This window comes from Mycoplana azooxidifex (assembly GCF_014196765.1).
In the GTDB taxonomy this organism is placed as follows: Bacteria; Pseudomonadota; Alphaproteobacteria; order Rhizobiales; family Rhizobiaceae; genus Mycoplana; species Mycoplana azooxidifex.
Genome location: NZ_JACIEE010000008.1, coordinates 57,672 through 113,068, shown reverse-complemented (window position 1 = coordinate 113,068; position 55,397 = coordinate 57,672). Strand labels below are relative to the sequence as shown.

Below are 55,397 nucleotides of genomic sequence, written 5' to 3'. Positions count from 1 at the left end.
CGGTTCCAGTCGCGTTCCTTGGCGGTCTCGCGCTTGTCGTGCAGCTTCTTGCCCTTTGCCAGCGCCAGTTCCAGCTTCGCCCGGCCGCGATCGTTGAAATAGATCTTCAACGGCACCAGCGTCATGCCTTCACGATTGATCGCGGTCTGCAGCCGATGCATCTCGCGCTTGGACAGCAGCAACTTGCGGCGGCGGCGGGTCTCGTGGTTGAAGCGGTTGGCCTGCAGGTATTCCGGCAGGTAGGAATTGATCAGCCAGATCTCGCCGCCCTCGTCGGAGGCGTAGGATTCGGCGATGTTGGCCTTGCCCTCGCGCAGCGACTTGACCTCGGTGCCGGTCAGCACCAGGCCGGCCTCGTAGGTATCCATGATCTCGTAGTTGAAGCGGGCCTTGCGGTTTTCCGCAACGACCTTCTTCACCGTCGTCGGCTTGGCCTTGAGCGCCATCATTTACCTCAGTTCAACAGGCCGGCGTGCCGCAGCGCCGCGTCGATCGCCGCCTCGGTCGAGGGCTCCAGCGTCGACAGCAGCGGCGAGCGCACCTTGCGGCTCATGCCGCGCAGGCGGTGCAGGCCGTACTTGGCACCGCACAGGCCGGGTTCCAGGAAGATCGCTTTGTGCAGCGGCATCAGCCGATCCTGGTATTCCAGCGCCTTGGCATAGTTTCCGGCGAGCGTCGCGGTCTGGAACTCGGCACAGAGCCTCGGAGCGACGTTGGCTGTCACCGAGATACAGCCGACGCCGCCATGGGCGTTGAAGCCGAGCGCGGTGGCATCCTCGCCCGACAGCTGCACGAAACCCTTGCCGCAGGCGATGCGCTGTTCGGAAACGCGCTCGATCCTGCCGGTCGCATCCTTGACGCCCATGATCGAGGGATGGGCCTTGTGCAGCGCGCCCATCGTCTCCGGCGACATGTCGACGACGGAGCGGCCGGGAATGTTGTAGATCACGATCGGCAGCTTCACGGCTTCGGCAATCGCCGCATAGTGGGCAAAGAGCCCCTTCTGCGTCGGCTTGTTGTAGTAGGGCGTGACGACCAGGATCGCATCGGCGCCGGCCTTTTCGGCATGCGCCGCAAGCTCGATCGCCTCGCGCGTGTTGTTGGAGCCGGCGCCGGCGATCACGGGCACGCGGCCTGCTGCGACCTCGATGCAGAGCTCGACCACCCGCTTGTGTTCGGCGTGCGAGAGCGTGGGGGATTCGCCCGTGGTGCCGACCGGGACCAGGCCGTGGCTGCCCTCTTTGATCTGCCACTCGACGTGTGCTGCGAAGGCGGCTTCATCCACCTCGCCGCTTTCGGCAAAGGGGGTAACGAGAGCGGGCATGGACCCCTTGAACATCGAGAACTCCTGAGGCCAGAGGGGCGGCAACCCCATCCTTTGGCCGTATTCCTTGATTAAAGCTGCCGCACCATAGTCATGTGGCGGTCGGGCGGCAAGCGGCGGACGCGGCGTTTTCCCACTCCCTCCGGACAAGCGCGGACTGCCTCGCTTGCGGTGGAAAGCGGGGCGGCTCAGCGACGCTGATTGTCTGGTCCGAAGCCTCCGGTAACCCTTCATTAACAGAACGAGACGCTAATCATAGAGACGGATTCGCAAGCGCCTTTCGCGCAGGGGACAATCAGCGGGCGGGACGCCTCATGACCAGGACCAACAGCTATGCGGCGATCATCCTGCTGGCGGCGGGGGCGCTGGCCTCGTCGGTGCAGGCCGGTACCTTGGCGGACGACAGGCTGCCCCTGCCCCGCACCCGGCCGCTCGGCTTTGCCGCCGGCATGCCCGCGCATGAGGCGATGGGCGCGATCGAAAACGCCACCGGGACCGACGAGGTCTCCGAAAGCCTGAAAGACGGCCTCGACGCCCTTGCAAACAGGGATCCGACCGAGGCGCTGCGCATCCGTGGGACCATGCAGCAGGACAGCCTCGACCGGCATATCCTGACTTGGGCGATCGCCGTATCCGGCCAGACCGGCGTGCCCTCCTACGAGATCGCGACGGCACAGAAGACATTGAAGGGCTGGCCCGGACTGAAGGCGCTGCGTGCCAATTCCGAGCGGGCACTGGCGCGCGAAAACCCCGCCCCCGACGCCGTCATCGCCGCCTTCGGCACGACGCGGGCGGAGACGGTGGAAGGCGCCATGGCGCTGGCGCGCGCGAAGATCACCAAGGGCGACAAGGCGGCCGCACTCGACGCGCTCAGGCCCTATTGGCATGCCGATGCGCTCGACCGCGACACGGAAACGAAGATCCTGTCCGAATTCGGCCCGCTTCTGACGGTCGCCGACCATCGCCGGCGCCTGGAGATGCTGCTTTACCGGGAGCGGACGCAGCAGGCGCAGCGTTTCGGCGATCTCGCCGAGGCCCAGTCCCTCTATCGCGCCTGGGCAGCCGTCATCGGCAAGGCGAAGAATGCCGAGGCGCTGGTCAAGGCCGTCGATCCCTCGTGGCACAAGGATCCGGCCTATGCGTTTCTGCGGGCGGAGCTTGCCAACCGGGCGGAGAACTACGCGCTCGCCGCGGAGCTTCTGTCCAGGGGCGCGCCGCGGAAGGACGACAAGGCCGCCTCCTCGGCCTGGTGGGTGGAACAGCGCATCGCCAGCCGCGGGCTCGTCGAGCAGGACAAGTACGCGGCCGCCTACCGGCTGGTCGCCCATCACGCCGCCCAGAGCGAGACCGACACCGTCGAGGCGGAGTTCCATGCCGGCTGGTATGCGCTGCGGGGAATGCACGATCCGAAGACCGCCTCGACGCATTTCCAGAAAATCCTGCGCGTCTCGAACCGGCCGCTGGCCGTTTCGCGCGCCTGGTACTGGATGGGCCGAGCAGCCGAGGCTGAGGGTTCCGCCCAGGCGAACGAGTACTTTGTGAAGGCTGCGAACTTCGGCGGCACCTACTATGGCCAGCTCGCCGCGGCCCGGATCGGGCAGACCAGCCTGAACGTGGCCTATCCGACCCCCAGCCAGGAGGAACGGGTGCGCTTTCAGTCGCGCGAGGCCGTCCGCGCGATCGACCGGCTGGCCATGGCGGGCCATGGATGGCGGGCCGCGAGCCTCTACCGCGCGCTGGCCGAGGAACTGCAAAGCCCCGGCGAACTGGCGCTGCTGGCCGCGCGGTCGGAGACCGGCGGCGACCACCAGCTTTCGTTGCAGATCGGCAAGATCGCGTTCGGCCGCGGCATCGACGTCGCAGCACTCGCCTTTCCGGTCGGCGTCATCCCGGCCAGCGCAAACATCTCCGGCTCCGGCAAGGCGCTCGCCTACGCCATCGCCCGGCAGGAGAGCGCCTTCAACCCCGCGGCCGTATCGCCGGCCAATGCGCGCGGCCTGCTGCAGCTCCTGCCCGGCACCGCCAAGGGCGTGGCGAAGCGCTACGGGCTTGCCTACTCCGCCGAGAAACTGACGAGCGATGCCGCCTACAACGCGACGCTGGGTGCGCATTTCCTCGGGGAGCAGATCAGCGATTTCAACGGCTCCTACATCCTGACCTTCATCGCCTACAATGCAGGCCCACGCCGCGTCGGCCAGTGGATCGCGCGCTACGGCGATCCACGCGGAAAGCCTATCGACGAGGTGGTGGACTGGGTCGAGAAAATTCCATTCTCCGAGACGCGCAGCTACGTCCAGCGCGTGATGGAAAACTATCAGGTCTACAAGACACGGCTCGGCCAGAAGGCCGATATCGTTCACGACCTGCGCATCGGCCGGTCATAGGTCGGGAGCCGGACCGGCGGGAGGCTGCGCTCCGCTGCTCTAGCCATGCGTCCGACTTTAACGCGGCCGGCAGTATTTGCTTCGCGACTGGCTGTCCCGCAAGCCTGCCTTGCGGCATATTGGGGAAAATGCATGTCCCCAGGCGGAGACCGGATGACGGCCGAGACCTCGCAACCCTACCGGGAACGCTTCTTCTTCGCGCGCGACGGCCTCAGGCTCCATGCCCGCGACTACCCGCCCGCTATCCCCGACGACTCACGGGCGCCGATCGTCTGCCTTGCCGGATTGAGCCGCAATGCGCGCGACTTCCACCCGTTTGCCTGCACGATCGCAGATGAACTCGGCCGGCGTGTCGTCGCGCTCGACTACCGCGGCAGGGGACGCTCGGAGGTGGACGCCAACAAGGCGAACTACACGCTTGCCGTCGAATGCGCCGACGTCGAGACGGCGCTGGAGGCGCTCGGCATCGAGAACGCGGTGTTCGTGGGCACCTCCCGCGGCGGGCTCATCCTCCACCTCCTCGCCGTCGCCGCCCCCCACAGGCTGAAGGGCGTCATCCTGAACGACATTGGACCGGTGATCGAACCGAAGGGCCTGCAGGAAATCGCCGCCTATCTCAACCGGCCGCAGACACCGGGCAACTGGGAGGAGGCCGCTGCGATCCTGCGAAACACGCATGGCGCGGCCTTTCCCGCGCTGTCGCAAGACGACTGGCACGACATGGCGCATGCGATCTATGTCGAGCGCGACGGCGCAATCGTTGCCGACTTCGACCCAGCGATTGCCCGGCAATTGCTGGCAGTGGACCTGACCGGCCCCCTGCCCGATCTCTGGGCCCAGTTCGACGCGTTCCGCCCGTTTCCCATGCTGGCTATCCGTGGCGAGCACTCCTCGCTGCTGTCACCGGGAACGCTGGCCGCGATGGCGAGGCGCCATCCGAGGCTTACGACCTTCACGGCCGCCGGCCAGGGTCACGCGCCGCTTCTCCACAAGCCGGACGTGCTTGCGGCCATCAAGGATTTCCTGCTGACCGTCTGAGGCCAATGGGTCGAAGATCCGCGCAGCACTTCGCCTGGCATTCCGGTGAGGCGGCGGGCAACGCCTTGTCTGCCCGATGCCGGCTGAGGCCTAACGTCGCTCGAGGCTAGTTAGGTCGAGCCTAATGCGGTCTCCGGCACCCCTGAAACGGCAAGAGCCCGGCCTTGCGGCCGGGCTCCCTCCAATATGACCGAGGTCAGATCAGATTAGAAGTCGCGCTGGAAGCGGATCATGCCGCCCCAATCCTGGGCTTCGTCGCCACCGATCTGGTCGTAATCGGCAACGTAGCTAACTTCCGGACGGATCCGGAAGCCCGGAACAACTGCGTAGTTAAGGCCGACCGTAGCTTCGAACTTCGCGGTGTCGGTGAAGTCACCAGCAGCGTCCGTAACGCCCTGATCCATGAAGTTGAAGTCGCTGTAGATGGCCAGCTTGTCGGTGAACTGGTAGGTCGCACCGAGCCAGACAGCCCAATCGCCGTACCACTGAGCGTAGTCGTTGCGGTAGTCGCCGTCGGTGTTCCAGCCAGCCATTACGTAGGCGCTGAAGGCACCGAAGGTAGCGTTGATACGGCCCTTGATGGCGCCTTCTTCGGCGACACCGTCGTAGCCGCCGACGAGGAATGCCTGGAAGCCGCCGGTCGAGTAGCTAAGACCGCCAACTACGTTCGGGACGTAGGTGTCGACGTTGCTGTGCGAACCCAGGAAGTCGTCGTGATCGTCGCTGCTGTCTTCAACAGCGGCCGTGAACGAGAAGCCAGCATCCGTATCGCCGTAGGTGTAACGGATCTGGTTGCGAGCCGTATCACCGTAGTTGACGAAGATGTAGTCGTTGTTCGAGTTGCCGCCACCGATGTAGCCGCCAGCGAAGAGCGAATCGGTGAAGCCGATCAGGAAGCCGGCGAATTCGATGTAGCCGTGCGCCAGGTTGGTGCTGCCGCCGTTGTTGTTGTCCTTCTGGAACTCAACTTCAGCGTAGGTCTTCAGGGCGCCGTATTCGGTGTCCGTAGCCGTCGAGAACTTGACGGTTGCACGGGTACGGGTCTGCCAGGAGTCGCCGCCGCCGCCCGGGAACGTGTCCTGACCAGTGGCTTCGATGTCACCACCACGCCATTCAACGCGGAGGTAGCCGCCGATCTTGAGGCAGGTTTCGGTGCCCGGGATGTAGAAGTAACCGGTGCCGAACGCGTCGCAGACGCGAACGTATTCCATCGGCTCCGGCTCGGCGGCGACGATAGCGTCGGCAGCCTGTGCGCCGGATACTGCTGCGAGAGCCGCAGCGGAGCCGAGAAGAAGGCTCTTGATGTTCATTTCTGACCTCCAGTCAAAAGTTTCATTCGGGTCTGGGTCTTTTTGCTGAAGGACAGCGTTCCCTGCCCCATCCCCAATTTCAAGAAGCGGACGATCACCGCCCCTGCTTCCGGAGTTGAAAATACAAAACGGGGAACTTGGTGCAATCTTGAAACCGCCGGAAGCACGCGTTTGGCACACCCTTCCGGTTACCGTGTTGCGCAAAGGACACAAAACTGTAACCGGGGTACAGAAAAATTTACGATGCGTTAATAAAAGGCCTTACGATCCCAGCACTTAGCAGAGCGCAAAAGACGCCCGAGCCGGAGCGCGAACAGGCTGATTCACGAGGGAAGCCGTTGACTGGTGGGGCGCGAGGGAATGTTTGGGGGCCGATGACCGGCCGCAGAGGCATGAGATCGCTCCTGCCGGCAACACCCGATTCTGTCTCGAATCGAGAATCATCGCAGCCGGGGACGAAAAAAGCCCGGCCGACGGCCGGGCTTTCCAGTCTGATTCGAAGAGGACTTAGAAGTTGCGCTGGAAGCGGATGACGCCGCCCCAGTCTTCGGCGTCGGCGCCGGCCTTCTCGTCCATGTCGCTGCGGTAGTTGAGTTCCGGAATGACCGTGAAGCCCGGAACGACCTGGTAGGCAACGTTCAGCGCCGCTTCGACGTTGTCGCCGTCGTCGAAGTTGACACCAGCGTTGATGGTTGCCTTTTCGGTCAGCGTGTAGGTGCCGCCGAGCCAGACAGCCCAGTCGCCATCCCAACGGGCATACTTGTTCTGGACATCGCCGTCGGTGTTCCAGCCGCCCATCGCGAACAGCGAGACCGGACCGAAGGTCACATCGCCGCGAACCTTGATTGCGCCTTCTTCGGCGTAATCGTCGTAGGCGCCGACTGCACGGAGCTGCCATACGCCGCCGTTATAGCCGAGACCGGCGATGACGTTGGGTACGTAGCTGTCATAGTCGGTGTAGGTGTTGTAGCCGTCGTCGTTGCTGTCGCTGCCGTCTTCGAGCGAGATGACGGCGGTGAAGCCGGCGCCCGTGTCGTACTTGTAGGTCAGCTGCGTGGCCTGGAAGTCACCGTAGTCAACGTCATAGTAGTCGTTGATGTTGTTGTTGCCGAAGCCGGTGAAGCTCGAGTAGGCCGAGTCGGTGTAACCGACCAGGAAGCCACCGAGCTCGATGTAACCTTCCTGCAGGTAGCTGTCGGAATCGCTGTTGTCGTCACGGTCGAAGCGGACTTCGGTGAAGGTCTTCAGCGCACCGTATTCGGTGTCGGTCGCCGAGGACAGACGCAGGGCTACACGGGTGCGGGTCCGCCAGGAGTCGCCACCGCCACCGGGGAAGGTGTCCTGACCGTTGACGTCGCCGCCGGAAACGTCGACGCGGACGTAGCCGCCGATCTTCAGGCAGGTCTCGGTGCCGGGGATGTAGAAGTAGCCGGTGCCGAACGCGTCGCAGACGCGAACGTATTCCATCGGCTCGGGCTCGGCAGCGACGATAGCGTCGGCAGCCTGTGCGCCGGAAACTGCTGCGAGTGCCGCAGCGGAGCCAAGAAGCAGGCTCTTGATGTTCATTTTTGACCTCCAGTCAAACATTCTGATCCGATTGCGTCGGCGGGCGAACTCCTCGTCCATCCGTCCGACTGACGCATGTCCGGGACGGGAAGCCCTGACCTGCTGCAGCCACATTGCAGCCAGACCGCTGCCGTGCAACCAACAAAATTGAATAGCCTCCCCTGTTTTAAAATAGATCGTCATAATTGTTGCAATAATAACACGTCTACTTTGAATGAAATTTCCCTATCTATCGGATTCTTATCGCATTTTCGAAGATTACAGATAACATATTTTATACTTGGTATCACGATTGTTCCTTATCTTTATTATGAATGTGAGCTACAAAATTTAGATCAATGAGATTTCTTTCGTAATCTATGACTACTAATCCTATTTTATACTTATGCATACTGAAACTCTGAAGAATACACCAGGAGACACGCCGATCGACCGGAGCAGGCTGGACAAAAAACGGCATGGCGGCGGCGAGGCACGCAGATTCGCGGCAGTGGATCGGCCTTGCCTATGGCGGGAGGATCGGCGAACATGACTTGGAGACGGCATCTAAAACCTGAAGGTTCAACGCGCATGGGCCGCGGAAACGTCAATCTCTACGTGCTGGCCTGCGCGATGATCACCCTGGCTGCACCCGCCGCCGCCGAAGAGGCGATCGTCCCCGACGGCGCACGCGAATCGACCGAGACAGACAGCTGCCGGTCCTTCGGCCCCGGCTATTTCAAGCTCGCCGGCACGCAGACCTGCATGAAGATCGGCGGCAGCGTCCGGGTCGACATCGGCGGCGGAGACCCGTCGCGTAACGGCGAGCCGTCCAAAGACTGATTCCCACGATCGCGGCGATTGCCGCGACAAGGGCAAACGGGCGATGCGCATGAAGTGTCTTCTCGCTGCAGTCCTCCTGGCCACAGCCGCGGCGACGGGCGCCCATGCTGCGGACGCGATCGTCGCGGCCGAAGCCGGCCCGTTGGAATATGTCCGCGTCTGCGACGCGTTCGGCGCCGGCTACTTCTATATCCCCGGCACGGAGACATGCCTGAAGATCGGCGGCTACCTGCGGGTCGAGGCATCCGGGGGCGACGCCAACGAACAGGACACGTTCCCCGGCGGCGGCGGCGATTCGTGGTCGACGCGCTCGCGGCTGGCGCTGCGTTTCTCGACGGCGGGCGATACCGAATACGGTGCGCTGACGACCTACAGCGAGGCCGAGATCCAGAACGACGACAACGGCCCGACCGAGATCAACGTGGAAAACGCCTACATCGAGCTCGGCGGCCTGCGCGTCGGCTTCTCCGACACTCTCTATACCGAGTTCATGGGGGACGCCGGCAATACCATCAACGACTTCTACGATGTCGACTACGGGGATTTCGGCCGCACACAGGTCCGCTACGCCTACGGCGCCGAGAAGGGTTTCAGCTTTGCCTTCTCCGCCGAGGACAGCAGCAACCAGGACGACGATGAAACCGACAGCTACATGCCGGACCTGGTCGCAGCCCTGGGTTACGGCACCGACAGCTTCAGGATCCGCGCCGCCGGCGGCTATGACGAGCAGATGGAGGCGGGCGCCGCCAAGCTGAGGGTGGACGGCATGCTCGGCCCGGTCGAGCTCTTCGCCATGGGCGGCTGGAACATCGGCGGAAACGAGCCGAACGACTACGCCCGGTGGAGCGGCGACTGGGCGCTCTGGGTCGGCGGCTCGTTCAAGATGACGGACAAGGCGACGATGAACGCGTCCGCGAACTTCGACGAGGGCGGCGATGCGGAAGCGGCGCTGAACCTTAGCTACACCGTCGTGCCCGGCTTCACCGTCACCCCGGAAATCAACTATCGCAACCGCATGGACGAGAAGGCCGGCCCGAAGGCGCAAGACTGGGGTGCGGTGATCCGCTTCCAGCGCGGCTTCTGAATATGCCGGCTGGTTGGCCGGCTGGGCCGGATGGCCGACAGGCCCTTACGCGAAAAAATGCTCGCGCGGCAGACATGATGCGGCTTTGCCAGTGCCGGGGAAAAATTGCGAGGGAAAAACAGAGGGGCTGCGCCTTCGAGCCGGAAGGATCCCGGCGCTGTCGAGGCCCGGCGAAACCGGGCCCGTGATATCTGCCAACGCCGGCTGTCAGCGCTGGAAATTGACCACCATGCCCGGCGCGACGGCGGCGCCGGTGCCCGGCTGGACTTCCTCGACCTCGCCGGCGCCGAGCCCGGTCGCCACGACCGAGACGCGGAAGGTGCCGGCCAGGTCCTTGTCAAAGATCGCGCCGACGACGATGTTGGCGTCGTGGTGAACCTCGTCGCGAATGCGCGAGGCGGCCTCGTCCACTTCGAACAGCGTCATGTCGGTGCCGCCGGAAATGGAGATGAGCACGCCCTGGGCGCCCTTCATCGAGGCCTCGTCCAGAAGCGGGTTGGCAATCGCGGCTTCTGCCGCCTTCATCGCCCTGCCCTCGCCCGATGCCTCGCCGGTGCCCATCATCGCCCGGCCCATGTCCTTCATGACCGCGCGGACGTCGGCGAAGTCGAGATTGATCAGGCCTTCCTTGACGATCAGGTCGGTGATGCAGCTGACGCCGGAGTAGAGTACCCGGTCGGCCATGATGAAGGCATCGGCGAAAGTGGTGTTGGCGGTCGCGACGCGGAACAGGTTCTGGTTGGGAATGACGATGACGGTGTCGGCGCTCTCGCGCAGGCGGGTAATGCCCTCGTCCGCCATCTGCATGCGGCGCCGGCCTTCGAAGCTGAACGGCTTGGTGACCACGCCGACCGTGAGGATGCCGGCCTTTCGCGCCGCCTCGGCGATGACGGCAGCCGCACCCGTGCCGGTTCCGCCGCCCATGCCGGCGGTGACGAAGCACATGTGCGTGCCGGACAGGTGGTCCATGATCTCGTCGATCGATTCTTCCGCCGCTGCCCGGCCGATTTCCGGGTGCGCACCCGCGCCGAGCCCGCCGGTGATGTCGGAGCCGAGCTGGATGATCCGCGTCGACTTCGACATGGCCAACGCCTGGGCATCGGTATTGGCGACAACGAAGTCGGCGCCCTGGAGGTCTTCGGTGATCATGTTGTTCACCGCATTGCCGCCACCGCCGCCGACGCCGATCACCGTGATCTTCGGTCGCATTTCCGCGATCTCATGGGCCCGGGCATTCGTCATGTCTCGTCTCCTCGTAGCATCGGGGGGCGTCACGCTGCCAGCCTGACGACAATCGCGAATCACCGCATCCCTGTTCGTAGATATTGGATAACAGATGTCCGCCGCAAATGAACGCAACCGGCAGTTCCCTCCAGCGAGTCGCGCACGAATCATAGAGAGCTGAAAAATGTGACTTTCTGCCGGCAGGAGGGTTTCCATCGCGGCCTATGAACAGGAAAGCGGGCACGACGGCGAGGCCGCGGACGCGATGCGGCGCGCAGCGGAGACAGGCCCCGGATGCCGGGCCTTGTTGCGAACGGGAAGAGAGACTACCTCAGGCCCAGCCTGTCGCGGTGGTAGGCCTCGTATTTCCTTGCCTCGTCCTCGCTCGCGAATGCCGAATGCATCGTGCTGTCGTCGATACGCACCGTGACGACCCACTTGCCGCTCTGCTGGACGACCGTGACCGCCTTTTCCGGACCGTTGCTTTTCTGCAAGCCTGCCTCCTGCCCCATTTTGAGCCACCCACTCTACGTAGACGCGCGAGCCATGCGGATTTGTTTCGCAACCGGAGATAACGGTTTCGTGAACACCGCCCGCGTCCCGACCCGTCCACGCCATGCGTGGCGCGGGAGGAGCCAGTGCAACGTCGTCGAGCGCCCGGACGGCAAGGCCGGTCCAGCCCGATCATCCGCACGGCTGCGACATCGAAACGGTGGACGGATCGCGCAGCATGGAACATTGTCGCTCTGCGGCGCTCTTGAGGTGTCTTGTGAAACCGTGTCTTGGGAAACTAGGAGACAGCGAATGACGAACGGCAGCGAGAAGCAGGAACTGATCCGCAAGAAGGCCTATGCGATCTGGGAGACGGAAGGACGGCCGCAGGGCCAGGACGAGCGCCACTGGCGGCAGGCCGAGGAAGAAGTCGAAACGCCCGCATCAACCGGGAAACCCGCCGCCCGGAAGGTTGCGGCCGCGAAGCCGGCAACACAGAAGCCCGCCACCAAGCAACCCGCCGGGAAGCAACCGGCAAAACGTCGCGCCAAGCCGGCTGCGGATCCCGCCTGAAGCCAGTTTTGCGTCTATCGGATATGCAGGTGGGGCCGGTTCAGCCCGGCCCGTTCGGCCTGCCGGTTCAGGCCTGCCGGTGCGGCCTCGCGCGGTTCAGCCCGTCGGGCGCCGCAGGCGGTTGCCGGCCATGGAGATGAGCTTCTCCGGTTCGCGAGCTCCGGCCTTGTAGAGCTGGATGACCTGCCTGGCGAGTTCGTCCGCGGCGGCGGACCTCTGCGACAGCAGGCACTCCTTGCAGAGTTCGTCAAAGACCCGCTGCAGCATGGCAAGATCACCCGGCCCGACGAAGTCGTCGGCTCGGATAAAGCGCGTAATCATCGACACCTCCCTAGCTGGTGGAAAACAGTGCGCCCTCCGCCCTGGCGGCACAAGCGATCAACAAGTGTATCACATCGTAAGGTTCCGTCGAACCAGCATGGAGCGGCCCCGCGATCGGTGCCGAAAGCGAAGGCGTGCAGCGCCGCAATCCGGTGCAGCCTGGACGGCATCTCAATGCAGCGTCGGCGGCCCGTCCTCGTCCTCGTCAGCATCAAGGAGCGCGATCAGCCCGATCTCCCGGACGCCCTGCTCAAATTCTTCCCATGCCGCCTGGTCGGTGGGGAAGAGCTCCTCCCAGACGGTCGAGCTGCCATCCGCTTCGGCCAGCTCGAGCACCCAGCCCACCGCGCCCTCCAACTGATAGATCTCGACATCGATCGTCATCCCGTCGGCCGTGAACTTGCAGGACAGTGGAGACATGACGATTTTCGGATCTCGCTTGCTCATCGGCCCGTCGCTCCGCATCAAATGAAACCGCTCGCCCCCAAAAACGCAGACGCGCCGCGGGAGGAGCCGGGAAAGGGAATTCTGATGCATATATTGCCCCGGATCACCCGAAAAATCGATGACCCGATCAGGAGCTGTGGATGGCGGAGAAGATGGGATTCGAACCCACGATACCCTTCCGGGTATACTCCCTTAGCAGGGGAGCGCCTTCGACCACTCGGCCACCTCTCCGTCCACGCTGGGGCTGATAAAGAAAAGACGCGCGCTAATCAACTGCTTTCGGCAGCCGACCGGATTTTTAGCGCGCCGCCTCGCCGGGCCGCGGCGGCGGGACCGTTTCTTCACCCGGACGTGAACGCTCCATTCAACGCACATTCAGAAAAAGATGCATAAGCTCCCCTCCAGCAACGAATCATTGCAAGGAAGAGGACGAGCATCATGGGTTGGAACGGCTACACCTTCTACGGCACCAGCGGACGCGACACTGTCACCCAGAACAGCCGCGATGAAGTGGACATCTTCACCTATGGCGGCAACGACAAGATCTACCTCAACCTCGTCAGCTCCTATGGCGGCTTCAACTATGTCGAGGCGGGCAGCGGCAACGACTATGTGAAGAACTCGTTCGAGGGCGGCAACAAGATCTACCTCGGCTCGGGCAACGACACCTATATCCACGACGGCTACGCCATCGACGACGACTACTACGACAAGGTCTATGGCGGTTCGGGCGACGACTGGTTCGAGGTCCTGACGCTGCAGAGCGACTACTACGGCGGCGACGACGACGACACGTTCCTCTCGGCCGGCTACGACAACTATTTCAGCGGCGGCTCCGGCAACGACACGCTGAGCTACGAACTGCAGGACGACAGCGACCTGGAAGGCCGCGGCGTTCTCGTGGACCTCGACAGCAAGTACGCGAAGGTCGGCTCCAACAAGGAAACCTTCGCCAGCATCGAAAACGCCATCGGCACGGGCTTCGCCGACACCCTGCGCGGCAATTCCGGCGCCAACGACCTGGAAGGCGGCAGCGGCAACGACATCCTGTCGGGGCGCAGCGGCAACGACTACCTCTACGGCGGCTCGGGCAGCGACGAACTCCTGGGCGGCAACGGCAACGACGACCTCGTGGGCGGCCGCGGCCGCGACTTTCTCGATGGCGGTACGGGATCGGACCACTTCATCTTCGATTCGATCAAGGATTCCGTCGTCGGCAGCAGCCGCGACGTGATCGAGGATTTCTACCGCTCGGAGAAGGACAAGATCGACGTCAGCAACATCGACGCCAACATCAATCGCAGCGGCAACCAGTCCTTCACCTTCATCGGCAACCAGTCCTTCCACGACAAGGCGGGCGAGCTGCGCTACTCCGGCCACATCATCTCCGGCGATGTCGACGGCGACGGCCGGGCCGATTTCCAGATCGATGCCAACCTGACGAAGTACTATTCGAGCGACTTCATCCTCTGAACCGAATGCGGCAGGGCGGCGGTGATCACCGGCGCCCTGCCCTCCGCCCTTTTCTGCGTCATCCGCGGGCCTGACCGGTCGAGCCCGCCGATGACGTCGGCCATAGGCCCGGCGACGCCCGCCTCACCCGGCGGCCACGTCCACCCAGCGGCGCTCGGCAAACGACTGCGCCATGGCGTGGACCGAGCGTTCGATCCGCAGCCCCTCGGAAAAATCCACCGCACGGTAAGGCTTGCCTGCGATCGCGGCCAGAAGTTCACGGCATTCGATGACCTTGAGATCGTTGAAGCCCAGGCTGTGGCCGGGGGCCGGCACGAAGCTGCCATAGGGGCTATGCTGCGGGCCGGCGAGAACGGTGGCAAAGCCCTGCTCGCCTGCGCGGTCGGTGGCGCGATAAATCTGGAATTCGTTCATCCGCTCCTGGTCGTAGAGGATCGCGCCCTTCGAGCCGAAGATCTGCAGCGCGATCCGTCCCTTGCGGCCAAAGGCGGCGCGGTTGACCATCAGGACTGCGGAAATGCCGCCGGCAAGGCGCAGCAGGACATTGGCCTGGTCGTGGTTTTCGACGGCGCGCCGCCCGCCGGCCTCGAGCGGACGATCCGCATAGGGCTTGCCGAGATCCGTCATGACGGCTTCGGCATGGCCGAACAGGTTCCACAACAGCGACAGCGTGTGCACGGCGAAATCGTCAAGCGCACCGTAGCCCGAGGCCTTCTCGCTGCGCGGCGAGAACGGGGCCTGCGGATCGGCCATGAAGTCCTCGTCCATTTCCACGCGAACCTGGTTGACGGTGCCGATCGCGCCCTCGTCGAGGAGAGTGCGGATGTGGCGCATCACCGGGTTCTGAATGTAGTTGTAGCCCATGATCGCGACCCGGCCGGATCGCCTTGCCGTCGCCTCCATGCGCTCGGCGTCGGCGAGCGAGGTCGCCATCGGCTTCTCGCACCAGACGTGCTTGCCGGCCTGAAGTGCCGCGATCGCCATCTCGGCGTGGAACTGGTTCGGCGTCGTTATCGAGACGACGTCGACGTCGGGATCGGACAGCAGTTCGCGCCAGTCGGAGGTGGCCCTGGCGAAGCCGAATTCGCGCGCCCTCGCCTGCGCAAGCCCGGCGTCGCGTTCGGCGAGATGGACCAGGCGCGGGCGCTCGACATCGCCGAAAATGGTTGCAACATTGTTCCAGGCGAGCGCGTGACACTTGCCCATATATCCCGTACCGATCAATCCGACGCCGATGCCTGCCATCATATCTCCTCCTTCTGACGAAGCCCTGGATGATGGACCTGAATATTTCGGAATGAAAGTGACACTTTCTGCATTTCATGGAATAAATGTTTCACTTTCGACGTGACGACGCTGCACCGGGGATTTGGATCGCGCATGGACGATCATCAGGACGACCATCAGAACGAGGATTCCAGGCAGGACGGGCCGATCCGCGTGCCGCGCGACTTCGACAGTCTGCGCAGCGTCATCATCGAGCGCAAGGCGGCGATGCCGAAGCGGCTGGCGCAGGTGGCGGCCTATGCGCTCGGGCACCCGGACGAAATCGCCTTCGGAACCGCGGCCAGTATCGCTTCCGCCGCCGAGGTGCAGCCGTCCACGCTCGTCCGTCTCGCCCACCATCTCGGTTTCGACGGATTTTCCGACCTGCAGACCGTCTTCCGCGAGCGCCTGCGCGACCGCACGCTCACCTACGAGGAACGGCTGGCGACGCTGGAGCAGGGCTCAGTCGCGGATGCGGAAGATGAGTTGCTGACCGGCTTCATCGCCGCAGCCAGCCAATCGGTGGCACGGCTCGCGGCGACGATCGACAGGGACGTCTTTTCCCGGGCGGTCGAGCTTCTCGCCGGGGCGGAGACGATCTACCTGGTCGCCAAGCGCCGCTCCTACCCGCTGACCGCGCACATGGCCTATGCCTTCGGCAAGCTCGGCATCCGCCACCAGATGATCGCCTCGCCGAACGGGATCGACGCGGAACTCGCGGGCTTCGCGACACCACGGGATGCGGCGATCGCAGTGAGCTTCGCGCCCTATGCCGCCGAGAGCATCGGCCAGGCGCAGGCGCTCGGCGAACGGGGCGTGCCGATCGTGGCGATCACCGATTCGGCCTTCTCGCCGCTTTCGGGCTGCGCCACGCACTGGTTCGAGGTCACGGAGGCGGACTACGGCGGCTTCCGCTCGCTGTCCGCATCGATGGCGCTCGCCATGGCGCTGCCGGTCGCAATCGCCGAGAAGCGCCGCCAGCGCGGGCGCGGCGGCAAGGCTGTGGCTGCGAACCGCAATGGAACAAATATTCCGAATTGACTGACGTCTGGAATTGATGTTTCATTTCGGCGTGCGGGAACCGGCCAGCCGGGTCGCGCCTACGGGAGGACCTCATGCCGACAGAAGACCCAGACACCTTGGCGGATGCGACGCTCGATGTCATTGCGATCGGCCGCTCCTCCGTGGACCTCTACGGCCAGCAGCTCGGAAGCAGGCTCGAGGACATCGCCTCGTTCGCCAAGTCGGTGGGCGGCTGCCCGGCCAACATCGCCATAGGCACGGCGCGGCTCGGGCTGAAGTCCGGCCTGATCACCCGCGTCGGCGACGAGCAGATGGGCCGCTTCATCCGCGAGCAATGCGGCCGCGAGGGTGTCGCTACCGCCGGCATCGTCACCGACCCGCAGCGCCTGACGGCGCTGGTGCTGCTGGCGATCGAGGCCGAGGGCGTCTCGCCGATGATCTTCGTGCGCACCGACTGTGCCGACATGGCGCTCAGCGAGGACGACATCGACGAGGCCTTCATCCGCTCGTCGCGCGCCGTCCTCGTCTCGGGCACGCATTTCTCGATGGCCAACACGGAGGCCGCGCAACGCAAGGCGATCCGTATCGCCAGGGCGGTCGGCCGCAAGGTCATCTTCGACGTCGACTATCGCCCCAATCTCTGGGGCCTTGCCGGTCACGCGGAAGGCTTCGAGCGCTATGTCAAATCGGATCGGGTCTCGGCCCTGATGAAGTCGGTTCTGCCGGACTGCGACCTGATCGTCGGCACCGAGGAGGAGATCATGATCGCCTCCGGCGCCGACGACGTCCTGTCCTCGCTGAAGGCGATCCGCGCCGTCTCGGCGGCGACGATCGTGCTGAAGCGCGGCGCCATGGGTTGCATCGTCTATGACGGGCCGATCAGCGACGACCTCGAGGACGGCGTCATCGGCCAGGGGTTTCCGATCGAGGTCTACAACGTGCTCGGCGCCGGCGACGCCTTCATGTCAGGCTTCCTGCGCGGCTGGCTTTCGGGCGAGGATCACGCGACGTCGGCCACCTGGGCCAATGCCTGCGGCGCCTTCGCCGTCTCCCGCCTGCTCTGCTCGCCCGAGTATCCGACCTGGGCGGAGCTGTCCCATTTCCTCGAACGCGGCAGCAGCCACAGGGCGCTGCGCAAGGACGAGGCGATCAACAACATCCACTGGGCAACGACGCGGCGCGGCGAGATCCCGCTTCTGATGGCGCTCGCCTGCGACCACCGCATGCAGCTCGTCGACCTCGCCGACCAGGCGGGCGCACCGCACGAGAAGATCTCCGCCTTCAAGAGGCTGACGGTGGAGGCTGCCGCGCGCGTGGCCGGCGGTCGGCCCGGCTACGGCATGCTGATCGACGAGCGCTTCGGCCGAGACGCCTTCTTCGACGCCGCCGGGAAGGGCTTCTCCTGGATCGGCCGGCCGGTGGAACTGCCAGGCTCCCGGCCCTTGCGATTCGAATTCAGCCAGGACATCGGCTCGCAGTTGGTCGAGTGGCCGGTAAACCATTGCATCAAGTGCCTGTGCTTCTATCATCCCGACGACCCGGCCGCGCTGAAGGCGGAGCAGCAGGAGAAACTGCGCGCGCTGTTCGAGGCAGCCCGGCGGGTGGGGCGCGAACTGCTGATCGAGATCATCGCCGGCAAGAGCGGGCCGCTTACGGCCGAGACCGTTTCGACTGCACTGCAGGAGCTCTACGACCTCGGCATCAAGCCGGACTGGTGGAAGCTGGAACCGCAGGCTTCGCAGCAGGCGTGGAAGAACATCGACGCGGTGATCGAACGAAACGACCCCTATTGCCGCGGCATCGTCCTTCTGGGGCTCGAGGCGCCGAAGGAAGAACTGGTGAAGGCCTTCGAGGCGACGAAGGCGGCCCCAGCCGTGAAGGGCTTCGCGGTGGGCCGCACGATCTTCGTCGATGCCGCACGCGAATGGCTCGCCGGTCGGATCGAAGACGAGGCGGCGATCACCGAGATGGCCGGGCGGTTCGGCGAACTGACGGATGCGTGGTTGGAGACTCGCGGGTTGAAATAGATAGAAAGTCCCCTCCCCAACCCCTCCCCACAAGGGGGAGGGGCTTGGCCTGCCGTACCGTCCTTGTCCCTTCCGCAACCTCTGGACATGAAGCAAGGATGCGTTTGGCAGGGCGGTGGCCCCAGGTTAGCCCCTCCCCCTTGTGGGGAGGGGTTGGGGAGGGGAATATCCAAAGGCGGGAGGGGAAAAATGCAGGCGCAGATGCCCCCTCACCCCGCCTCCGCTTCGCTTGGCGGACCTCTCCCCGAGGGGAGAGGAGAGACGAGAGGGCGCGGCAGTTCCTCTTCTCCCCTCGGGGAGAAGGTGGCCCGGAGGGCCGGATGAGGGGGGACGGCCAACGCTATTGCCCATCCCTGACAGGGAGGGGAAAATGAACGACGACAGAACACTGGGTGGAGGACCCGATGGCGAGGACGATCCGGCTGACGATGGCGCAGGCCGTCGCGCATTTTCTTAAAAGCCAGATGACGATCGTGGACGGCAGGAAAGTGCCGATCTTCGGCGGCGTCTGGGCGATCTTCGGCCACGGCAACGTCGCCGGCATGGGCGAGGCGCTCTACCAGGTGCGCGACGAACTGCCGACGTTTCGCGCCCACAACGAGCAGGGCATGGCGCATGCGGCAGTCGCCTATGCCAAGTCGAGTTTCCGCCAGCGCTTCATGGCCTGCACCACCTCGATTGGCCCCGGCGCGCTGAACATGGTGACGGCGGCGGGCGTGGCACATGTGAACCGCCTGCCCGTGCTGTTTCTGCCCGGCGACGTCTTCGCCAACCGCATTCCCGATCCCGTCCTGCAGCAGATCGAGGATTTCGGCGACGGCACGGTGACGGTCAACGACGCGTTTCGCTGCGTGTCGCGCTATTTCGACCGCATCACCCGGCCCGAGCAGATCATCCCGGCACTGAAGCGCGCCATGCAGGTGCTGACGGATCCGGTCGATTGCGGCCCGGTGACGCTGTCGCTCTGCCAGGACGTGCAGGCCGAGGCCTACGACTATCCCGAAAGCCTGTTTGCCGAACGCGTCTGGAAGGAGCGGCGGCCGCGACCGGATGCGGACGAATTCGCCACGGCGCTGGAGGCGATACGGCACGCCGAGAAGCCGCTGATCATCGCCGGCGGCGGCGTTCTCTATTCGCGCGCCACCGCAGAGCTCAAGGCATTCGCCGGCATGCACGGCGTTCCCGTCGCCGTCACCCAGGCCGGCAAGTCGGCGATCCCCGACGATCATCCGCTGTGCATGGGATCGATCGGCGTGACCGGCACCTCTGCCGCCAATGCCTTTGCGGAGGAGGCCGACCTGATCCTCGCCGTCGGCACACGCCTGCAGGATTTCACCACCGGCTCCTGGGCGCTGTTCAAGAACGAGAAAGCCCGGATCGTCGGGCTGAACACCACCGCCTTCGACGCCGCCAAGCATGACGCGCTGCCGCTCGTCTGCGATGCGCGCGAGGGGCTGACGCTGCTCTCCGAAGCGCTCGGCGGCTGGAACGCCCCGTCCGCCGTCGAGGCGGCCGCAGCCAGGCGCAAGGCCGAGTGGACCCAGGCGTCGCGGCAGGCGACGGCTGCGACCAATGCCGCCCTTCCCTCCGACGGCCAGGTGATCGGCGCCGTGCAGCGCGCCATCGGCGGCGAGAACTCCATCCTCGTCTGCGCGGCCGGCGGCCTGCCGGGTGAGTTGCACAAGCTCTGGCACGCCGGTCATCCGGGCAGCTACCACATGGAATACGGCTTCTCCTGCATGGGCTATGAGATCGCCGGCGGGCTCGGCGTGAAGATGGCGCGCCCGGAGGCCGACGTCGTCGTCATGGTGGGAGACGGCTCCTACATGATGGCCAATTCCGAGCTTTCGACCTCGATCATGCTCGGGCAGAAGCTGACGATCGTGGTGCTCGACAATCGCGGCTACGGCTGCATCAACCGGCTGCAGATGGCGACCGGCGGCGCCAACTTCAACAATCTTTTGAAGGACGCACGGATCGAGGCGCTGCCCGACATCGACTTCCGCGCGCATGCGGAAAGCATGGGAGCGGTTGCGGTCAAGGTCGCGTCCATCGCCGACCTGGAGACGGCGATCGCCCAGAGCAAGGGCAACGACCGCACCTCCGTGATCGTCATCGACACCGATCCGCTGGTCACCACCGAAGCCGGCGGCCACTGGTGGGACGTGGCCGTCCCCGAGGTGAGCGCCAGGCCGCAGGTGAACGCCGCACGGGAGGCATACGAGGCGGCGCGGAAGGCGCAGCGGTGAGGCTGATGGATGGCATGGGAGCGTGTATCAAGACCCCTCCCGCCCTGCCGGGCACCCTCCCCACAAGGGGGAGGGAAACGGGCGGCGCCACCTTCGCCAGACCTCACCATTTGGCGACGCATCGCGGCGACTTCCTCTTCTCCCCTCGGGGAGAAGTGCCGAGCAAAGCGAGGCGATGAGGGGGAGCCGCAAGCTCTGCGTTTGCCGCGCCCCCCTCATCCGGCCCTTCGGGCCACCTTCTCCCCGATGGGCAGAAGAGGGAGCCCGTGTGGCGGCTTGGTCCCCCTCCCCCTTGTGGGGAGGGTGCCCGGCAGGGCGGGAGGGGTTTGTGAGTACGGGATTTATATCGAGAAAGAGAGAACCACATGATCCGCTATGGCACCAACCCGATCGCCTGGAGCAATGACGACGACCGGACGATCGGGGCGCATCTGACGCTTGAGGACTGCCTGTCCGACTGCGAGACGATCGGCTTCGACGGCATCGAAAAGGGTCACAAGATGCCGAACGACGGCGTGGAGTTGAAAAAGGTGCTGGCCGCGCACAAGCTCGTCTTCGTTTCCGGCTGGCATTCGCTGAACCTTCTCGATCACGACGTCGAAGCGGAGAAACGAGCGATCCAGCCGCACCTCGACATGCTGAAGGCGAACGGCTGCAAGGTCTGCATCGTCTGCGAGACTTCCAACGCCATCCATGGCGACGACGGCACCGCACTGGCCGACAAGCCGGTGCTGCCCGAGGCTGCCTGGGCGAAATTCGGCGCCGACATCGAGGCGATCGCGCAATACTGCGCCGGCCAGGGCATCGACCTCGTCTATCACCATCACATGGGCACCGTGGTTCAGACCGGCGAGGAGATCGACAGGCTGATGGCGCATACCGGGCCGGCCACGAAGCTCCTGCTCGACACAGGCCACGCCTGGTTCGGCGGCTCCGATCCGGCAGCGCTGGCGGGGAAATACATGGACCGGGTGCGCCACATCCATGCCAAGAACGTGCGGCCGGCGATCCGCAGGCAAGTCGAGGGCGAGCGACTGTCGTTCCTCGAAGGCGTGCGCCGCGGCGTCTTCACCGTCCCCGGCGACCCGGAGGGCGGCGTCGACTTCCTGCCGGTGCTGAAGATCGCCGCCGAGCATGGCTATGACGGCTGGCTGGTGATCGAGGCCGAACAGGATCCGCTGGTGCGCAACCCGTTCGAATACCAGTCGATGGGGCTGAAGGCGCTGAAGGCGTTCGCGAGGGAGGCGGGGCTGGACCGGGGATGAGGGGCTGACGCGCGCAGTCCTTGCGCCGAGGTTCGGGCGGTCACCCCACCCCGGCGCTGCGCGCCGACCCTCCCCCTCAAGGGGAGGGTGTAAGGGCTGCACGCACTGCGGGCGCGGCTGCCCCCTCATCCGGCCCTTCGGGCCACCTTCTCCCCGCTGGGGAGAAGAGGGAGGTCGGGTCAGCCGTCTGCCGGAAGAAACATGGGCAGCGATCGCGGCGGGTGGGGGTGACGCGCCGCAGGCGCCTCTTCTCCCCTCGGGGAGAAGTGCCGAGCGAAGCGAGGCGATGAGGGGGCCACGGGCGCTGGGGGCGCGGCTGCCCCCTCATCCGGCCCTAGTGGCCACCTTCTCCCCGCTGGGGAGAAGAGGGAGATTGGGCTCGGCCACCTGCCGAAAGAAGCATAGGCGAGCGGGCGCTGCCGCCCCTCATCCGCCTGCCGGCACTTTCTCCCCGTGAACGGGGAGAAGGACGAGCGTCGCGCCGGCAGCGCCGGCCACGACCAAAATCCCCTCTCCCCGCTTGCGGGGAGAGGGCTAGGGTGAGGGGCGCACGCCTTGGAACGACACATACCTCAAGGAGAGACACCGATGCCGAAACTGCTCGTCAAGCCGAACGGAACCCATGGGCGGGTGACGCATGTCACGCCGGACAATGCGGGCTGGACCTATGTGGGCTTCGACCTGCACCGCATGAAGCCCGGCGAGATCGTGGCGGCGGAGACGGGGAGCCGGGAGGTCTGCCTGGTCTTCGTCACCGGCAAGGGGACCGCGACGGCGGAGGGCGAGAACTTCGGCGTGCTCGGCGAGCGGATGAGCGTGTTCGACGGGCAGCCGCATGCGCTCTACGTGCCGGCCGGCTCGAACTGGTCGGTGACGGCGGAGACGGAACTGGAGCTTGCGGTCTGTTCGGCGCCCGGCGGCGGAGGCCACGCAGCACGGGCGATCCCGCCCGGCACCCATCCGCAGATCGTCCGCGGCAAGGGCAGCAATGTCCGCCACGTCACCAACATCATGCCGGAGGACGACGGGGCTGCGCATTCGCTGCTGGTGGTCGAGGTGATCACGCCGGAGGGGCACACCTCGTCCTACCCGCCGCACAAGCACGACCGCGACGACCTGCCGAACGAGAGCTTCCTGGAGGAGACCTACTACCACCGCCTCAACCCGCCGCAGGGCTTCGCCTTCCAGCGCGTCTACACCGACGACCGCTCGCTCGACGAGGCGATGGCGGTGGAGGATGGAGATGTGACGCTGGTGCCGAAGGGCTACCACCCCTGCGCCACCTGCCACGGCTACGACCTCTACTACCTGAACGTCATGGCCGGGCCGAAGCGGGTGTGGAAGTTCCACAACGCCGAGGAGCATGAATGGCTGCTGAACCAATAGCGTCGACGGGTTTCAGACTTCAATCCAACGGCACGGCGCATGCCACGGCATCATGGATGGGCGCGCGGGCTCATGCGGTAGAGCCACGCGGTGAGCCTCGACCTCTCCCGGACCAGACCGTCCTGGTTGAAGTGGTGAACACAAAAATGGGCCCACGAATCTTCGTAGGCCATGTCCATCTCCCCGATGACCGAGGTGGTGCCTAGGCCGATCTCCGCGTAGGTAAATTCGAAACTGCCGCTCGGACGTGCCAGCGCGATGTGGAACGGCGCGCCGGTGAATTCGTTGATCATCGGCCTGCCGCTGCTGCGCATGACGCCGGGTATCTCCACCCTGGCGGTTCGCAGTTCCAGATCGGCTTCGAGATGAATCGGCAGGAACAACGTCTCGCAAAATTGCGAACAGGTGGTGGCGAATACGGAGAAAAGGTTGATTACCGGTTCGCCTGCCGCGCCTGAGATGATCGCTTCGAGCGCGAATCGCTGGGCCTCGTCCGCACGCTCGTCGATCACGATCAGGCGCCGGCCGTTGCCGTCCTTGATTTCGCCGGACCACTTGTACATCGCCGCCCAGTTCAAGCCTGCGATCGGCGTATCGCCGAAGTGGCCTTCGACAAGGCTGCCGACGAAGGCCGACTGGCAATAGCCATGCGTGCTCGGCAGGTTGAACTGGCACCCGTAATTCATCGCGCAATTGCAGTTGTCATATGTCTCGCTCTTGAACAGCCATCGTTCAGCCATTTTCCGATCCTCCCTGACCCGCTGCGTCTTGCAGGAGAAGGCAGATCTTCACGCCACGCGTTTTGATGTCGCGGTCGTGGGCTTTATCCTGTGGCGGAACGGCGCCGTTGCATCGCCCGCGCGCTTCGCCTTAGGTGCCCGCTCCAACTTCCGGGTGCGGTAGAGGCGAAATTTTACCAGCGTCCCAAGGTCGCTTCAATCCTTAGCGCCCGTTGCAAAGGACGCGGTTCCTATGGGCGGCCTGCTGCCCGACGCAGTGAAATCTTACTGCCGCTTCGGCCGCAACACCCCCCACTCCCGCGCGAGTTCCAGCGTCGAGGAAAAGCCGGCGTCCAGCATGAACGGCTCGGAGCGGAGGGCGTAGCCGCCGCCCTTGCCGCGGGTGACGGGGGTGCCGTGGCCGAGGCCGGCGATGCGGTGGAAGCTGACCAGGCTTCGGCCGTCGGCGTCGCGCCAGCGGCGGCTGCGGCGGCCCTTGGCGCGGGTCTCGGAAAAGGCGGCCGGATCGAGGCCGTGGACGTCCAGCCATTGGGCGACGAGCGCCTCGGCATTGGAGATCGACACCGTCCGGTCGGCCGTGCCGTGCCAGACCGAGACCGACGGCAGTCGTCCCTGCGCAGGTGCTGCCGCGCGTACCAGTTCGCCCCATTCGCGGGCGTTGCGATCCGGCACCTGCTCCATGGCCGCAAGCGCCCGGCGAGCGTCGCGTGCCGCACCGAACGGGAGGCCGGCAATGATCGCGCCGGCGGCGAAGAGCTCCGGATAGCTGGCCAGCATTGCGGCCGTCATCGCGCCGCCGGCAGACAGCCCGGTGATGTAGATGCGGGTGGGATCGGCGCGCGTGCGGGTGCGCAGGTGCTCGATCATATGACGGATGGAGGCCAGTTCGCCGCGATCACGCGTCACCTCGCTCGGGCGAAACCAGTTGAAACAGCGGCGCGGGTTGTTCGCCTCCCGCTGCTCGGGATAGAGCACCGCAAAGCCGTGCTCGCGCGCCAGCGCCGCCCAGCCGGCCGCCCGGTCGTAGCTGTCGGCCGTCTGGCGACAGCCGTGCAGGACGACCACGAGTGGCGCATCGGCCGGCAGGTCGTCCGGCACGTATTCCAGCATCCGCAGGTTGCCCGGATTGGAGCCGAAGCCCTTCACCTCGACCAGATCCGGCCCTGCGTTTCGCCGCCGCCGGACAGTGGCGGCCTTCTGCTCGAAATCGGGAATGAAGGGCCGAAACAGTTCGCCGAAGCGTTCCGGATCGAAGAAGAAACTCTCCATCGATCGCTTGAAGCGGTCACGCACGTTCGCGTCTCCTTGACAATTGGCAAGTGCCTCGTGCCACCGGCAGCGGACATATTGATGACGAAGGCGTGAGAAAACCCGGATCGGGTCGGCCTGTCGTTTCATTCGTGGCGCGCATGAAGCCATGCGGAAAGAGGTAAAGCGTCGGGACCGGCGATTTGTTCCCGCCCTTCCGGCCGGCGCCATCCTGATGTAGCACTCTTGTCCGAGAAGCGTCCGAAGAATGCGACGGCGAGAGGAAACCCAGCGATGAGTGCACACAAAGCGACCCCGGAACAGGCTCGCGCCAAGATGGCCGCCTTCGACTGGGAGGATCCCTTCCTGCTCGAGGACCAACTGACCGACGAGGAACGGATGATCCGCGACGCGGCGCGCGCCTACTGCCGCGACAAGCTCGCCCCGCGGGTGACCGAAGCCAACCGCCACGAGATCTTCCACCGCGAGATCATGACCGAGATGGGCGCACTCGGCCTGCTCGGCCCGACCATCCCGGAGGAATACGGCGGCGTCGGCGCCAACTACGTCTCCTACGGGCTCGTCGCCCGCGAGGTGGAGCGGGTCGATTCCGGCTATCGCTCGGCCATGTCGGTGCAGTCCTCGCTCGTCATGCATCCGATCTTCGCCTACGGCACCGAGGAGCAGCGCAAGACCTACCTGCCGAAGCTCGCGTCGGGCGACTGGGTCGGCTGCTTCGGCCTGACCGAGCCCGACCACGGCTCGGACCCCTCCTCCATGATCACAAGGGCGAAGAAGGTCGACGGCGGCTATCTCGTCTCAGGCGCCAAGAACTGGATCACCAATTCGCCAATCGCCGACATCGCCATCGTCTGGGCCAAGTCGGACGCGCATGACGGCAAGATCAAGGGCTTCATCCTCGAGCGCGGCATGAAGGGCTTCGAGACGCCGAAGATCGAGGGCAAGTTCTCGCTGCGCGCCTCGATCACCGGCATGATCATGATGCAGGACGTGTTCGTTCCGGAGGAAAACCTGCTTCCCGAGGTGGCGGGGCTGGCCGGTCCGTTCGGCTGCCTCAACCGCGCCCGCTACGGCATCGCCTGGGGCGCCATGGGGGCTGCCGAATTCTGCTGGCATGCCGCCCGCCAGTACACGATGGACCGCAAGCAGTTCGGCAAGCCGCTGGCGCAGATGCAGCTCGTCCAGAAGAAGCTCGCCGACATGCAGACGGAGATCGCGCTCGGCCTGCAGGGCGCGCTGCGTCTCGGGCGGCTGTTCGACGAGCACCGCGCCTCGGCCGAGCTCATCTCGCTGATGAAGCGCAACAACTGCGGCAAGGCGCTCGACATCGCCCGCGTCTCCCGCGACATGCACGGCGGCAACGGTGTCTCCGACGAGTACGGCGTGATCCGCCACGTCATGAACCTCGAGGCGGTCAACACCTACGAGGGTACGCACGACGTGCATGCGCTGATCCTCGGCCGGGCGCAGACGGGCCTGCAGGCCTTCCAGTAAGCCCGCCCCTCCCCGATATCGCCCTGGCGGCGGCTTGCGAAAAAGCAGGGCGCCGTCTTTGCATTTCGTCAACCGCGTCCGGCTAGGATCGGACAAGGTCATCGGTCGGGAGGACGCCATGTCCCTTCAGGGCGCACACGAGCACATCTGGCACCAGAGCCAGAAGCGCAGCTTCGTCCAGCATCGCATCGACAGGGCGAGCCATGTCATCCCTGTCGGCCATCACCTGAGCGCCACAATCGAATACGACTGCATCGTCCGCACGATCTCGTCTGCCGGCGCCATCATCGATCTGAGCGGCCGGGTCGAACTTCCGGAAAGCTTCTTCCTGCGCATCGGCGGCATGCAGGACGAAATCGGCTGCACCCAGATCCGCAAGGTGGGCTGCGAAAGGGTGGTCCGGTTCAACATGTTCCTCGACGCCGACTATCTCAGGCTGGTGATGTCGCGCTGATTCGACCTTGCCCGAAGCTGCCCTTCCGCCGCGCCCGGACCCCAATGATATGGTGTGTAAATTTTGAGGAATTGCTTTCAACCAATTCCAATACATAGTTGCAAAACTATCGTGACGGGAATGACGTCCCGCTTCTTTCTGGAGAGTTGCAATGGTGGAGCTGGTTGACAAGCGGCAGAGCGGCGGCTTGTACGAACGCAAGTGGGAACGCTTCAGGATCAACCGCCAGGGCATGCTGCTCTCGGTGGGCTTCGATCTGGCACTTCCCAAGGTCAGGACCTGTCAGATCATCGATATCTCGCAGGGCGGCGCCAGCTTCTCGGTCACCACCACGATCGGGCTCGGCCCGCACTACTACCTCACCGTGGTCGGCCTGATGGCCCGCGTCGGGTGTGCGGAGATGTACCGCAACGAACACCGTGTCGGCGTGCAGTTCATCAAGGAGATCGATGAGGAGCTGCTGCACCAGATCGTCCGCGCCGACTACTTCACCGGTGAGACCACCAGGAAGAAGGACGCGCCGGCCAACTATATGCGCGGCGTCGAGCGCCCGCGCCTCGCGTCCCAGCGCAACTGACCGGAAGCGGGGATCGCGTGCGGCGTTCCCCGGCCTGCCCGCCGGCGTACACCTGCAAAATGTAACGCCTTGAATTCCGCGCACTATCCCGCTGAAAACCAATTCCCGTTTTCCTGATTCTGCAGTAGGGTGCCGGCCGCATGTGCCGGGCGGCCGAGCGTCGCCCGCGCACCTCCCGCGCCGCTCGATTGAAGGTTCGCAGACATGTCCGGCTTCTCCCGCTTCACGCCCCTCGCCAACGCGCTGCCGTCCACCGTTCCCTTCGTGGGGCCGGAAGCGATCGAGCGCCAGCGCGGACGGAAGTTGCGCGCGCGGATCGGTGCCAACGAGAGCGGCTTCGGTCCCGCGCCCTCGGTCCTCAAGGCGATCCGCGAGCAGGCCGGCGAGACCTGGATGTACAGCGATCCGGAGAGTTTCGAGCTGCGCGAGGCGATTGCGCTTCACCATGGCGTCTCGCGCGAGAACATTGCCATCGGCTGCGGCATCGACGGGCTGCTCGGCGAGATCGTGCGCCTCGTGGTCGAGCCGGGCACGCCGGTCGTCACCTCGCTCGGCGGCTATCCGACCTTCAACTATCATGTGAACGGCTATGGCGGGCGGCTGGTGACCACGCCCTATGCCAACGACCGGGAGGACCTGGACGGGCTGCTTTCTGCGGCGAAGCGCGAGGACGCCCCGCTCGTCTACCTTGCCAATCCCGACAACCCGATGGGAAGCTGGTGGGATGCCGACAGCGTTACGGCGTTCGCGCGCGCCCTGCCCGACGGCAGCCTCCTCATTCTCGACGAAGCCTATTGCGAGACGGCGCCCGCCGGTTCCACGCCACCGGTCGACGCGCTGATCGGCCAGCCCAACGTGCTGCGGATGCGCACGTTCTCCAAGGCCTACGGCCTGGCCGGCGCCCGCGTCGGCTATGCGATCGGCACGCTCGGCAATGCGCAGGCCTTCGACAAGATCCGCAACCATTTCGGCATGGCGCGCATCTCCACGGTTGCAGCCCTGGCTGCGCTGGAGGATCAGGCGTATCTGCGCGACGTGGTGGGGCGCATTGCAGCGGCACGCGAACGGATCGCGGCGATCGCCAGGCAGAACGGGCTCTCGCCCCTGCCCTCGGCCACTAACTTCGTCGCGATCGACTGCGGAGGCGACGGCGTGCGCGCGCGCGGGATCGTCGACGGATTGATGGACCACGGCGTCTTCATCCGCATGCCGGGTGTCGCGCCGCTGAACCGCTGTATCCGCGTCAGCGCCGGGCCCGATGCGGACCTCGACCTGTTCGAGGCCGTGTTGCCGAAGGTCCTGAAGGCGGTGAAATAGGCAGTCGGCAGTAGGGTTGCGGACAGCATCGTCTTCCGCAAGGCTTTGTTGTTATTGGAACCCTACTGCCGACTGCCCATTGGCGTTGCCTCGCCGGTCAATGCACCGTCATCCATTCGCGAGCGGCCCGCAGCGCCTGGGCAAGATCGGTCTTGCTCATGGTGGCGGCGAGGTCGGCGCGCAGTTCGGCGGCCCGATCACAACCCTTGATGGCAGCGATGTTGAGCCACTTGTGGGCTGCGACGAGGTCGACGGCACAGCCGCGACCGGTCGCATACATCAGCCCCATCTCGCGCAGCGCATCGGCGCGGGTCTCGCCGCCCGTCATGGCGGCATTTTCCGAGTTCTGGATTTCGAAGCGTGCCATTGTCTTGTCCCTGTCCTGGTTTCTTCTTTTCGTATCGCCCTGTTTTGTCTGCCTTTCGAAGCCCTTCCGTCTTTGCGGTCGTTGATCTTCGAAGGTTTGTCCGGCCGGTTGTTTTCCGTGCTCGTTTTATGGCTTCACTATGCCATCGGGCCTTCAAGGGACGCTTAAAATGCATGCTTAATTTGCGACAAACAAAGTTCAAACGCTTGGTAAACTTGGGTTTTCGTTAAGCATCGGACCGGCTGGAATGCCGCGGATTTGCTTCAAAGTTTACGAAAAATTCAACCGGCGATTTAAACCGATCGCTAACCACGCAAACCGGTCGGAATGTTCAGCGCCCGAAAGATGCCGACATCGCCACGCCGCACACCGCCTCCAAAAACCGGCGGATTCCGGCTTTTCGATTCTTTACCTTTACGTATACGTCAGATAAATTCCGCGGCATCGGGCTCAAGGCGCGCGACAACTGCGCCATTCAAACGAGGGCAGCCCGGCATCGGGAGGAAGACAAATGATACGCAGGTTCGTTGCGGCCATGGCGCTGTGCCTTGGCGCTTGCGGCGGCGCATTCGCGGCCGAGCCGATCGAAGGAAACTGGAAGACCGCAAGCGGCGAGACTGCGGCCATCGAAAAGTGCGGCGGTGGCTTCTGCATCACGCTCAAGACGGGCAAGTTCGCCGGCAAGCGGATCGGCCAACTCGAAGGGAACGGCGGCGAATACAGCGGATCGATCACCGACCCCGCCGAAGACAAGACCTATGGCGGTTCCGGCTCGGTCGACGGCAATTCGCTGAAGATGAAGGGCTGCATGCTGAAGGTCTTCTGCAAGTCGCAGACCTGGTCGCGGCTTTAGGAAGCGTCTGCCTCTGACGCAAGCGATACCAGTCCCCGTCTCCCCGGACTAGATCCGGGATCCAGCGGCACCGCGTCTGCGGTGCGGAGAATGCTCTTTCCGCGCAAGGACTTGCGCGCGCTGGATGCCGGCTCGGAGGCCGGCATGACGGAAGGGGAGGCAACGCCCGGTTACTCTTCGACGCAAGCCGAAAGATTACGCCGACGCGGACAAAGTCTACCGTGCCCGCTGGTTGAACAGGATCTTCTGGGCTTCCTTGTCGTCGGCAAGGCTTGCCTGGCGCTCGCGTTCTTCCCTGCCGACCTCGATGCCGCGCTGGACGGCGGGGCGGGCGAGGATGGCGTCGAACCAGCGCTTGAGGTTGGGGAAATCCTCGAGCGTCTGGCCCTGGTTCTCATAGGGGCGCACCCAGCCGATGCTGGCCATGTCGGCGATCGAGTAGTCGCCGGCGAGATATTCGTGATCCGCCAGCCGCCGGTCCATGACGCCGTAGAGGCGATTGACCTCATTGGTATAGCGGTCGATGCCGTATTCGATCTTCTCCGGCGCGTACTGGCGGAAATGGTGCGCCTGGCCGGCCATCGGTCCGAGCCCGCCCATCTGCCAGAACAGCCATTCCTCGACCTGCACGCGGACGCGCTCGTCTTTCGGGTAGAAGCGGCCGTACTTGCGGCCGAGATACTGCAGGATGGCGCCGGACTCGAAGACCGAGATCGGGGCGCCGCCGGGGCCGTCCGGATCGATGATCGCCGGCATGCGGTTGTTCGGTGCGATCTTGAGGAAATCCGGCGCGAACTGCTCGCCCTTGCCGATGTTGATGTACTTCACCTCGTAGGGAACGCCGAGTTCCTCCAGCATGATGGTGATCTTGTAGCCATTGGGCGTCGGCCAGAAAAACAGTTCGATCGGCTTGGTCATCCGGTTCTCCCTTGAGGCACGCCCCACCGGAAGGCTCCTGCGGCGGCATGCACGCGTTCAGCTTGCTCCTGCACCCGCGCTCCGCACGGCATGCGGCGCAGCAAGGGCCAGACTGACTTAGAAGCCGCGACCGGCCTCTTCAAGGTGTCGCCGCACCTTTCCTGAACGCCAGATGAACCGGCCTCTCAGGAGGCATTCAGTCGCAGCATGCGAAAAGGCCATCATCATACGACGCCCAAGGGGAACAACGATGGAAATTCTGGCTCGCCGACTGACGATCATCTCGCTGCTCATGACCGTTTTCGCGGTCTCCGTGGCTGCCGCCGTGGAAACCGACGCGCGTCGCCAAGAGCAGAAGCAGCGCTACGGCACGGCCAGCGCCTGCGCCATTCCCGCCCTCTGCCCCGCAGCTCTCTGAGCCGACCCCCAACCGCCCGAAAGGGATGCGTCCCATGCCGCTCGTGCTCGTCTCCGGTCTCGCCGTCAGCCTTCGCATCCTTCTCCTGGCCGGCCTGATGGTCGCACCGCTCGCCGCGGTATCGCTTGCCAACGGCACCAGCCTCGGCATCGGCAAGCAGGGCGTGGGGCTCGTGCTCTTCGTCACTCTCCAGCGCCAGGCGATGATCTGACGGCCGCGCGCTCCACAGAGTTGCGTGAAATGCCTAAAGCGCGTCGCGATCCTTCGGATTCGCCTTACGCGCTTTAAGTTCTTGTTTTTTCGCATGTCGTAGTCGCAAAACCGCCGCACACTTTTGCGCGACATGCTCTAGCTGCACGCCAAAGCGATTTCCGCTTTCCGGCAGCTTCCGCTAAGGATCAGGCTCCAGCCCACGGAGCCGCCATGCAGTCCTTCCTCGTCTATGCCGCCGCCGCCCTTGCAGAAATCGCCGGCTGTTTCGCCTTCTGGGCCTGGCTGCGGCTGGAGAAGTCGGCACTGTGGCTGATCCCGGGCATGGCGGCGCTGGCCGCCTTCGCCTGGCTGCTGACGCTGATCGACACAAGTGCGGCAGGCCGCGCCTACGCAGCCTATGGCGGCGTCTACATCGCAGCCTCGCTGCTGTGGCTGTGGCTTGCGGAAGGTGTTTCTCCCGACCGTTTCGACCTTGCCGGCGCCGGCATCGCGCTCGCCGGCACGCTGGTGATCCTCGCCGCACCGCGCTGACGGGAAACTATCCCGCCGAAAACCTGCCTATTCCCTTGCGCGGGCGTTACTTTCGTCGCGTTTGCGTGCAGAATTGGCAGGACCTCAACGATTCACGAGCAAGAATAATTTGTCGCCCACCGCCCTTCCCTTCTCCACGCCCGAGCCCTTCGAGCCCCGCACCTTCGACGACGCGGTCGCGGCGGTCGATTGCCTGGAAGCGCTCTACGAGCGCAACACGCAGTTTCTCACCGACGCCTTTACGGGACTGGCGAAGATCGGCGCGCCGGACTGCCGCTACCGGGCCTGCTATCCCCAGGTGAGCGTGCAGACGACGAGCTTCGGCCATGTCGATTCGCGCCTGTCCTACGGCTATGTCGCCTCGCCCGGGATCTACTCGACCACCATCACCCGGCCGAAGCTGTTCCGTCATTATCTGAAGGAGCAACTCGGTCACCTGATGCGCAACCACGGCATCGTCGTCACCGTCTCCGAATCGGCAACGCCGATCCCGCTGCATTTCGCCTTCGGCGAGGGCGCTTACGTGGAGGCGGAGGTTGCGGAGAACATCACCGTGCCGCTGCGCGACCTGTTCGACGCGCCCGACCTGACCAACACCGACGACGAGATCGCCAACGGCTCCTACGAGCCGGGTCCCGGCGAAGCCTCGCCGCTTGCGGCCTTCACCGCCCAGCGCGTCGACTATTCGCTGGCTCGCCTCAGCCACTACACGGCCACCAGCGCCAACCACTTCCAGAACTTCGTGCTCTTCACCAACTACCAGTTCTATGTCGACGAGTTCTGCGCCTGGGCGCGGCTGCAGATGGCCGAGGGCGGCAACGGCTACACCGCCTTCGTCGAGCCCGGCAACGTCGTCACCCAGGCCGGCAACGACAAGCCGGACACCGACCTGATGCTCGCCCGGCTGCCGCAGATGCCGGCCTATCACATCAAACGCAAGGGCCATGGCGGCATCACGCTGGTCAATATCGGCGTCGGCCCCTCCAACGCCAAGACGATTACCGACCATATCGCGGTGCTGCGCCCGCATGCCTGGCTGATGCTCGGCCACTGCGCCGGGCTTCGCAACAGCCAGACGCTCGGCGACTACGTGCTGGCCCACGCCTATGTGCGCGAGGACCACGTGCTCGACGACGACCTGCCGGTCTGGGTGCCGATCCCGGCCCTGGCCGAAGTGCAGGTGGCGCTGGAAAGTGCGGTCGCCGAGGTCACCGGGCTCGAGGGTTATGACCTGAAGCGGATCATGCGCACCGGCACCGTTGCCACCATCGACAACCGCAACTGGGAACTGCGCGACCAGCGCGGGCCGGTGAAGCGGCTGTCGCAGTCGCGCGCGATCGCGCTCGACATGGAATCGGCGACGATCGCCGCCAACGGCTTCCGCTTCCGCGTGCCCTACGGCACGCTGCTCTGCGTCTCCGACAAGCCGCTGCACGGCGAACTGAAGCTGCCCGGCATGGCGACGGCCTTCTACCGCACCCAGGTCAACCAGCACCTGCGCATCGGGATCCGGGCGCTGGAGAAGCTCGCCGGCATGCCGACGGAGAAGCTGCATTCGCGCAAGCTCAGGAGCTTCTTCGAGACGGCGTTCCAGTAGGAGATATCATCCCGAAATCGGGAAGTTCCACGGTACACGACGAATTCGGAATACCCCCCTCTGCCCTGCCGGGCATCTCCCCCTCAGGGGGGGAGATCAGCAAGGCGCGCCGGTGCCATTCCGATAGCAAGACCTGTCTTGGGCGAGACGGTGCCGCGGTTCGATCTCCCCCCTTGAGGGGGAGATGCCCGGCAGGGCAGAGGGGGGTAGAGGCAACCGCCGAGTGCTGTGATTGCCAAGGTCCGAAAAGCTGTGCCGTCAGTGGGCCTTTGCCGGGATCCATGACAACACCACCGACAGCGCCGTGCCGAGGCAGGCGCTGGCGACGATCATCAGGTGCGCGTTGATTGCGGCCTCCGCCATCGATGACAGTGCCGCCCGGCCGCCGTCGGCACCGAAGGCCAGGGCACCGGCGGTGATGCCGGCGGGATAGGTGCCGACGCCGCCCGGCGCATGGAAGGGAAGCACGGAAGACAGCTCGCCGCCGAGCGCGCCGCCGAAGGTGGCAGCGAAGGGCGAGACGCCAAGCAAGCCCAGCACCCAGGCGAGCACCAGCACCTTGACGCCCCAGTTCAGCACGGTGAAGCCCCAGGCGCGGACGAAGCCGCGCGTATCGGCTGGAACGCCGGCCTCGACCTCGTCCAGCAACCGCTCCAGCTTGCCGGACAGGTGGCCTTTCAGCAGCCGGAAGATCGGCCCCTTGGCGGCGAAGAAGGCGAGCGGGCAGACGAGGAAGAGCGCCCAGAGCAGCCAGGCGAGCGCATGGTTGCCGGCGTTGAGCACCAGCCCGATGCCGGCGGCGACACAAAGGGCGTGCAGGTCGAGCAGCCGCATGACCAGTAACGCCGCCGTCGCCCGCGGCAGGGGGACTGCGAACTGCGATCGCATCAGGATCGGGAAGCTGGTCTCCCCGGCCCGGAACGGCAGCATGATGTTGAGCAGGTTGTGAACCTGGGTCAGCCGGAACAGCTTGAGAAATTGCCCCGCCGTCTCGGCCGGGAAGTAGTCGTAGATGCGCTGGGTGCGCACGAGATAGGTGGCCGTCAGCAGCGAGAGGGCGGCGAGCGTCGTCCAGGCGCCGACCTTCTCCCATTGCACCAGCAGCCGGCTCCAGCCCCACTGCCACTCGACGAAGGCGAGATAGGCGACAAGGCAGGCGAGCGTCAGCAGCGTCATGGCATGGCGGCGTGCGAGACGGGATAGCCCGGACGGTCGGCTGGAATTCGGCGCGGAACTCATATAAGTGCTGGGTTTCCCTCGTCAGGTTGCGGGCGCGTGTTATCACGATCCGCATGATGAAAGAACTCCGCCGGAGTGGAGAAAGAAGCGTTGCAGGAAAATCCACACACCATCGCCGCGGTCGAGCTTCAGCCGGCCGGCATCGAGATTTCGCTCGTCGTTCCCGTGTTCAACGAAGAAGAGAGCGTCGGGCCTCTGATCGCGCGCATCCGCGAGGCGATGGCCGGCTACGAACATTCGTGGGAACTGATCCTCGTTGACGACGGCAGTACCGACGCCACGCTCCTGAAGGCGCGCGAAGCGCTCGTCCTTCCCGACCTGAACATGGCGATCGTCGAACTCCAGCGCAATTTCGGCCAGACGGCGGCCATGCAGGCCGGCATCGACGCCGCCCGCGGACGCCTGATCGCCACACTCGACGGCGACCTGCAGAACGACCCGGCCGACATCCGCGCCATGGCCAAGGCGCTCGAAGACCGCCAGCTCGACCTGCTCGTCGGCTGGCGCAAGAATCGCAAGGACGGGCTGTTTCTGCGCAAGATCCCTTCGTGGTGCGCCAATGCGCTGATCGGGCGGATCACCGGCGTGCGCCTGCACGACTACGGCTGCAGCCTGAAGATCTACCGCGCCTCGATCATCAAGCAGGTCAAGCTGATGGGCGAGATGCACCGCTTCATCCCCGCCTGGGTCGCCGGCGTCGTGCCGAGCTCGCGCATCGGCGAGATGGTCGTCACCCATCACCCGCGCACGCTCGGCACCTCGAAATACGGCATCTCGAGGACCTTCCGGGTGATCCTCGACCTTCTCTCCGTGCTGTTCTTCATGCGCTACAAGGCGCGGCCGGGGCACTTCTTCGGCTCGATCGGGCTTGCCACCGGGGCGCTGAGTTCGTTGATCCTCGCCTATCTGTTCGTCGACAAGTTCCTCTTCGGCCACGACATTGGCACCCGTCCGCTGCTCATCGTCGGGGTCATGCTGTTCCTGTCGTCGGTCCAGTTGATCACCACCGGCATCCTGTCGGAAATGATCGCGCGGACCTATTTCCGCGACGACGACACGCCGAACTACATCGTGCGGCAGACATTCCGCGGTCCGTGAGATGACCCGCTTCCTGCGCGCGACGCCGAACGCCGTCTTCGTCCTGCTGGCGGCGTACTTTGCCGTCAATTTCCTGGTGCGGATGGCATTGCCGGATTCGCTTGAGCGCGACGAGGCGCAGCAGATCCTGCTGTCGCAATGGCTCGCCGCCGGCTACGACACCCAGCCGCCCTTCTACAACTGGCTGCAATACGCGCTGATCCAGGTGACGGGGCCGGGCGTCTTCGCGATCAGCCTCCTGAAGAACCTGATGCTGTTTGCCGCCTATCTCGCCTACGGGCTCGCGGCCCGCACGGTCCTGAAGGAGCGCGACCTCGCGATCATCGCGACCCTGTCGCTCTTGACGATCCCGCAGATCGCCTTTGAGGCGCAGCGCGACCTCACCCACACCGTCGCCGTCGTCTTTGCCTCAGCACTGTTCCTCTACGGGTTCCTGCGCACGCTCGCCGCGCCGACCGCCCTCTCCTACCTCGTGACCGGCATTGCCATCGGCATCGGCATGATCGCGAAGTACAATTTCGCCCTGCTTCCGGCCGCCGGCCTTCTGGCCATCGTGTTCGACCGCGAGTGGCGGCAGCGGCTGTTCGACTGGCGGCTGCTTCTGACGGCCATTGCCAGCCTCGCCATCGTGGCACCACATGCGCTGTGGCTGCTCGATCACCTCACGCTCGCCTCGGGGGGCACGATGGACAAGCTGTCAGACGGCAGCACGGGGATTTCCTCGCAAATCATCGAGGGCCTGCTGTCGCTCGTCACGGCGGTCCTCGGCTTCTCGGCAGTGACCGTGGCGGTGTTCGCGATCGTCTTTCGAAGCGACCTGTGGAAGGCGCTGTCTGCCGGCAACCGCTGGACGGGGCTGATCGAATTGATGATGGCCTTTTTCCTTCTGGCGCTGCTGCTGCTGATCCTCTTTGCCGGGGCGGCGCACATCAAGGACCGCTGGCTGACGCCGCTGTTGCTGGTGCTGCCGCTCTATCTCTGCCTGAAGGTGGAAGCCGCCGGCCGTGCCGATCCGCTGCAGCTGAAGCGCTTTGCGCCGTTCGCGGCGGCGGTGATGATCGCCGTTCCGGCGATCCTGTTCGGCCGTGTCGCGGCGGCAGGCTTGACCGGCGACTACCAGAAACTGAATGTCCCCTACGATGCCTTCGCCCGGCATATCGCCGAAGAGGGCATCACGCCGGCGGTCATCCTCGCCGACGACACCCACCTGGCCGGCAACCTGCGCCTGCAGTTTCCCGGCGTGCCGGTCGTCTCGGAGGACTATGCCGGCTTCGCGCCCGACGCAGCCTGGAGCGCACAGTCGCCGGTCTTGGTCGTCTGGCGCAACGAAGACGGCACGGCGGCCGAGGTGGCGCAGGAAATTCTCGACGATGCCGCCCGCTTCGGCAAGGGCAAGCCGGCGGCCGCCCCGGACCTGCACCGGATGGAGCTGCCCTACCATTTCGGCCACGACGGCGACCGCTACAGCATCAGCTATGCGTGGGTATACCCGGCGGGGGAATAGGCGCCGGAACGGCCCGCGTGGCGGCTGTGACCGGAGCCGCCAATGTTTTCCCAGCCGGCCGCAGCGTGAGGCGCAGCAACTCACTCCGCCGTCATCCCGGGCTTGACCCGGGATCCAGCCCGCGCAAGTCCTTGCGCGTGAAGAGCGTTTCCCGCGCCGCAGACGCGGCGCGACTGGATGCCGGATCAAGTCCGGCATGACGGAAACGTTGGCGACTTGTTCGCGCGACGCCCGCTCCCCTCACCCCTGCATCACCTTCCACGCGTGATCCAGCCCGTTGCGGGTGATCGTGATCATGTCGTCGATCTCGGAGCGGGAAATCACCAGCGGCGGGGAATAGAGCATGCGGTCGCCGGTGGCGCGGAGCACGAGGCCATTTGCGAGGCAGTGGTTGCGCACCTCGATGCCGGCCTTCTCCTTGTCTTCGAAGCGCTTGCGGTCCGCCTTGTCCTCGACAAGCTGCACGGCCGCCATCAGGCCGACGCACTGGGTCTGCCCGACCATCGGGTGATCCTCCAGCGACTTCAGACCGGCTGCGAGATAGGGGCCGACGTCGTCGCGGACGCGCTCAACCAGCTTCTCGTCCTCGATGATGCGCAGGTTTTCCAGCGCTGCGGCGGCACAGACCGGGTGGCCGGAATAGGTGAAGCCGTGGTTGAAGTCGCCGACCTCGTTGACCAGCACCTCGCCGACGCGATCGGAGACCATGACGCCGCCGATCGGCAGGTAGCCGGACGACAGGCCCTTGGCGATCGGCGCCAGATCCGGCTCGACGCCGAAATGCTGGTGGCCGAACCACTGGCCAGTGCGGCCGAAGCCGCAGATGACCTCGTCGACGACGAGCAGGATGTTCCTCGCCTTGCAGATGCGGGCGATCTCCGGCCAGTAGGTTTCCGGCGGCACGATGACCCCGCCGGCACCCTGGATCGGCTCGGCGACGAAGGCTGCGACATTGTCCTCGCCGAGTTCGTCGATCTTGGCCTCCAGCTCGCGTGCGACTTTCAGGCCGAATTCCGCCGGCGAAAGATCGGCGCCCTCGCCGTACCAGTAGGGTTGGCCGATATGGACGATGCCCTCGATCGGCAGCGCGCCCTGCTCGTGCATGTATTTCATGCCGCCCAGCGAGGCGCCGACCACGGTGGAGCCGTGATAGCCGTTGCGCCGGGCGATCACCATCTTCTTTTCCGGCTTGCCGAGGGTCGCCCAGTAGACGCGGGCCATACGGAACCAGGTGTCGTTGGCCTCCGAGCCGGAGCCGGTGAAGAAGACGCGGTTGATGTTCGGACCGGCATGGGACGTGATCTTCTGCGCCAGCAGCACCGTCGGCGGCGTCGTGGTGCCGAAGAAGGTGTTGTAGTAGGGTAGTTCGTTCATCTGCCGCATCACCGCCTCGGTGATCTCCTTGCGGCCGTAGCCGACGTTGACGCACCAGAGCCCCGCGAAGCCGTCCAGATACTTCTTGCCGTGGTTGTCGAAGATGTAGCAGCCCTCGCCGCGCTCGATGATGCGGGTGCCGGCGGCGTTCAGCTTCTGCATGTCCGAGAAGGGATGGATGTGGTGGGCGGCATCGAGCGCACCGAGATTGGAGGCGGCGGCAGACAGGTTCGACATGGAAGATTTCCTCGGTCTTCAGGCGGATGCCCACGGGGACGTTGCGGGGAACTGCGGGGTTTCGCCGGCTTCTCCCCAAAGCCTGCGAAAGCGACCGCACTCATTGAACGGCGGGTCAGAATAGGCTAGGAAAATGCCCATGTAACAGGCATTTGGCAAGAGAGCGACGCGAGAATCGCCTAAACCTTGATGTCCTGCAGGAACCTGCCCGAGGCGAATACTGATCATGACCAACGACATCCCGGCGCGCACCAACGTGCCCGCCAATGCCCCGCCCCGTATCGAAATCCTGCTGGTCGGCATGAACGGCGACCTGCGCGGCAAGCAGATCCCGCTGGAGGCGGAGAAGAAGGTCTGGGACGGCACCGTGCGCCTGCCCTCCTCCACCCAGTCGCTCGACATCTGGGGCGACGACAACGACGACATCACCGGGCTGTCGCTTTCGGTGGGCGACCCGGACGGCGAATGCGTGCCCGACCGCCGCTCGCTCGCCGCCATGCCCTGGGCGCCGACCGGCTCGAAGCAGGTGCTGGCGACCATGCACGAACTCGACGGCACGCCGAGCTTCATGTGCCCGCGCGCGATCCTGTCGAACCTGCTGAAACGCTTCGAGGAGCGCGGGCTGACGCCGGTGGTGGCGACCGAGCTGGAATTCTACGTGGTGCAGGACGACTGGCGCACCACCGGCAAGCCGCGACCGCCGGAACGGCTGATGTATCGTGACCAGCCTAACGGCTTCCAGCTCTACGACATGAGCGCGGTCGACGCGCTGGACGACTACCTGCAGACGGTGCGGGCCTATGCGCGCGAGATGGAGCTGCCGGCGGATGCGACGACAGCAGAATTCGGCCACGGCCAGTTCGAGATCAACCTGCTGCACCGGCCGGACGCGCTGGCGGCTGCCGACGACTGCATCTACCTGAAGCGCGTGGTCGAGCAGGCCGCCCGCCGGCACGGGCTGAAATCCACCTGCATGGCCAAGCCCTATGCCGACCAGGCGGGCTCCGGCCTGCACGTGCATGCGAGCATTCTCGACAGGGACGGCCGCAACATCCTCGACGCCAAGGGCGGGGATCCGGCGAAGCTGAAATCGGTCACGGCCGGCATGCTGAAGACGATGCGCGAGGCGCAGTTGATCTTCGCCCCGTTCGCCAATTCCTATCGCCGCTTCCAGCCGGGTTCGTTCGCGCCGGTGGATATCGACTGGGGCTTCGGCCACCGCGGGACTGCGATCCGCATTCCCGACAAGGACGGCCCGGCCGCCCGCGTCGAGCACCGCGTCGCCGGCGCCGACGTCAATCCCTACCTGCTTCTGACCGCCATCCTCGGCGGCATCCTGCTCGGCCTCGACGACGACCTCGATCCGGGCCCGGCGACGGAACCCGGCAAGGACCCGATCGGCGTGCCGCGGCTGACGCACGACTTTCTCACCGCCGTGGATGAATTCTCCGCCTCTCCCTTCATCGCCGACGTGTTCGGCGAGCCCTACCGCAAGCTCTACGGCGACACCAAGCGCAAGGAAGCGATCACCTACCTGCGCACGGTTTCGGACTTCGACTACCAGACGTATCTGCCGCGGATCTGAGGCTTCAGCAGATCACGCCGCCGCCTCGGTGGTCGGCGAGGACTGCTGCGCCTCGACGCGCGGGACGATCACCTTCAGTTCGCCGGCATGCAGGCGCAGGGAGACGTCCTTGCCCATCGGCAGGAGCTCGCCGTCGATGACGCAATTGACGGCGCGGTCGATCTTGGGGAAGTGCAGGTCGACGGCGCTGCCGGTCATCTCGGTCACGTCCGCGTTCTCGCGCAGCTTGCCGCGCATGATGTCGGCGGCGAGCCTGGCCACGCCGCGGGACGTCAGCGGATTGGCGACGTAGAAGCCGAGATGGCCGCCGGTCACGTCTTCGGCATAGAGCAGCCCGTCGTTGCCGAAGCGGTTGTTGGAGACGTTGATCGCCGAGACGCTGCGATGCTCGCGCACGCCGTCGACGTCGAACTCGACCTCGAATTCCGGCGGATCCAGCATGACACCGATGGCGGCGCGCACATTGGCCGCCATCTTGCCGACCCGCGAGCGGTAGGTCATCGCATTGCGCAGCCGCACCATGCGCGCGTGCATGCCGGCGGAGAACTGGTGGACGAAGGCGCGGCCGTTGGCGCTGCCGATGTCGGCTTCGGCCACGGTGCCTTCGGCGAGCGCGTCGAGCGCGTGCCAGATGTTGAGCGGTATGCGCAGCGAGCGGGCGAAGAGGTTCATGGTGCCGGCCGGGACGACACCCAGCGAGATGCCGCTTTCCCAGGCGAAACCGGCTGCCGCCGAGATCGTGCCGTCGCCGCCGCCGGCGAGCATGGCGTCGAGGTCGGTGCGGTCGGCGCAGCGGCGCAGCGCCATCTCGATATCGGCCCCCTCGACGACGTCGCAATCCAGATGGTGGCCCGCATCGCCGAACACCTTTTCGGCATGGCGGACATAGGCTTCCATGTCGGTGGTGCGGAAGGTGCCGCCATCCTTGTTGAATATCGCCTGAATCCGCATCGGGTTCTCCGGTCCTTCTCGCGCCCTCCCCAAACGTGCTCCGCATTAGATAGTTGCAAAGCGGCGAAATAACAGCGGCAGCCCACTTCGATCACCTGCGCATGGGGCGCGGTGCTGCCATGCAAAAATGCGAATACTGAATCCGCCAGACGATGTTAACGTTCGTCAAGCTCCGCGCTTGTTCGCAGAGTCCAACCCTGTCGTTCATTCAACGCATGGCCGTCGGCCGGAACGCCTGCACCGCACCTGGGAGGGTGGTCGCGCGCACTTCTGCCCTTGCACTGCGCTGCCCACCGAGAAGCCTCCGTGTCCGAAATGCATCCCGCCGCAAACGCCGCCTCCCTTGCCGACCAGCCCCGCGTCTCGCCGCTCACGGTGTCGCTCATCATCCTCGCGCTCGCCGTCGGCAGCTTCGGCATCGGCACGGGCGAATTCGCCATCATGGGCCTCCTGCCGGACGTCGCCACCACCTTCGGCGTCTCCAATGCGCAGGCTGGCTATGTCATCAGCGCCTATGCGCTCGGGGTCGTCGTCGGCGCGCCGCTGCTGGCGGTCATCGGGGCGCGCTTCCGCCGGCGCGACCTGCTTCTGGCGCTGATGAGCGTGTTTGCGATCGGTAATATCGCCAGCGCCCTGGCGCCGACCTTCGAGAGCTTCATCGTGATGCGCTTCCTGACCGGCTTGCCGCACGGCGCCTATTTCGGCGTGGCAGCCCTCGTCGCCGCCTCGATGGTACCGGTCAACAGGCGCACGCAGGCCGTCGGCAAGGTGATGCTCGGCCTGACGCTCGCGACGCTCATCGGCACCCCGCTTGCCGCCTTCTTCGGCCAGATCCTCGACTGGCAGTTCCTGTTTTCGGCCGTCGGCGTCACCGGCGTGCTGACGGTGGGCCTCATCGCCGTCTTCCTGCCGCGCGACAGGGCGCCGGTCGGCATCAACGCCTTTACCGAACTGGAGGCCTTGAAGCGCAAGCAGGTGTGGCTGACGCTCGGCATCGCCGCCACCGGCTTCTGCGGCATGTTCGCCGTCTTCACCTATATCTCGCCGATCGTCACCGAGGTCGCCCGGCTCGACCTGTCGATGGTTCCGGTCATCATGGCCGTCTTCGGCTCGGGCATGATCGTCGGCAACATCTTCGGCGCCAAGCTCGCCGACCTGTCGCTGATGCGCACGATCGGCTGGTCGCTGACGGTCTATTTCTTCGTGCTCGTCACGCTCTCCCTGACCGCGCACATCCCGGCCATGCTGTTTGTCTGCTGTTTCCTGATCGGCTGCAGCTTCGTCGTCGGGCCAGCGTTGCAGACGCGACTGATGGATGTCGCCGGCAATGCCCAGACGCTTGCCGCGGCCCTGAACCACTCGGCCTTCAACGTCGCCAATGCACTAGGCGCCCTTTTCGGCGGCATCGCCATCGACCTTGGCTACGGCTACGGCTCGATGGGCTTCGTCGGCGCCATCATGGCAATCTGCGGCATGCTGGTGTTTGCGACGTCGGTGGCGCTCGACCGGCGCGACCGGCAGGTTCCGGCTGCGATCGTCCCGGCGGAATGACCGGCTGACCTCCGGTCGAGGTTGAGCGCGCGGCCGCAGGAATGCGGCGCGCCACTGCGCATAGAATCCGTCGAATTCCCCTTCCCTATCCCGCCTCCAGGCACCCGCATCGCAGGCCCGCCGGCCGTGCGCGACCTTGCACGGTTGCGCCCGGCGACCGGCAGTCGCGCATGCGCACAAGGGTGTTACCGAGGTGACACCTTCCGACACGCGCTCTGGTAGAGATGTCTCCAGCGGCCCGCCGAACGAACCGAAAGGATCGGGGCGGGTCGGACCGGAAGCCGGGACGGCGCCGGAAGATCCAACATGTGTTTCGGAGACTGAAATGCCTCGCTTTATCGATTCCCTGACCGGTTCCGACTGGTTCGGCTACCTCGCCCGCACGGTGCTGACCTCCATGTTCTGGATGAGCGGCCTGGCCAAACTGATCGACTTCGATGCCGGCGTTGCCGAGATGGCGCATTTCGGACTGGAACCCGCCCCGTTCTTCACCGCCGCCGTCGCGCTGACGCAGTTGTTTGGATCGGCCTTCATCATCGCCAACCGCTTCACCTGGCTCGGCGCCGGCATGCTCGCGGTCTTCACCGCACTCACGATCCCGATCGCGCACGGCTTCTGGGCGATGGAAGAACCGTTCCGTACCCTCGAGTTCTATGTCGTCATGGAGCACGTGACCGTCATCGGAGCGCTGATGGTCGTTGCCTGGAAGTCCACTCATCCCGACCGGTTTGCCGCTGCGGCGTAGCGGCAAAGGGACGCCGCCCCGCCCCCCAACTCCCGGGGCGGCGTCCTGATCGCGCCCATTTTTCACAAATGACGGAACCTTCGGCGCTCCATGGCGTGCCTGGACGTCCGCCCATCCCGACCGGTTTGCCGCTACGGCGTAGCGGCAAAGGGACGCCGCCCCGCCCCCCAACTCCCGGGGCGGCGTCCCCGATCGGTCCGGCTCGCAGAGCCCAAGAGAACAGAAAACAAGAGAACAAGAGAGAGGCCCCGGCGCGACACGCCGGGGCCTCTTCGTTTCCTTCGGGTGATATTCCGCTCAGCCGTGCACGATCTCGCGGTGGCGCTGCAGGCGCTTGCCATAGGCCTGGCTGACGCGGTCGAAGATGATGGCGATGCCGACGATGGCGAGCCCGTTGAAGATGCCGAGGGTGAAATACTGGTTGGAGATCGCCTTCAGCACCGGCTGGCCGAGGCCCTGGACGCCGATCATCGATGCGATCACCACCATCGCCAGCGCCATCATGATTGTCTGGTTGATGCCGGCCATGATGGTGGGGAGCGCCAGAGGCATCTGTACGTTCTTCAATTTCTGCCAGCCCGACGAACCGAAAGCGTCGGCGGCTTCCAGCACGTCCTTGTCGACGAGGCGGATGCCGAGATTGGTCAGGCGGATCATCGGCGGGATGGCGTAGATGACGACGGCGATCAAGCCCGGCACCTTGCCGATGCCGAGCAGCATGACGACGGGGATGAGATAGACGAAGCTCGGCATCGTCTGCATCACGTCGAGCACGGGATTGATCAGGTTCTGGAGCCGGTCGGAGCGCGACATGGCGATGCCGATCGGAATGCCGACCGCGATTGACAGCACGGTGCAGACGAAGATCATCGAGATCGTCTTCATCGTGTCGTCCCACATGTCGAAGTAACCGATGAGGAGCAGCGTGGCGACGCAGCCGGCGACGATCTTCCAGTTGCGGCTGGCGAGCCAGGCGATCAGTGCGATCGCGAGGATGACGATCGGCCAGGGCGTGCGCGTCAGAAGCCGCTCGGACTGGATCAGGAAGAACTGCAGCGGATCGAAGAAGCTCTCGATCGTGTCACCATAGGCACGCGTGAACGCGCGAAAGCCCTCGTCGATCGCCTTTTTCAGATCGCGCAGCGAATTGTCGTTCATGTGCGGAAATTTGGTGAGCCATTCCATGCCCGTTCCCCTTCTTCTTGCCTCTCTGCGCCACCGGCCGTGCTGCCGGAGGCCGCCGGAAAACCGACAGGCGGCGCGCCCTGTCCGGACGCGCCGCCGAGTTTAACAGTTGCAGGATCAGAGCGAAGCCTTGACCTTCTCGGCAGCTTCCGGCGAAACCCAGGGGGTCCACAGGGCTTCGTTTTCCTGCAGGAAGTGCTTGGCGCCGTCCTCGCCGCTCGCCTGGTTGTCGGTCATCCAGGCCATCAGCTTGTTGACCGTCTCGTTGGTCCAGGCGCGCTTGTTGAGGTAGTCCATGACATCGGAACCGGCGCGGTCGGCGAAGCTCTTCGTCACCAGCGTCTGCACCTTGTCCTTCGGCCAGTCGTTCTTCTTCGGGTCGGGGCAATCGGCTACGGTGTTGCAACGCTTCCACTCGGCCGCATCGGCCGGGACGCCGTGCTCGAGCTTGACCATCTCGTATTTGCCGAGCAATGCCGTCGGGGCCCAGTAGTAGCCGACCCAGCCTTCCTTGCGCTCGTAGGCCTTGGCGATCGAGCCGTCGAGGCCGGCGGCCGAGCCGGTGTCGAGCAGGCTGAAGCCGGCTGCCTCACCGCCATAGGCCTTGAACAGCTGCGCGGTGACGACGGTGCCGCCCCAGCCCTGCGGGCCGTTGTGAACGGCGCCCTTGGAGGAATCTTCCGGATCGGGGAACAATTCGGGATGCTTCAGGGCATCGTCGATCGTCTTGATCTCGGGATTGGCGTCGGCGAGGTATTTGGGGATCCACCAGCCCTGGACCGCACCGTCCGACAGCGCCACGGCGGCGCCGACGAGCTTGCCCTCTTCGAGGCCGCGGTTGACGACGTCCGGCAGCAGGTCGACCCAGCCTTCCGGCGCCAGATCCGGCTCGCCCTTCTCGATCATCGAGGTGATGGTGGGAACGGTGTCACCGACGATGACATCGGCGTTGCAGCCATAGCCCTCGCCCAGGATGATCTTGTCCAGGCTTGCCAGGACCTCGGCGCTCTGCCAGTTCATGCTGGCGATCGTCACGTCGCCGCATTCGGCGTTTGCCGCACCCGCAAGGCCGAACAGGCCGAAGGCGAGACACGTGGTTGCAAGAAGCTTCTTCATTGTCGGTTCCCTCTATCCGGCGGCGATTTCGCCCCAATGTCCGACTGCACCGCCGCAACCGGCATCGCGATTGGAAGCATCGGACCGGCCCGACGGCAGCGGTCGGAACGGCTCGGATGCACAGTCCCGAGTTTTGCAGGAGTGCGGGGGAATGTCGCTCAGAATGCGCCCGAGACTGGCCCCATTGCGCCATCGCCATCAAATCGCCGCGAGAGACCGGCTGCACCGCGACCAGCGCCGCCCGTTATGCGGGTGCTGCGCTAATCGGATGATAGCATTCAGCTTTTTTTCAGTGCACAGCCGAATCAGGCCTGCACCACCACGACCCGGTCGCCAACCTTGACGCGTTCGTAAAGGTCAATGACATCGTGGTTCAGCATGCGCACGCAGCCGCTCGACATGGCAAGGCCGATCGATTCCGGCTGGTTGGTTCCGTGGATGCGGAAATGCGTGTCGTTGCCGCCGCGATAGAGATACATGGCGCGTGCGCCGAGCGGGTTCCACGGGCCACCCTCCATGCCGCCGGCGAGCTTGCGGTAGCGCTCCTCGCGACGCATCATGTTCTGGGTGGGCGTCCAGCGCGGCCAGTCCGCCTTGCGGCCGACATAGGCGTTGCCGGCAAAGGCCAGCCCCTCGCGGCCCACGCCGACGCCGTAGCGCATCGCCCTGCCCTCGCCGAGCACGTAGTAGAGCCGGCGCGCGGGGGTATCGACGACGACGGTTCCAGCCTTGTGCGGCCCCTCATAGGCAACCTCCTGGCGGCGCAACTCGGGCTTGATCTTGTCCAGCGGCATGGCCTTGAGCGGGAATTTCTCGTCCGGAATGGCGGCATAGTTGGCAACGTGGCTCGGTGCATTGGTGGAGCAGCCGGCAAGCAGAGCGGACATGCCCAGCAGAAGGCCTCGGCGGGAAATCGGCATGAATGTGTCCTTGGCAAGTCAATATGACGACCCAAGGTTTATTGAGATTATGGTTAATGAATTGATAAAGTTGCGTTCGGGAAAGTGATCACGAATGCGTCAACTGACGCGGAGGCACCGCCGTGGAACAGATGGAATCCTGATGGCAGTTGGGGTCCGTCCGATTGATCCGACGGACGCCCTCCCTCACATGTTCAGATAGACCGGCCCCTCGCCCGCTCTTCTGTGCGGGGGTCCATGCGGTCCGGCTCCCCGAACACTACATGTTCGGATAGACCGGCCCTTCGCCGCCTTGTGGCGGCACCCAGTTGATGTTCTGGTTGGGGTCCTTGATGTCGCAGGTCTTGCAGTGGACGCAGTTCTGGGCGTTGATGACGAAGACGTCCTTGCCGTCCTTCTGAACCCACTCGTAGACGCCCGCCGGACAGTAGCGGGTCGACGGGCCGGCATAGACGTCGAGTTCCGAGGTCTTCTGCAACTCCGGATCCTTGACCTGCAAATGGATCGGCTGGTCTTCCTCGTGGTTGGTGTTGGACAGGAACACCGAAGAAAGGCGGTCGAAGGTGAGCACACCGTCGGGCTTCGGATAGTCGATCTTCTGGTGCTTCTCGGCCGGCTCGAGGCTCTGCGCGTCGGTCTTGCCGTGCTTCAGCGTGCCGAAGAAGGAGAGGCCGAACAGCGTGTTGGTCCACATGTCGAGCCCGCCGAGGGCGACGCCGACCGCCGTGCCGAACTTCGACCAGAGCGGCTTGACGTTCCTGACCTTCTTCAGGTCGGCGCCGATCGCGCTGTCGCGCCAGCCGCGCTCGATCTCGATCGGCTCGTCATGGGCGCGACCGCTAGCGATGGCATCGGCCAGCTTCTCGGCGGCGAGGATGCCGGAGAGGACCGCATTGTGGCTGCCCTTGATGCGGGGCACGTTGACGAAGCCGGCCGAGCAGCCAATCAGCGCGCCGCCGGGGAAGGACAGCTTCGGCACCGACTGGTAGCCGCCCTCGGTGATGGCGCGGGCGCCGTAGGAGAGACGCTTGCCGCCCTCGAAGGTGCCCCGGATGGCGGGATGCGTCTTGAACCGCTGGAACTCCTCGAACGGATAGAGCCAGGGGTTCTTGTAGTTCAGGTGGACGACGAAGCCGACGGCCACCAGATTGTCCTCCAGGTGATAGAGGAACGAGCCGCCGCCGGTCTTCATGCCGAGCGGCCAGCCGAAGGAATGCTGGACGAGGCCGGGCCTGTGGTGCTCCGGCTTGACCTCCCAGAGTTCCTTCAGGCCGATGCCGAACTTCTGGGGCTCGCGGCCCTTCGATAGGTCGAACTTCGAAATCAACTGCTTGGCAAGCGAACCGCGCACGCCCTCGCCGATCAGGGTGTACTTGCCGAGCAGCGCCATGCCGCGGGTATAGTTCGGGCCCGGCTCGCCGTTGCGCTCGATGCCCATGTCGCCGGTGGCGACGCCGATCACCGCGCCCTCGTCGTTGTAGAGCACCTCGGTCGCGGCAAAGCCCGGATAGATCTCGACACCAAGTTCCTCCGCCTTGGTGGCGAGCCATCGACAGACATTGCCCAGCGAGACGATGTAGTTGCCGTGGTTGTTCATCAGGGGCGGCATGGCGAAATTCGGCAGGCGAATGGAGCCGGCCGGGCCGAGCAGGAGGAAATGATCGTCCTTCACCTCGGTCTTGAAGGGGTGGCTGTCGTCCTCGCGCCAGTCGGGCAGCAGACGGTCGATGCCGATCGGATCGACGACGGCACCGGAGAGGATGTGCGCTCCGACTTCCGCGCCCTTCTCGAGCACGACGACGGTGAGATCGGGATCGACCTGCTTCAGCCGGATGGCCGCGGCGAGGCCCGCCGGCCCCGCGCCGACGATCACAACGTCGAACTCCATGCTCTCGCGTTCGGGAAGTTCCATCGCCTCGCTCATCCGTTCCTGCCTCCGCTGCCGTCCCTTGACGGCTGAATGGTTATTGCGGCCCTCATGACAAATGCGCAAGTCCCTGTCGAGCCAAGGGGCGACAGGGAGTGTCCGCATTTGCGCATGACGTCATGCCCGAGGGCAGACATTTATTTGCATTGACGTGCACGTCAACAACGAATGTCGTCGGAAGGCCGTTTCTCCCGCACCCGGCGGCCGCCGCCGGCCGATGGGCACGTCGCAGCCTATGATCGATATCGCGAACGCTCTTGACGATCCCGGAACTATTCTTGACAGAATCAGTGCCAGCCGACCCGAGAAATGTCGGATACGTGTTTGGCAAGCTGTGGCGAGCGTACTATAGCCATCTGCACGCCGGCACCCGCCGGCATGACGGATCATATACGAGGCGCCCCGCTCGGCACCGCCTCGGGACGAACAGCGCTGGCAGGAGAGAACAGATGGATCTCGGCATCAAGGGAAAGAGAGCACTGGTGCTCGCCTCGTCGCGCGGGCTCGGCCGCGGGATCGCCGCAGCACTTGCGCGCGAAGGCGCGGACGTGCTGCTGTGCGGACGCAATGCCGACAGCCTTGCGGAAAACTGCGCCGCGATCAACGCCGAAGGCCAGGGGCGCGCGTCGTTCGCCATCGCCGACCTGTTCGACGCCGACGTGGTTGAAAAGCTCGAGGCGGCGGTCGCCGAAAAGCTCGGCGGGATCGACATTCTGGTGAACAACTCCGGCGGCCCGACGCCAGGATCGACCGAGGATATGACGCCGGAGACGCTTGCGACCTATTTCAACGCGATGGTCCTGCGCCTGATCACACTCACCAACCGTCTGCTGCCGCAGATGAAGGCGCAGCGCTGGGGCCGCATCCTGACGGTCGCCTCCTCCGGCGTGATCGAGCCGATCCCCGGCCTGGCGCTTTCCAACACCTTGCGCCCGGCGCTTGCCGGCTGGTCGAAGACGCTGGCAAGCGAGGTGGCGCAATACGGCATCACCGCCAACATGCTGCTGCCAGGAAGCATCCGCACCGATCGGCTGGAGAGCCTCGATGCGATGGCGGCCAAGCGCAGCGGCAGGTCGATCGAGGCGGTTCAGACCGAGTCCGAAGCGGAGATCCCCGCCCGCCGCTACGGCCGCGTCGAAGAGTTTGCCGCCACGGCCGCCTTCCTCTGCAGCGAGCCCGCAAGCTACGTGACCGGCACGCTCGTGCGCTGCGACGGCGGCGCTGCGCGGTCGACCTGAGCGGAATGCGCGAACGGCGCGCGCCCATTCCGGCCGCGGCCTTGCGGCAGGTGCGGCCGTTCCTGTATGGCTAGGGCATGATCTCCGCCGCTGACCTTCAAGCCGCCGAACTGGCCGCCCTGCTCGCGTTCCACGCCGATGCGGGGGTCGAATGGCTGCTCGAGGACCAACCGGTCGACCGCATTGCCGAGTTCGAGGCGATGCGGGCAGCCCATGCCGCCCGACAGGGCAGCGGCGATGCGCCCGCCCGGAGCACGGACGACCGACAGCCGCCCTCCGGAAATGCGGGCGCGCGCAACGCCGCGCGGGCCGCACCCCGCGAGATCGCAGCGCCCGCGGTCGCCATGCCCGACGGACAGGCGGTGGCCGAGGCGTCCGCCGCAGCGGCAGGTGCCACGACGCTGGACGAGCTCAGGGCGGCGATGGAGGGTTTCGGCGGCTGCAACCTGAAGAACAGCGCCCGCGGACTGGTCTTCGCGCAAGGCAACATGCAACCCTCGATCATGGTGATCGGGCCGATGCCCAATGCGGACGACGATCGCGAAGGGCTCCCCTTCTCCGGCCGGCAGGGCGCGATGCTGGACCGCATGCTCGCCGGCATCGGCCTTGCCCGCACCGATGTGCTGCTTTCGAACGTCATTCCCTGGCGTCCGCCCGGCAACCGCGTGCCGTCTGTGCCGGAGAGCGACATCTGCCGCCCCTTCATCGAGCGCCAGATCGCGCTGGCGGCGCCGAATCACCTGCTGATTCTCGGCAATTTCGCCGCCCGGTTCTTCTTCGGCGGCACCCAGACCATCCATCAGATGCGCGGAGAATGGCGGCAAATGGAGATCGGCGGGCGAAAAATCGCAGCCCTCGCAACACTGCACCCGCAGGATCTTGCCGCCGCACCGATCAGCAAGCGCCTTGCCTGGCAGGACTTGCTTGCGTTTCGCGCAGGACTGACGGGGTCGACTGAGCGAATCGACTGATAGATTACCTGTTTATTTTCAATGCTTTATTCGAATACAGCCGCAACAGCCGAACGTGGACTTCGCGTTCCTGCCCGAATCGTTGCCTTCTTCATGAACAGAATATTACGAGAGCCATGCGATCTGCGCATATCAGCGGGGCGTAATGTCGCATTGCAAGTCGGATGCTGCGCTGCAATATAAGCGACGGGAGGACAGATTAAGGATATACGATCATGACCGCCCGCCTTCGCCCCATCCATTCGAGCTTCGAGACGCTGCGCCATGCCGCCTACCGTCCGGCCGATGGCTTCGGTGGCCTGCGCACTCCGGCCAACGAGCAGATGACCGCTTCCGGCTATGCTCGCATCAACCGCCCTGCAAACATCTACGCCGAGTTCGTGCAGCGCTGATAGCGCCTTCGCGTTCATCCGGACCATGCAGACGCGCTTTGCCGTTCCAAGACCGGGAAGAAACCGAATGCAACGTTTCCGCAAGCTGATTTCCGACCTGCACGACATCCGCGCGGCGGTCAACGCCGCGCGCGAGTACAACGTGCTCGCCTCGCTTCCGCGTGATGCCGCCCAGCGGAGCGACCAGTTGAAGGCGTTCCTGCCGAACTGAACGCCGGGCGCGCGGTCCGGAGCCGCGCCACCCCGTTCTTTGCGCCAATCGCTGTCGCAGTGGACACCGCAGACGGACTTCTTTAGAGGCACATCCCTACTGTCCCGCGCGCCATATCGGCCGTGTGCGCCGTCTCCGGAATTCTGTCATGCTGGCGAGTCTCGTCCCCTTTGTGAGCCTCCTGTTGTCCACGCTCCTGATGATGGTGGCATTCGGCCTTCAGAGCTATGTCATCCCGGTGCGGGCGGTGGCGGAGGGATGGTCGACGCAGACGATCACCTGGATCGCGACGGGCTACACGCTCGGCTTCACCTCTTCGTGCATCGTCACCCCGAAGTTCATCCTCGCCGTCGGCCACGTGCGCGTGTTCGTGGCGCTGGTGACGCTGCTTTCGATCGCGATCCTGCTCTGCTCGGTCATGGTCGACTGGCGCGCCTGGATCCTGTTCCGCACCATTTCCGGCTTCGCGATCGCCGGCAGCTACCTGATCATCGAGAGCTGGCTGAACGAGCGGGTGACGAACGACAACCGCGCCGGCGTGTTCTCGCTCTATGTCATGACGACCATGGTCGGCAGCGTCGCGGGGCAGTATCTGGTGCCGCTCGGCGATCCGATGAGCACCACGCTGTTCATCCTCTGCGCCATCATCTTCTCGGTGTCGCTGCTGCCGACGGCGCTGACCTCCTCGCCGCTGCCCGCCGCGCCGACCCAGGCCCGGTTCAACGTGCCCAAGCTCTATCGCCGCTCGCCCGTCGCCGTCGTCGGCGCGTTCCTCGCCGGCGCGCTCTCCGGCGCCTGGCTCAATCTCGGCGGCGTCTTCACCCAGCGGATCGGCCTGACGACGACGCAGGGCGCCACGCTACTCGCGGCACTCCTCATCGGCAGCACGCTGGCGCAGATCCCGATCGGGCGTGCTTCGGACCGGATGGACCGGCGCCTCGTCATGGTGGTCTGCGGCGGCGTCGGCGTGGCCGCGAGCCTTGCCATGATCGCCGTGCAGGGCGGCTCGCCGATCCTGCTCTATCTTGTCGCCGGCCTCGTCGGCTCCGTCCTCTTCCCGATCTACGCGCTGAACGTGGCGCATGCGAACGACCTCGCCCAGCCGGACGAATATGTCGAGATCTCCTCGGGGATGATGATCGTCTACGGGATCGGTACGATCTCCGGCCCGCTGGTGGCCGGCCCCGTGATGGACCGCTTCGGCCCCACGTCGCTGTTCGCCGTCTTCACGCTCTATTTTGCCCTCTACGGCGGCTATGCCGCCTGGCGCATCATGCGGCGCGACGCCGAGACAGGCATGGTGGGGAAGACCGACTACCAGGCCATGCCGGTGCAGCCGCTCGCGGCCGAAGCCTCGGCCGCCTTGCAGGCCGATGCTGTCACCGACGAGGGAACGGACGACCTCATTGCCGACACCACCACGCCGCAGTGGACGAAGCCCTGAACGAAAGCGGATCATCGCCACCTGCGGCGGCCCGTCCGCTCAGCCCTGCGGGGTCACGTGGCGGCGCGCCGCCTTGCGCCGCAGGCCGAGCCTGTGTTCGCGGATGATGATGAAAATGCCGGCGCTGACGACGATCACGGTGCCGGCCAGCATGGCCAGCGTCGGCACGTCGTCGAACAGCAGGTAGCCGAAGCCCAGGCCGAGCAGGATCGAGGTATATTCGAACGGGGCGATGGTGGAGACGTCGGCATAACGATAGCTCGCCGTCAGCAGAAGCTGGGCCACGCCGCCGCAGAAGCCTGCCAGCGCCAGGAGGAGAAGCGCCCGGCCGGAGAGGTCGACCCAGCCGAGCGGCAGGGTTGCGAGCGAGAAGATCGAGGCCGACAGCGAGAAATAGAGGACGATCGTCGGCGTCTTCTCCGTCTGTACCAGCCGGCGCACCAGCACCATCGCCACGGCACCGAGCGTGGCCGAGGTGAGCACGGCCATGGCGCCGAGCGCTTCGGCGGTACCGACACCGCCCTGCTCCAGCAGCGTCAGCCGCGGCCAGGTGATGACGCCGACGCCGACGAGCCCGACCAGCACCGCCGACCAGCGATAGAGGCCCACCGTCTCCTTCAGGAACAATGCTGCGATCATGACCGCGATCAGCGGCATCGCATAGCCGATCGCGATCGCCTCGGGCAGCGGCAGGTGGAGAAGCCCGTAGAAGCCGAAGCTCATCGCCAGGATGCCGATGAAGCCGCGGCCGAGATGGCCTAGGACGTTGTTCGTGCGGAAGGAATCGACGAGTTCGCCGCGCACCGCAAGCCAGGCCATGATCGGCACCATGGCGAAGGCCGAGCGGTAGAAGGTGATCTGGCCGGTGGCGATACCCTCCCCCGCCGCCTTGATCAGCGTGGACATGCAAACGAAGATTACGACGGAGGAGACCTTGAGAAAGATCGCCTTCATCGGCTGCTGCTCGGCAAATTCCATGCGTCTGACAGTCTCTTGTTCACGACCTTGCAGGGCCGCAGCGCATCAGCGTCCATAGGCGGGGGAAGGGGTTGCACCGAACCTATACGACGGCGCGGGGATTCGGGATCAATTTTGGTGATGCACCCGAAAAGGTTTTGATGGGCGCGGGAATTCCTGCACGCAGTGGTTTAGTCATGCAATTTATAAACCATTTCTCAAATATTGAGCATTAATCATAATTGAGAAAAATTTGATCAATTTCACCTCTCCGGCGGCCCTCCCCGTCGGCCATTCCATGAGATTGTCATGTCCGCCAAGCCCGCGACTGCACAGGCATCATCACAGCTTTCCGCCACGCCCCGGACGATGCGCGCGATCGCCGAGGGGATCGGCACCGACCTCGAACACTTCAGCGAGGAAAACAGCTCGATCGCCCGCCAGATCAAGATGCTGGCGATCAACGCCAGCATCGAAGCGGCGCGCGCCGGCGAGGCCGGAAAGGGGTTTGCCGTCGTCGCCTCCGAGGTCCAGCGGCTGGCGGACATCTCCAGCACGATCGCCCAGCAGTTCGAGCGCAACGTGCTCGGCCGCATTGCGCTCGGCCGCTCGGTCTCGGAGTCGCTCGTCGACCAGATGGAGGGCGTCCGGCTGGTCGACCTGGCGCAGACGCTGGTGCAGCTGATCGTGCGCAACCTGTTCGAACGCACGGCCGACGTACGGTGGTGGA

General features: G+C 65.0%; 52 protein-coding genes and 1 tRNA gene (2 of these 53 cut by a window edge). 31 read left to right on the top strand and 22 right to left on the bottom strand.

Features of this window, described 5'->3' with window-relative positions:
• Nucleotides 1-446, bottom strand: the 5' portion of a protein-coding gene (gene smpB / locus GGQ64_RS19295; RefSeq protein WP_183806953.1) for an SsrA-binding protein SmpB. It extends 34 nt beyond the left edge of the window; 446 of the gene's 480 nt are visible here — the first part of the coding sequence; the start codon lies at nt 444-446; the stop codon falls past the left edge of the window.
• Between the two features lie 8 nt (nt 447-454).
• Nucleotides 455-1,339 carry a 4-hydroxy-tetrahydrodipicolinate synthase gene (dapA, locus tag GGQ64_RS19290; protein WP_183806952.1) on the bottom strand — a complete coding sequence of 295 codons (885 nt, stop codon included), beginning with the start codon at nt 1,337-1,339 and terminating at the stop codon, nt 455-457.
• A gap of 299 nt (nt 1,340-1,638) precedes the next feature.
• Here dapA and GGQ64_RS19285 point away from each other — a divergent pair, with 299 nt between their 5' ends.
• A complete protein-coding gene (locus GGQ64_RS19285; protein ID WP_183806951.1) occupies nt 1,639-3,708 on the top strand; it encodes a lytic transglycosylase domain-containing protein in 2,070 nt (689 codons plus the stop codon).
• Between the two features lie 153 nt (nt 3,709-3,861).
• Nucleotides 3,862-4,746 (top strand): alpha/beta fold hydrolase, encoded by an 885-nt coding sequence (locus GGQ64_RS19280; protein WP_183807153.1) that lies wholly within the window; start codon nt 3,862-3,864, stop codon nt 4,744-4,746.
• A gap of 206 nt (nt 4,747-4,952) precedes the next feature.
• Here the strand turns inward: GGQ64_RS19280 and GGQ64_RS19275 are convergent, their stop codons facing one another.
• The gene (locus tag GGQ64_RS19275) at nt 4,953-6,056 is read right to left on the bottom strand and encodes a porin (RefSeq protein WP_183806950.1); all 1,104 of its coding nucleotides are present in this window, start codon (nt 6,054-6,056) and stop codon (nt 4,953-4,955) included.
• 507 nt (nt 6,057-6,563) lie between these two features.
• A complete protein-coding gene (locus GGQ64_RS19270; RefSeq protein ID WP_183806949.1) occupies nt 6,564-7,622 on the bottom strand; it encodes a porin in 1,059 nt (352 codons plus the stop codon).
• A gap of 570 nt (nt 7,623-8,192) precedes the next feature.
• On the opposite strand from GGQ64_RS19270, the gene GGQ64_RS19265 reads away from it, so the two are divergent.
• Both GGQ64_RS19265 and GGQ64_RS19260 read left to right on the top strand, forming a co-directional pair.
• Nucleotides 8,193-8,444 (top strand): porin, encoded by a 252-nt coding sequence (locus GGQ64_RS19265; protein ID WP_246422786.1) that lies wholly within the window; start codon nt 8,193-8,195, stop codon nt 8,442-8,444.
• Between the two features lie 49 nt (nt 8,445-8,493).
• Nucleotides 8,494-9,528: a porin gene (locus tag GGQ64_RS19260; protein WP_183806948.1), complete on the top strand. Its 1,035-nt coding sequence runs from the start codon at nt 8,494-8,496 to the stop codon at nt 9,526-9,528.
• A gap of 207 nt (nt 9,529-9,735) precedes the next feature.
• Here GGQ64_RS19260 and ftsZ read toward each other — a convergent pair whose 3' ends face one another.
• Complete coding sequence (ftsZ, locus tag GGQ64_RS19255; RefSeq protein ID WP_183806947.1) at nt 9,736-10,770, bottom strand: cell division protein FtsZ; 1,035 nt, start codon at nt 10,768-10,770, stop codon at nt 9,736-9,738.
• Between the two features lie 308 nt (nt 10,771-11,078).
• On the bottom strand, nt 11,079-11,246 hold the full coding sequence (locus GGQ64_RS19250; protein ID WP_183806946.1) for a hypothetical protein: 168 nt from the start codon (nt 11,244-11,246) through the stop codon (nt 11,079-11,081).
• A 310-nt stretch (nt 11,247-11,556) separates the two neighbouring features.
• On the opposite strand from GGQ64_RS19250, the gene GGQ64_RS19245 reads away from it, so the two are divergent.
• Nucleotides 11,557-11,817 (top strand): DUF2934 domain-containing protein, encoded by a 261-nt coding sequence (locus tag GGQ64_RS19245; protein ID WP_183806945.1) that lies wholly within the window; start codon nt 11,557-11,559, stop codon nt 11,815-11,817.
• Between the two features lie 96 nt (nt 11,818-11,913).
• Here GGQ64_RS19245 and GGQ64_RS19240 read toward each other — a convergent pair whose 3' ends face one another.
• The 3 genes from GGQ64_RS19240 to GGQ64_RS19230 form a co-directional block, all read right to left on the bottom strand.
• On the bottom strand, nt 11,914-12,138 hold the full coding sequence (locus tag GGQ64_RS19240; RefSeq protein WP_183806944.1) for a hypothetical protein: 225 nt from the start codon (nt 12,136-12,138) through the stop codon (nt 11,914-11,916).
• A 171-nt stretch (nt 12,139-12,309) separates the two neighbouring features.
• Nucleotides 12,310-12,585 carry a hypothetical protein gene (locus tag GGQ64_RS19235; RefSeq protein ID WP_210300322.1) on the bottom strand — a complete coding sequence of 92 codons (276 nt, stop codon included), beginning with the start codon at nt 12,583-12,585 and terminating at the stop codon, nt 12,310-12,312.
• 141 nt (nt 12,586-12,726) lie between these two features.
• Nucleotides 12,727-12,816: transfer RNA gene (locus tag GGQ64_RS19230), tRNA-Ser, on the bottom strand.
• A gap of 207 nt (nt 12,817-13,023) precedes the next feature.
• Between GGQ64_RS19230 and GGQ64_RS19225 the strand changes: the two genes are divergently transcribed.
• Complete coding sequence (locus GGQ64_RS19225) at nt 13,024-14,058, top strand: calcium-binding protein (RefSeq protein WP_183806942.1); 1,035 nt, start codon at nt 13,024-13,026, stop codon at nt 14,056-14,058.
• A 123-nt stretch (nt 14,059-14,181) separates the two neighbouring features.
• Here GGQ64_RS19225 and GGQ64_RS19220 read toward each other — a convergent pair whose 3' ends face one another.
• The gene (locus GGQ64_RS19220; protein WP_183806941.1) at nt 14,182-15,303 is read right to left on the bottom strand and encodes a Gfo/Idh/MocA family protein; all 1,122 of its coding nucleotides are present in this window, start codon (nt 15,301-15,303) and stop codon (nt 14,182-14,184) included.
• Between the two features lie 135 nt (nt 15,304-15,438).
• Between GGQ64_RS19220 and GGQ64_RS19215 the strand changes: the two genes are divergently transcribed.
• The 5 genes from GGQ64_RS19215 to iolB all read left to right on the top strand — a co-directional run bounded on the left by GGQ64_RS19215 (nt 15,439) and on the right by iolB (nt 23,274).
• Complete coding sequence (locus GGQ64_RS19215) at nt 15,439-16,365, top strand: MurR/RpiR family transcriptional regulator (protein ID WP_183806940.1); 927 nt, start codon at nt 15,439-15,441, stop codon at nt 16,363-16,365.
• Nucleotides 16,366-16,439: 74 nt separating this feature from the next.
• Nucleotides 16,440-18,374 carry a bifunctional 5-dehydro-2-deoxygluconokinase/5-dehydro-2-deoxyphosphogluconate aldolase gene (locus tag GGQ64_RS19210; RefSeq protein ID WP_183806939.1) on the top strand — a complete coding sequence of 645 codons (1,935 nt, stop codon included), beginning with the start codon at nt 16,440-16,442 and terminating at the stop codon, nt 18,372-18,374.
• 404 nt (nt 18,375-18,778) lie between these two features.
• The gene (iolD, locus tag GGQ64_RS19205; RefSeq protein ID WP_183806938.1) at nt 18,779-20,623 is read left to right on the top strand and encodes a 3D-(3,5/4)-trihydroxycyclohexane-1,2-dione acylhydrolase (decyclizing); all 1,845 of its coding nucleotides are present in this window, start codon (nt 18,779-18,781) and stop codon (nt 20,621-20,623) included.
• Nucleotides 20,624-20,988: 365 nt separating this feature from the next.
• A complete protein-coding gene (gene iolE, locus GGQ64_RS19200) occupies nt 20,989-21,888 on the top strand; it encodes a myo-inosose-2 dehydratase (protein WP_183806937.1) in 900 nt (299 codons plus the stop codon).
• A gap of 588 nt (nt 21,889-22,476) precedes the next feature.
• The gene (iolB, locus tag GGQ64_RS19195; RefSeq protein ID WP_183806936.1) at nt 22,477-23,274 is read left to right on the top strand and encodes a 5-deoxy-glucuronate isomerase; all 798 of its coding nucleotides are present in this window, start codon (nt 22,477-22,479) and stop codon (nt 23,272-23,274) included.
• 50 nt (nt 23,275-23,324) lie between these two features.
• Here iolB and GGQ64_RS19190 read toward each other — a convergent pair whose 3' ends face one another.
• On the bottom strand, nt 23,325-24,014 hold the full coding sequence (locus GGQ64_RS19190) for a DUF1326 domain-containing protein (protein ID WP_183806935.1): 690 nt from the start codon (nt 24,012-24,014) through the stop codon (nt 23,325-23,327).
• A 264-nt stretch (nt 24,015-24,278) separates the two neighbouring features.
• Complete coding sequence (locus GGQ64_RS19185; protein WP_343059519.1) at nt 24,279-25,307, bottom strand: extracellular catalytic domain type 1 short-chain-length polyhydroxyalkanoate depolymerase; 1,029 nt, start codon at nt 25,305-25,307, stop codon at nt 24,279-24,281.
• 249 nt (nt 25,308-25,556) lie between these two features.
• Between GGQ64_RS19185 and GGQ64_RS19180 the strand changes: the two genes are divergently transcribed.
• From GGQ64_RS19180 to GGQ64_RS19165, 4 genes are all read left to right on the top strand, one after another.
• Nucleotides 25,557-26,777: an acyl-CoA dehydrogenase gene (locus GGQ64_RS19180; protein WP_183806934.1), complete on the top strand. Its 1,221-nt coding sequence runs from the start codon at nt 25,557-25,559 to the stop codon at nt 26,775-26,777.
• A gap of 118 nt (nt 26,778-26,895) precedes the next feature.
• A complete protein-coding gene (locus GGQ64_RS19175) occupies nt 26,896-27,231 on the top strand; it encodes a hypothetical protein (RefSeq protein ID WP_183806933.1) in 336 nt (111 codons plus the stop codon).
• A 151-nt stretch (nt 27,232-27,382) separates the two neighbouring features.
• Complete coding sequence (locus tag GGQ64_RS19170; protein ID WP_183806932.1) at nt 27,383-27,808, top strand: PilZ domain-containing protein; 426 nt, start codon at nt 27,383-27,385, stop codon at nt 27,806-27,808.
• Nucleotides 27,809-28,012: 204 nt separating this feature from the next.
• Nucleotides 28,013-29,125 (top strand): pyridoxal phosphate-dependent aminotransferase, encoded by a 1,113-nt coding sequence (locus tag GGQ64_RS19165; protein ID WP_183806931.1) that lies wholly within the window; start codon nt 28,013-28,015, stop codon nt 29,123-29,125.
• Between the two features lie 97 nt (nt 29,126-29,222).
• On the opposite strand, the gene GGQ64_RS19160 is transcribed toward GGQ64_RS19165, so the two are convergent.
• Complete coding sequence (locus tag GGQ64_RS19160; RefSeq protein WP_183806930.1) at nt 29,223-29,492, bottom strand: SEL1-like repeat protein; 270 nt, start codon at nt 29,490-29,492, stop codon at nt 29,223-29,225.
• A gap of 511 nt (nt 29,493-30,003) precedes the next feature.
• Here GGQ64_RS19160 and GGQ64_RS19155 point away from each other — a divergent pair.
• Entirely contained in the window at nt 30,004-30,345 is a 342-nt protein-coding gene (locus GGQ64_RS19155; RefSeq protein WP_183806929.1) for a DUF2147 domain-containing protein, read from the top strand.
• Nucleotides 30,346-30,561: 216 nt separating this feature from the next.
• Here GGQ64_RS19155 and GGQ64_RS19150 read toward each other — a convergent pair whose 3' ends face one another.
• Nucleotides 30,562-31,263 carry a glutathione S-transferase N-terminal domain-containing protein gene (locus GGQ64_RS19150; RefSeq protein WP_183806928.1) on the bottom strand — a complete coding sequence of 234 codons (702 nt, stop codon included), beginning with the start codon at nt 31,261-31,263 and terminating at the stop codon, nt 30,562-30,564.
• 250 nt (nt 31,264-31,513) lie between these two features.
• Here GGQ64_RS19150 and GGQ64_RS19145 point away from each other — a divergent pair, with 250 nt between their 5' ends.
• From GGQ64_RS19145 to GGQ64_RS19130, 4 genes are all read left to right on the top strand, one after another.
• Nucleotides 31,514-31,681: a hypothetical protein gene (locus GGQ64_RS19145; RefSeq protein ID WP_183807163.1), complete on the top strand. Its 168-nt coding sequence runs from the start codon at nt 31,514-31,516 to the stop codon at nt 31,679-31,681.
• Nucleotides 31,682-31,715: 34 nt separating this feature from the next.
• Nucleotides 31,716-31,892, top strand: a complete 177-nt coding sequence (locus GGQ64_RS19140; protein ID WP_183806927.1) for a hypothetical protein — start codon at nt 31,716-31,718, stop codon at nt 31,890-31,892.
• A gap of 212 nt (nt 31,893-32,104) precedes the next feature.
• Nucleotides 32,105-32,425 carry a YnfA family protein gene (locus tag GGQ64_RS19135; RefSeq protein WP_183806926.1) on the top strand — a complete coding sequence of 107 codons (321 nt, stop codon included), beginning with the start codon at nt 32,105-32,107 and terminating at the stop codon, nt 32,423-32,425.
• A gap of 109 nt (nt 32,426-32,534) precedes the next feature.
• Nucleotides 32,535-34,022, top strand: coding sequence for an AMP nucleosidase (locus GGQ64_RS19130; protein WP_183806925.1), 1,488 nt, complete (start codon nt 32,535-32,537; stop codon nt 34,020-34,022).
• A gap of 258 nt (nt 34,023-34,280) precedes the next feature.
• Here the strand turns inward: GGQ64_RS19130 and GGQ64_RS19125 are convergent, their stop codons facing one another.
• Entirely contained in the window at nt 34,281-35,198 is a 918-nt protein-coding gene (locus GGQ64_RS19125) for a lysylphosphatidylglycerol synthase transmembrane domain-containing protein (RefSeq protein WP_183806924.1), read from the bottom strand.
• A gap of 153 nt (nt 35,199-35,351) precedes the next feature.
• On the opposite strand from GGQ64_RS19125, the gene GGQ64_RS19120 reads away from it, so the two are divergent.
• On the top strand, nt 35,352-36,359 hold the full coding sequence (locus GGQ64_RS19120) for a glycosyltransferase family 2 protein (protein WP_183806923.1): 1,008 nt from the start codon (nt 35,352-35,354) through the stop codon (nt 36,357-36,359).
• A 1-nt stretch (nt 36,360) separates the two neighbouring features.
• Nucleotides 36,361-37,863 carry an ArnT family glycosyltransferase gene (locus tag GGQ64_RS19115; RefSeq protein WP_183806922.1) on the top strand — a complete coding sequence of 501 codons (1,503 nt, stop codon included), beginning with the start codon at nt 36,361-36,363 and terminating at the stop codon, nt 37,861-37,863.
• A gap of 240 nt (nt 37,864-38,103) precedes the next feature.
• Here GGQ64_RS19115 and GGQ64_RS19110 read toward each other — a convergent pair whose 3' ends face one another.
• Complete coding sequence (locus tag GGQ64_RS19110; RefSeq protein ID WP_183806921.1) at nt 38,104-39,474, bottom strand: aspartate aminotransferase family protein; 1,371 nt, start codon at nt 39,472-39,474, stop codon at nt 38,104-38,106.
• 226 nt (nt 39,475-39,700) lie between these two features.
• Between GGQ64_RS19110 and GGQ64_RS19105 the strand changes: the two genes are divergently transcribed.
• Nucleotides 39,701-41,059, top strand: coding sequence for a glutamine synthetase family protein (locus GGQ64_RS19105; RefSeq protein WP_183806920.1), 1,359 nt, complete (start codon nt 39,701-39,703; stop codon nt 41,057-41,059).
• Nucleotides 41,060-41,071: 12 nt separating this feature from the next.
• On the opposite strand, the gene GGQ64_RS19100 is transcribed toward GGQ64_RS19105, so the two are convergent.
• The gene (locus GGQ64_RS19100) at nt 41,072-42,010 is read right to left on the bottom strand and encodes a diacylglycerol/lipid kinase family protein (RefSeq protein WP_183806919.1); all 939 of its coding nucleotides are present in this window, start codon (nt 42,008-42,010) and stop codon (nt 41,072-41,074) included.
• A gap of 315 nt (nt 42,011-42,325) precedes the next feature.
• Between GGQ64_RS19100 and GGQ64_RS19095 the strand changes: the two genes are divergently transcribed.
• Entirely contained in the window at nt 42,326-43,561 is a 1,236-nt protein-coding gene (locus GGQ64_RS19095) for an MFS transporter (RefSeq protein WP_183807150.1), read from the top strand.
• 325 nt (nt 43,562-43,886) lie between these two features.
• A complete protein-coding gene (locus tag GGQ64_RS19090) occupies nt 43,887-44,306 on the top strand; it encodes a DoxX family protein (RefSeq protein ID WP_183806918.1) in 420 nt (139 codons plus the stop codon).
• Nucleotides 44,307-44,603: 297 nt separating this feature from the next.
• Here the strand turns inward: GGQ64_RS19090 and GGQ64_RS19085 are convergent, their stop codons facing one another.
• The 4 genes from GGQ64_RS19085 to GGQ64_RS19070 form a co-directional block, all read right to left on the bottom strand.
• Complete coding sequence (locus tag GGQ64_RS19085; protein ID WP_183806917.1) at nt 44,604-45,491, bottom strand: ABC transporter permease; 888 nt, start codon at nt 45,489-45,491, stop codon at nt 44,604-44,606.
• A gap of 117 nt (nt 45,492-45,608) precedes the next feature.
• A complete protein-coding gene (locus GGQ64_RS19080) occupies nt 45,609-46,607 on the bottom strand; it encodes an ABC transporter substrate-binding protein (RefSeq protein ID WP_183806916.1) in 999 nt (332 codons plus the stop codon).
• Nucleotides 46,608-46,912: 305 nt separating this feature from the next.
• A complete protein-coding gene (locus tag GGQ64_RS19075; protein ID WP_183806915.1) occupies nt 46,913-47,527 on the bottom strand; it encodes a L,D-transpeptidase in 615 nt (204 codons plus the stop codon).
• Between the two features lie 259 nt (nt 47,528-47,786).
• On the bottom strand, nt 47,787-49,451 hold the full coding sequence (locus GGQ64_RS19070; protein ID WP_183806914.1) for an electron transfer flavoprotein-ubiquinone oxidoreductase: 1,665 nt from the start codon (nt 49,449-49,451) through the stop codon (nt 47,787-47,789).
• A gap of 452 nt (nt 49,452-49,903) precedes the next feature.
• Between GGQ64_RS19070 and GGQ64_RS19065 the strand changes: the two genes are divergently transcribed.
• The 5 genes from GGQ64_RS19065 to GGQ64_RS19045 all read left to right on the top strand — a co-directional run bounded on the left by GGQ64_RS19065 (nt 49,904) and on the right by GGQ64_RS19045 (nt 53,710).
• Entirely contained in the window at nt 49,904-50,692 is a 789-nt protein-coding gene (locus tag GGQ64_RS19065) for an SDR family oxidoreductase (protein ID WP_183806913.1), read from the top strand.
• A 77-nt stretch (nt 50,693-50,769) separates the two neighbouring features.
• The gene (locus tag GGQ64_RS19060; RefSeq protein WP_183806912.1) at nt 50,770-51,663 is read left to right on the top strand and encodes a uracil-DNA glycosylase; all 894 of its coding nucleotides are present in this window, start codon (nt 50,770-50,772) and stop codon (nt 51,661-51,663) included.
• Between the two features lie 215 nt (nt 51,664-51,878).
• Entirely contained in the window at nt 51,879-52,055 is a 177-nt protein-coding gene (locus GGQ64_RS19055; protein ID WP_183806911.1) for a hypothetical protein, read from the top strand.
• 67 nt (nt 52,056-52,122) lie between these two features.
• On the top strand, nt 52,123-52,266 hold the full coding sequence (locus GGQ64_RS19050) for a hypothetical protein (protein ID WP_183806910.1): 144 nt from the start codon (nt 52,123-52,125) through the stop codon (nt 52,264-52,266).
• Nucleotides 52,267-52,414: 148 nt separating this feature from the next.
• On the top strand, nt 52,415-53,710 hold the full coding sequence (locus tag GGQ64_RS19045; RefSeq protein WP_183806909.1) for an MFS transporter: 1,296 nt from the start codon (nt 52,415-52,417) through the stop codon (nt 53,708-53,710).
• Between the two features lie 39 nt (nt 53,711-53,749).
• Here the strand turns inward: GGQ64_RS19045 and GGQ64_RS19040 are convergent, their stop codons facing one another.
• A complete protein-coding gene (locus tag GGQ64_RS19040; RefSeq protein WP_246422784.1) occupies nt 53,750-54,688 on the bottom strand; it encodes a DMT family transporter in 939 nt (312 codons plus the stop codon).
• 288 nt (nt 54,689-54,976) lie between these two features.
• On the opposite strand from GGQ64_RS19040, the gene GGQ64_RS19035 reads away from it, so the two are divergent.
• Nucleotides 54,977-55,397, top strand: the beginning of a protein-coding gene (locus GGQ64_RS19035) for a methyl-accepting chemotaxis protein (protein ID WP_183806908.1). 692 nt of this gene lie beyond the right edge of the window; only the first 421 of its 1,113 coding nucleotides appear in the window; it begins with the start codon at nt 54,977-54,979; its stop codon lies beyond the right edge, outside the window.

Coding starts and splice junctions, on each gene's coding strand:
- GGQ64_RS19040 (WP_246422784.1), bottom strand. CDS start 54,688: ATGGAATTTGCCGAGCAGCAGCCGATGAAGGCGATCTTTCTCAAGGTC.
- GGQ64_RS19280 (WP_183807153.1), top strand. CDS start 3,862: ATGACGGCCGAGACCTCGCAACCCTACCGGGAACGCTTCTTCTTCGCG.
- GGQ64_RS19220 (WP_183806941.1), bottom strand. CDS start 15,303: ATGGCAGGCATCGGCGTCGGATTGATCGGTACGGGATATATGGGCAAG.
- GGQ64_RS19125 (WP_183806924.1), bottom strand. CDS start 35,198: ATGACGCTGCTGACGCTCGCCTGCCTTGTCGCCTATCTCGCCTTCGTC.
- iolE (WP_183806937.1), top strand. CDS start 20,989: ATGATCCGCTATGGCACCAACCCGATCGCCTGGAGCAATGACGACGAC.
- GGQ64_RS19110 (WP_183806921.1), bottom strand. CDS start 39,474: ATGTCGAACCTGTCTGCCGCCGCCTCCAATCTCGGTGCGCTCGATGCC.
- GGQ64_RS19055 (WP_183806911.1), top strand. CDS start 51,879: ATGACCGCCCGCCTTCGCCCCATCCATTCGAGCTTCGAGACGCTGCGC.
- dapA (WP_183806952.1), bottom strand. CDS start 1,339: ATGTTCAAGGGGTCCATGCCCGCTCTCGTTACCCCCTTTGCCGAAAGC.
- GGQ64_RS19175 (WP_183806933.1), top strand. CDS start 26,896: ATGTCCCTTCAGGGCGCACACGAGCACATCTGGCACCAGAGCCAGAAG.
- GGQ64_RS19170 (WP_183806932.1), top strand. CDS start 27,383: ATGGTGGAGCTGGTTGACAAGCGGCAGAGCGGCGGCTTGTACGAACGC.
- GGQ64_RS19085 (WP_183806917.1), bottom strand. CDS start 45,491: ATGGAATGGCTCACCAAATTTCCGCACATGAACGACAATTCGCTGCGC.
- GGQ64_RS19235 (WP_210300322.1), bottom strand. CDS start 12,585: ATGAGCAAGCGAGATCCGAAAATCGTCATGTCTCCACTGTCCTGCAAG.
- GGQ64_RS19090 (WP_183806918.1), top strand. CDS start 43,887: ATGCCTCGCTTTATCGATTCCCTGACCGGTTCCGACTGGTTCGGCTAC.
- GGQ64_RS19155 (WP_183806929.1), top strand. CDS start 30,004: ATGATACGCAGGTTCGTTGCGGCCATGGCGCTGTGCCTTGGCGCTTGC.
- GGQ64_RS19240 (WP_183806944.1), bottom strand. CDS start 12,138: ATGATTACGCGCTTTATCCGAGCCGACGACTTCGTCGGGCCGGGTGAT.
- GGQ64_RS19150 (WP_183806928.1), bottom strand. CDS start 31,263: ATGACCAAGCCGATCGAACTGTTTTTCTGGCCGACGCCCAATGGCTAC.
- GGQ64_RS19275 (WP_183806950.1), bottom strand. CDS start 6,056: ATGAACATCAAGAGCCTTCTTCTCGGCTCCGCTGCGGCTCTCGCAGCA.
- GGQ64_RS19095 (WP_183807150.1), top strand. CDS start 42,326: ATGCATCCCGCCGCAAACGCCGCCTCCCTTGCCGACCAGCCCCGCGTC.
- ftsZ (WP_183806947.1), bottom strand. CDS start 10,770: ATGACGAATGCCCGGGCCCATGAGATCGCGGAAATGCGACCGAAGATC.
- GGQ64_RS19145 (WP_183807163.1), top strand. CDS start 31,514: ATGGAAATTCTGGCTCGCCGACTGACGATCATCTCGCTGCTCATGACC.
- GGQ64_RS19070 (WP_183806914.1), bottom strand. CDS start 49,451: ATGAGCGAGGCGATGGAACTTCCCGAACGCGAGAGCATGGAGTTCGAC.
- GGQ64_RS19190 (WP_183806935.1), bottom strand. CDS start 24,014: ATGGCTGAACGATGGCTGTTCAAGAGCGAGACATATGACAACTGCAAT.
- GGQ64_RS19260 (WP_183806948.1), top strand. CDS start 8,494: ATGAAGTGTCTTCTCGCTGCAGTCCTCCTGGCCACAGCCGCGGCGACG.
- GGQ64_RS19100 (WP_183806919.1), bottom strand. CDS start 42,010: ATGCGGATTCAGGCGATATTCAACAAGGATGGCGGCACCTTCCGCACC.
- GGQ64_RS19045 (WP_183806909.1), top strand. CDS start 52,415: ATGCTGGCGAGTCTCGTCCCCTTTGTGAGCCTCCTGTTGTCCACGCTC.
- iolB (WP_183806936.1), top strand. CDS start 22,477: ATGCCGAAACTGCTCGTCAAGCCGAACGGAACCCATGGGCGGGTGACG.
- GGQ64_RS19135 (WP_183806926.1), top strand. CDS start 32,105: ATGCAGTCCTTCCTCGTCTATGCCGCCGCCGCCCTTGCAGAAATCGCC.
- GGQ64_RS19165 (WP_183806931.1), top strand. CDS start 28,013: ATGTCCGGCTTCTCCCGCTTCACGCCCCTCGCCAACGCGCTGCCGTCC.
- GGQ64_RS19225 (WP_183806942.1), top strand. CDS start 13,024: ATGGGTTGGAACGGCTACACCTTCTACGGCACCAGCGGACGCGACACT.
- GGQ64_RS19265 (WP_246422786.1), top strand. CDS start 8,193: ATGGGCCGCGGAAACGTCAATCTCTACGTGCTGGCCTGCGCGATGATC.
- GGQ64_RS19065 (WP_183806913.1), top strand. CDS start 49,904: ATGGATCTCGGCATCAAGGGAAAGAGAGCACTGGTGCTCGCCTCGTCG.
- GGQ64_RS19140 (WP_183806927.1), top strand. CDS start 31,716: ATGCCGCTCGTGCTCGTCTCCGGTCTCGCCGTCAGCCTTCGCATCCTT.
- GGQ64_RS19270 (WP_183806949.1), bottom strand. CDS start 7,622: ATGAACATCAAGAGCCTGCTTCTTGGCTCCGCTGCGGCACTCGCAGCA.
- GGQ64_RS19215 (WP_183806940.1), top strand. CDS start 15,439: ATGGACGATCATCAGGACGACCATCAGAACGAGGATTCCAGGCAGGAC.
- GGQ64_RS19180 (WP_183806934.1), top strand. CDS start 25,557: ATGAGTGCACACAAAGCGACCCCGGAACAGGCTCGCGCCAAGATGGCC.
- GGQ64_RS19050 (WP_183806910.1), top strand. CDS start 52,123: ATGCAACGTTTCCGCAAGCTGATTTCCGACCTGCACGACATCCGCGCG.
- GGQ64_RS19075 (WP_183806915.1), bottom strand. CDS start 47,527: ATGCCGATTTCCCGCCGAGGCCTTCTGCTGGGCATGTCCGCTCTGCTT.
- GGQ64_RS19160 (WP_183806930.1), bottom strand. CDS start 29,492: ATGGCACGCTTCGAAATCCAGAACTCGGAAAATGCCGCCATGACGGGC.
- GGQ64_RS19105 (WP_183806920.1), top strand. CDS start 39,701: ATGACCAACGACATCCCGGCGCGCACCAACGTGCCCGCCAATGCCCCG.
- GGQ64_RS19245 (WP_183806945.1), top strand. CDS start 11,557: ATGACGAACGGCAGCGAGAAGCAGGAACTGATCCGCAAGAAGGCCTAT.
- GGQ64_RS19115 (WP_183806922.1), top strand. CDS start 36,361: ATGACCCGCTTCCTGCGCGCGACGCCGAACGCCGTCTTCGTCCTGCTG.
- GGQ64_RS19060 (WP_183806912.1), top strand. CDS start 50,770: ATGATCTCCGCCGCTGACCTTCAAGCCGCCGAACTGGCCGCCCTGCTC.
- GGQ64_RS19285 (WP_183806951.1), top strand. CDS start 1,639: ATGACCAGGACCAACAGCTATGCGGCGATCATCCTGCTGGCGGCGGGG.
- GGQ64_RS19210 (WP_183806939.1), top strand. CDS start 16,440: ATGCCGACAGAAGACCCAGACACCTTGGCGGATGCGACGCTCGATGTC.
- iolD (WP_183806938.1), top strand. CDS start 18,779: ATGGCGAGGACGATCCGGCTGACGATGGCGCAGGCCGTCGCGCATTTT.
- GGQ64_RS19080 (WP_183806916.1), bottom strand. CDS start 46,607: ATGAAGAAGCTTCTTGCAACCACGTGTCTCGCCTTCGGCCTGTTCGGC.